The organism is Pseudotenacibaculum haliotis (assembly GCF_042684245.1).
GTDB classification, from domain to species: Bacteria; Bacteroidota; Bacteroidia; order Flavobacteriales; family Flavobacteriaceae; genus Polaribacter; species Polaribacter haliotis_A.
Window position 1 is genome coordinate 922,742 of record NZ_JBHULH010000001.1, and the last position, 57,671, is coordinate 980,412.

Here is a 57,671-nt window from a genome sequence, read left to right on the forward strand (position 1 = left end):
TTCTTGTTTTTAGACTGCTGGCATCAAAAAATTTAGCCGTTCCCGGATCTTTACTTAATGCCAAAAAGTGATTGGGCAGCATTGATCGATAAAAATCTCCAAACTCTAGATTCATGGTATCAATTATCTTTAATGCTTCTGCACCAATTGCCTTGATTTTTTCTGTAGCTTCTTTTTGATGATTTGAAAGTTTTCGTTGCAATGCTCTAAAATCTTTCAACGATTTGTCTGTCAAATTTCTAAAGTGAGCTACATCTTCCTCATTCAATAATACTCGCGCAAATTCAGAGAGATCTCTTGAAATATCCCACGATCTATCATCATCTGTCTTTTCTAAAGAGTAGTCTATCAACACTTCTGTTAACTCTTTATTGGTTCCAATCCTTGAGATTAGAACATCAATGGCTTCATCTAACAATTCTTGTGCATCCATCTCTACCTCAAAATTCTGACTCAACCCCAGATCAAAAGCAAAACTTTTGATAATCTTATATGTGAAGCTATCAATAGTAGTGATATAAAAAGCCGAATAGTTTTGTAGTATGGCCTGTAAAATCTTCTCACTTCTTTTTTGAAGTGTATTTCTATCAATTGCTGTTTCTTCTAAAATGATCTTAGAGATTGCTGTTTCCTCATTTTCGGAAAAATCCTTGAGGTTTTTCAAGACCCTTTCTTTCATCTCAGCTGCCGCTTTGTTGGTGAAAGTGATTGCCAGAATTCGTTGAAAAGTGAAAATATCTTCGTTAGATAAGAGAATCTTCAAGTATTCTTTAACCAAAGTAAAGGTTTTACCGCTACCTGCGGAAGCATTGTATACCTGAAAAGTTGATTCTGACTGCAAAGAATTATTTTGTTGCAAAATACAAAAAGCCAAACAGAAATTGTTTGGCTCTTCGTTTATTTCTTATGTGTTTTACCCTAGTCCTACGTCTAGTGACATCATCACAATAAAGCCACCTATAAATCCTAATGTGGCAATATCTGTATACTTGTCTCTCTGAGTTTCGGGAATTACTTCTTCTACTACAACAAAGATCATAGCACCTGCAGCAAATGCTAATGCATAAGGTAAAATTGGCGTAAAGAAAGAAACTGCCAACGCACCTAATACAGCAGCTATTGGCTCTACAACTGCAGATAATTGTCCGTACCAAAAACTCTTTCTTCTGCTTACTCCTTGTCTTCTTAATGGCATGGCTACAGCAAAACCTTCCGGGAAATTCTGAATTCCAATACCAATGGCCAATGTAATTGCAGCAATAATCATCTCTGTTTGTTCTACACCCACCAAAGTAGAAGCAGCTCCAAAAAGCACTCCAACTGCCAAACCTTCAGGAATGTTATGTAGGGTAATTGCCAATACTAGCAAAGTTGTTTTATGCCAATTGGTCTTTACTCCTTCTGCTTCAGACTCTTTAAAGTTGATATGTAAGTGTGGTAACCATTTGTCCATTCCAAACAATGCAAGTGCTCCTAAAGCAAAACCAATTGCCGAAGGAATGACTTTTACAAAGCCTTCTCCCGGACTGTTGTCTATGGCTGGTGATAACAAACTCCAAAAACTGGCAGCTACCATTACTCCTCCTGTAAAACCTAGCATTCCGTCTAAGACAGCTCGATTCATTTTCTTAAAGAAAAAGACCAAACTAGCTCCAAGAGCTGTTAATCCCCAAGTGAAAAGCGAAGCATATAAAGCTGCTTGAATGGGATGCTCTTTTCCAAAAGCCACTAATTGATCAAATGTGCTCATTATGATTGTAAATAAATATTGTTTGAAATTTTATTTGAAATTGAAATCTGTTTTCCTTCTACAGCAATTTTTAAAGAACCATCAAAAGGCTCAATTTGCACAACTTGTATCTTTTGCCCTAAGGAGATCTCATGTTTACTTAAATATTGTAAGAATTCTGTTGACGAATCATTTACTCCTACACAAATTCCGAATTCTCCTTCTTTTAGTGTAGCCAACAATCTTTTTTCAATATTATGAAAGTTTCCTTCTTTATCCGGGATCGGGTCACCATGAGGATCGGTTTTTGGGAAACCTAAAAAGGCATCCAATTCATTGATCAGCTTTGGAGATTTAATATGCTCTAATTGTTCAGCAACATCATGTACCTCATCCCAGGAGAAATTCAATTTATCAACCAAGAACACTTCCCATAGACGATGTTTTCTAATCACATTAGCAGCTGTCTTTCTTCCAAGATCTGTTAAAGTAACTCCTTGATACTTTTTATAAACCAACACATCTTTATCTGCCAGCTTCTTAATCATATCTGTTACCGAAGATGCTTTGGTATCCAACTTTCTCGCAATAGCATTGGTACTGATTCCTTTTCCGGAAACAGCTTCAAGGTGAAAAATTGCTTTTAAATAATTTTCTTCAGAAAGAGTAAACATAAGCGATGATCAACGAGGCAAATATAGTTTATTTTTAGTTATTTAAAAATATTTTTAGGCAAGTCTAAAAATTTAGTTACTTTTGTCAAAAAATTTAATCATACAATGGGATCAAAATCCTTTATATATATTCTTTTACTGTGCTTTAGCTTCTCTCTTTATGCACAAGACAAGGCCACTATCAACGGAAAGATCAGCTCTTCTAGCGAGTCTGTACCTTTTGCTTTTATTTATGTAAAAGATGGCACTGAAGGAACCAGTGCTGATGAAAACGGAAAGTATCAACTGGAAGTTGCTCCCGGAAAATTAATAATAGAAGTAAGTTCTCAAGGGTATCGAAAAGTTTCAAAAACAATTGAGGTTAAAGCAAAAGAGAACCTTACTTTAAACTTTGAACTGATTGAAGATCTTTTGGGACTGGATGAAGTTGTCATCAGTGCAACTCGTAATCGTGTAGAAAAGCGAAATGCTCCAGTGGTTGTATCAACTTTAAAAACTCGCTTGCTTACGGCTACCCAATCGCTCTCTATGGCAGATGGGTTAAATTATGCTCCCGGAGTTCGTGTTGAAACGAATTGCCAGAACTGTGGATTTACACAAGTTCGCCTAAACGGTTTGGATGGAGGTTATACTCAGGTTCTTTTGAACAGTAGGCCTGTGTTTACTTCTTTGATCGGGGTATATGGTTTAGAGCAAATTCCAACTAATATTATTGAACGCATTGAAGTAGTTAGAAGTGGTGGTTCTGCACTTTATGGTTCAAGTGCTATTGCAGGTACTGTAAATGTAATTACCAAAGACCCTATTTTAAATACTTGGGAAATTGGTACCAACTTAGCCTTGGTTGATGGCGAAGCGATGGATCGTTCTGTTACTTTTAACACATCTATTGTTGCTGATGATCTGAATAGCGGAATCTCTCTATTTGGAACTTACAGAAACAGAGAAAGCTATGATGCTAATGGAGATGGCTTTACCGAACTGGTAGAACTAAGAAATACTACCGTAGGTGCAAAAGCATTTATAAAACCTACAGAAAAAAGCAAGATTTCCATCAACTTAAATTCTATTAAAGAATACAGACGTGGTGGAGATAAATTAGATTTGGCTCCACAGTTTACAGATATTACTGAAGAGTTGGATCATGATACTTTTATTGGAGGTGCAGAATATGAAGTATATAGTAAAGACGACACCGGAAAGCTTCAAGTATACACATCGGCTTCTTATACAGACAGAGGAAGTTATTATGGAGGTCTTGGTGGCGGAAGAACTCGTCAAGACAGTATTTTGGCCAACAATGCTTTTGGAACCACCAAAGATTTGGCTTGGATCAACGGAATTCAGTTTACCAAATCTTTGAAGAACAATGATGTTCTAACTACAGGGATTGAATACAATCATACGAATACTGAAGATCAGATTCCGGGATACAACCGCTTGATCGATCAGAAAGTAAACTCTCTGGGCGCTTATGCTCAGTACGAGTGGAAACCTTCTGAGAAGTTTACTGCTTTGGTTGGAGCTCGCTTAGACAATGTAAATGTAAATGGAAGTTATTCTATTGGAGGTATTGACAGAGCTGTAGATGTTAATCAAACCGCTTTCTCTCCTCGCCTAACCATTTTATATCAATTGACGAAAGATCTAAAATTCCGAGGTGGTTATGCCCGAGGTTTTAGAGCTTCACAAGCATTTAATGAAGATCTTCACATTTCGAGTGTAGGTGGAGAGCCTCAGTTTGTAATTTTATCGGACAATTTAAAAACGGAGTTTTCTAATGCCTATACGGGTTCTTTTAACTTTTCTAAGAATGTAAACTTGTTGCAAATGGATTTCTTACTGGAAGGATTCTACACTACACTTCAAGATCCATTTACCTTGGTAAGTACCGGAGCTGTATTACCTAATGGTTCTATTTTGGAAGAAGTTCGTAATGGATCGGGAGCTAAGGTATACGGGTCTAATTTTGAGTTTGGTGTTTCTCCTAATCCTAAATGGCAGTTCCAAATTGGAGGAACCATTCAGCGCTCTACATACGACGAACCTCAGGTTTTGTTTGAAACTGACGGAACTCTGGGCGAGTCTGATGTAATTGTAGATGAGTTTGTAAGAAATCCAAATTTCTACGGATATATGAATGCTTCTTGGATTCCGGGTGAAGTGTTTAATATAGATGTTACGGGAACCTACACAGGATCGATGACAGTTCCAAGAGTGATTAGTGATACCGGATTTTTACAATTGAATGAGGTAGATTCTTTTTTCGACCTAAATCTAAAGTTAGAGTCTCACATCGACTTTAACGAGAATTTTATGACGACTTTTTCTTTGGGTGTAAAAAACCTCTTCAACAGTTATCAGAATGATTTTGATACGGGTCCAACCAGAGATTCAGATTATATTTATGGTCCTAATGCACCGAGAACCTTTTTCTTTGGAATTAAATTTGGGAAATTGCATTAGGTACTAAGAAATTATGAAGAGTATAAAATACAGTGTGATTTTGTTTCTTTTCTTAGGGTTGACATTGTCAACTCTAAAAACCTCTGCTCAAGCACAAAAGATCAATTGGATCTCTTTTGAGCAACTGAGTGATTCTTTAGCTATAAAACCGAAAAAGGTGTTTATCTCTTTTTATGCGGATTGGTGTGCCTACTGTAAAAAAATGGACAAGGTAGCCTATCGTGATTCTAAAGTTATTGAGATTCTGAATGCCGAGTATTACGCTGTAAAAATGAATGCCGAAACTCGAGATACGATTGTTTTTGAGGGCAAGAAATTTTATAATAAAGAAGCGGGTAAAAAGCGACGCCCTACTCATGAGATTCCTTTGTTATTGGCTTCACGAAAAGGGCGACCTTTTTCTTTACCGGCTATGATTGTTTTGGATGAAAAGTTTCGAGTAACCGGTCGTTATTTTGAGTATTTATCTCCTAGAAAAGTGATAAATATTTTAAATGAAGAATAAAAAAATCAGAAGCTTTCGCTTCTGATTTCAAATATCTTTTTTGCTATTATTGCTTACCTCCTACGGCCGTCCCACAATCTGTATACCAATACTCTTGGGCTCAAACTGTACACCAATCCTACTGAGAATTGAGAGTGTGAACGCATACTTTGAATATCGTCTGGAGAGTATTTATATGTTCCTTGTGCATTTAAACCCCAATGGTGAGAGAACCAAAATGTTCCTCCGAAAGAGAAATTTAATGTAGGTGATGCTTTAGATCCTTCTATAGTACTAGGCGCTCCAACGATACTTCCTCCAATGGCGATATAAGGAACCAAATTTTCGTCTGATAAGTTAAAATCATAGCGAACGTTTCCGTCTAACGAGAAGTAATTAAAGGCATTGTTATAAAAACCGTCTACCTTATCTATAAAACTTAATGTAGCTCCTGCGTCTAAAATAATCCCAGAAAACATATATCTAGAAACTGTAATTTTAGGAGCTTGGATATTGTATCTCTCTTTCAATGGGCTATTAAACCCTGCATCCCCGAAATTTATAAAAGAACCACTAACACCAACGGTCCATTTATGTTCTTTGTTTTGAGCAAATGTTGTACTGAAAGTACATAGCAAAATTGCAATCGCAATAATTCTTTTCATATGATTGTTTTTACCCCTCGGTTAGTTACCTTATAACTAAGATTTGCCAAAGTTATTGTATTATCTCACAAATTCAAGTTTTTAGCTATTATTTAATGAGGAAGGCTGTACATTTGCAGAAAATTATTTTTCGTTGAGCAAACAGGCTATTGTCACTCAGTATCAAAAGTCTGCAAGAACATCGCAGATTTTAAAAGAGATCCAACGAGAACGACACCATTTTCAGATTACGAATTTGGTCGGGTCGTCGTTGTCTTTTGTCATTTCCGAAACTTTTAAAAACGCCGAAAAGCCTTATGTTCTTATCTTTAACGATAAGGAAGAAGCTGCTTATTATCTGAATGATCTAGAGCAATTGATTGGCGAAAAAAATGTACTCTTCTATCCCGGATCTTATCGAAGACCTTATCAGATTGAAGAGACAGACAACGCAAATATTCTACTTCGTTCTGAAGTATTGAACCGCATCAATTCTCGAAAGAAACCTGCTATTATAGTTACCTATCCGGATGCTTTATTTGAAAAAGTAGTCACCAAAAGAGAACTAGAAAGAAATACTTTAAAAGTATCTATCGGCGAAAATCTTTCGTTAGATTTTGTCAATGAGGTTTTGTTCGAGTACAATTTTAACCGTGTTGATTTTGTAACTGAACCGGGCGAATTTTCTGTTCGAGGTGGAATTATTGATGTATTCTCTTTTTCTAATGACGAGCCTTATCGAATTGAATTTTTTGGAGATGAAGTAGATAGCATTAGAACTTTTGATGTAGAAACACAGCTTTCTAAGGAGAAACTAAAGAAAGTAAGTATCATGCCCAATGTAGAGAACAAAGCTCTGCAAGAAAAACGTGAAAGCTTTCTAAAATATGTCTCATCTAAAACCATTGTTTTTACCAAAAATGCAGACCTGCTGGCTGGGCGATTGGATAAGTTGTTTGAAAAAGCAGTAGGTGCATTTGAAGAGTTATCAAAAGAATTAAATCACTCACAACCTAAAGACCTGTTTTGCGATGGTAGCTTTATCAAAGATCAACTGAACGACTTTACAGTCGCTCATTTTGGCGCAACGACTCCTCTTAGCTCAGAGATTGTATTCAATACAAGTCCGCAGCCTTCTTTTAACAAGCAATTCGATCTACTGATCGAAAATTTGAACGAGCATCACTCGAAAGGGTTTCAAAATTTTCTTTTCTGCGCCAACGATCAACAAGCACAGCGTTTTGAAGATATTTTTAACGATATAGATCAAGAGGTTCATTACCAAACTGTTGTTTTTCCACTACATCAAGGGTTTATAGATACGGATGAAAAAATCGTTTGTTATACAGATCATCAAATCTTTGAGCGTTATCATAAGTTTCGTCTCAAAAACGGGTACGCTAAAAAGCAATCCATCACCTTAAAAGAACTCAACAATTTAAGTGTTGGTGATTATGTAACACACATCGATCATGGAATTGGAAAGTTTGGTGGTTTGCAAAAAATTGATGTCGAAGGGAAAAAACAAGAAGCCATTAAACTTATTTATGGCGATCGCGATATTTTGTATGTGAGCATCCATTCACTTCACAAGATCTCCAAGTTTAACGGAAAAGACGGAAAACCCCCTAAGATCTACAAATTGGGATCGGCGGCTTGGAAGAAGATCAAACAAAAAACGAAAAAACGAGTTAAGGAAATTGCCTATGATCTTATTCAACTGTATGCAAAACGAAAAATGCAAAAAGGTTTTGCCTACGGTCCAGATACACATATGCAACATGAGTTGGAGGCAAGTTTCTTATTTGAAGATACTCCCGATCAGTTTACCGCTACTCAAGATGTTAAAAAAGACATGGAGAGTGAGCAACCTATGGATCGTTTGGTCTGTGGTGATGTTGGTTTTGGAAAAACTGAGATAGCCATAAGAGCTGCTTTTAAAGCTGTAGACAACGGTAAGCAAGTAGCTATTTTAGTTCCTACAACCATCTTAGCTTTTCAGCATTTTAAAACTTTTTCCAGACGACTGAAAGGCTTCCCGATCAAAGTAGATTATCTAAATAGGTTTAGAACTACCAAACAGCGCAATGGTGTAATTGAAGGGATTAATGATGGTAGTGTAGATATTGTAATCGGAACACATCAGCTAACCAATCAGAAGATCAAATTCAAAGATCTAGGATTGCTTATTATTGATGAGGAACAGAAGTTTGGAGTTGCTGTTAAAGACAAACTAAAGACATTGAAGGAAAATGTTGATACTTTGACACTAACCGCCACGCCGATTCCAAGAACGCTACAATTTAGCTTGATGGCTGCTCGTGACCTGTCTGTAATCAGCACACCGCCACCCAACCGTCATCCAATTGACACGCAAGTAATTCGATTTAGTGAAGAAATTATTAGAGATGCCATTACTTATGAGATTTCCAGAGGTGGTCAGATCTTCTTTATCCATAACAGAATTGAGAATATTAAAGAGGTAGCGGGAATGTTGCAACGATTGGTTCCGAATGCTAAAATTGGAATTGGTCATGGGCAAATGGAAGGAAAGAAGCTAGAAAGCCTGATGCTTTCTTTTATGAACAATGAGTTTGATGTTTTGGTTTCTACCACAATTGTAGAAAGTGGTTTGGATGTAACCAATGCCAATACCATCTTCATTAACAACGCCAACAATTTCGGACTTTCAGATCTACATCAGATGCGAGGTCGTGTAGGACGATCTAACAAGAAGGCTTTCTGTTACTTTATTACACCACCTTATCATATGATGAGTGATGATGCTAGAAAACGAATTCAAGCATTAGAAATGTTCTCAGATTTGGGAAGCGGAATCAATATAGCCATGAAAGATTTAGAAATTCGTGGTGCCGGAGATTTGCTAGGTGGAGAACAAAGCGGATTTATTAATGATATTGGTTTTGACACCTATCAGAAGATCTTAAGTGAGGCTATTGAAGAGCTAAAGGAAAATGAATTCAAAGAATTATACAGTTCGGAAACCAAAGGTCCTAAGGAGTTTGTAAAAGAAGTACAAATTGACACAGATTTTGAGATTCTTTTCCCTGACAATTACATCAATGCTATTTCTGAACGATTGAATTTGTACAATGAGTTGTCTACTATTGAAAGTGAAGATGCTCTTCTTGAGTATGAGCAACGAATGATAGATAGATTTGGAGAATTGCCAATTCAAGCTATTGATTTGTTAGATAGTGTTCGCATCAAATGGCTTGCGAAACAATTAGGGTTGGAAAGAATCATTTTAAAGCAAAAAAGAATGATCGGGTATTTTGTTTCTGATCAGCAAAGTGAGTTTTACCAAACCGAAGCTTTTACCAGAGTTTTAAAATACGTTCAGCAGCACTCTAAGAGTTGCGTAATGAAAGAGAAACAAACCAAAAGTGGTTTGCGATTATTGATTACTTTTATCAAAATTGATAGTGTACACAAAGCATTGGAAACTTTAAAAAGCATCTAATTGTCAGACAACAAACACTTACAGCATTTATCGGGTTTACTCCTCGCTACTCTATTCATCAGCACATCTGGTGTATTAGGAAAGTATATAGCAATGCCTTCTGAAGTGATTGTTTGGTTTCGCTCTTCTTTTTCTGTAGTATTTCTCTTTATATTCTGTCGATATAGGAATATCAATTTAAAGATTCAATACAAAAAAGAGCATTTTCCGTTCATCGTTGCTTCCTTTTTCATGGCAGCACACTGGATCACTTATTTCTATGCTTTAAAACTTTCTAATGTAGCTCTGGGAATGCTTTCTTTATTTACATTTCCGGTAATTACAGCTTTGTTAGAGCCATTTTTCACCAAAAAAAGGCTGAACCCTATTCATATTGTCTTAGGTATTATTGTCTTGCTAGGAATCTATATTTTGGCTCCGGAGTTCAACTTGGAAAGTTCTGATGTAAAAGGCATTTTATTTGGTATTCTATCGGCTCTTTGTTATGCTATAAGAATGTTGATCATGAAACGATATGCTAAAGATCATCATGGTTCTATGCTCATGTTTTACCAAACACTTATTATTACGGTTGTTTTAGTACCTGTATTGTCCTTTATGGATCTATCCGGATTCCAATCTCAGTTCCCTTATCTTATTCTTATTGCCTTGCTCACAACTGTTATAGGTCATAGTTTGATGGTACATTCACTAAAATTCTTTTCAGCTTCTGCGGCAACCATCATCAGTAGCATACAGCCAATTTTCGGAATCATTCTGGCCTTTTTCTTCTTGAATGAGATTCCGCATGTAAATACCTATATCGGAGGTGCTTTGATTCTGTCAACCGTAATTATTGAAAGTATTCGTACAAAAAGACAATAGATAGCTTAACAAAATTTTATTATCAATTCCCCTATCTTTCCTTTATCTTGTGAGAAATCAACAATCATGCGTTATTTTGTTTTATTACTGGTTATCTCTTTAGCAAGTTGTAGTTCTCCGGAGAAACAACTCTCAGGAAAAGAACTTCTTGAAAAAAGCATTCAATATCACGATCCAAAGGGTCAATGGAGCACTGCGGAGTTTACGTTGAGAATTCAAGAACCTAGAATACAAAACCCCGAACGGTTTTCTCTTGTATACATGAATAATAAGAATGGGGCTTTTAAACTTATGAGAAATCGTGGCGAGAAAATAGCTTCTTATGGTGTAAATACTGAAGGAAATGTGACCGTTTTATTGGATAACAAATCTATAGAAGATTCATTGGCTATTAAGAAGTACATGTTGCAACCGGAGAGAGTAAATATTTATAAAAACTCATATCACACCATGTTAGGCTTGCCTATGTCGCTAAACAAGACATTGGTATCAAAAATAAATACTGTTTCTGAAGCTAATTTTAACGGAGTACCGGCTTATAAGTTAGATATTGAGTTAAAAAGAAAAGTCTTTTCTAATCATTGGACTCTTTATTTTTCAGATAAAGATTTTAGCTTATTAGGGATTGATATCGTTTCTCTTAATGATCCTGAAAATGGTGAGCGTTTGTACTTTGAAAAGAGTATTCAAATTGGTGACATGACCATGCCAAGAATGAAACATTGGTATGATCTAAACGAAACTTACTTAGGATCTGATATCATTGTCTATGAAATTAAATAATCTGTATTTAGAATGGTATTTATGGTAGAATGATCTCTGGATTCCCGATTTCTCGGGAATGACAAGGGGTAAGATTGATTTGTCATTCCCAACTTGATTGGGAATCCAATTCTAGTCCATTAGAATATCGTCATACCAATCATTTGCCAAATCATTCCATTCGTTATTTTCTTTCTCCAAAAGCTCAATTTTCCATGCTCGATTCCACTTTTTTAATCGCTTTTCTCGAGTTATCGCTTCATTTACATCTTGGAAAGTCTCATAGTAGACCAATCTATTAACTCCATACTTCTTGGTAAACCCTTTTTTAATTCCCATCTTATGCTCATAAACTCTTCTTTGTAAGTTATTAGTCATTCCAATGTAAAGGGTACCGTTTTTTTGACTGGCTAAGATGTACACAAAATACTGATGGTTCGTTTTCATGATTACTATTTTTCTGGATTCCCGATTTCTCGGGAATGACATTAGCGCAATTCAAACAATTTTCCCGGCAAGGGTTTGATTACTCCTTTGAGTTCCATTTGCAAGAGCTCTGAAGCTAATTGATACGTAGGAATTCCTGTTTCTAAAGCAATCACATCTAGCAATTGCTGATTATTCTCTTTCAAATAGTCATAAATCTTTTGCTCTACGCTTGTCAATTCCACAAACAAGCTCTTTTGAATTGGTTTTGCTTCTTTTGGAGCACCCCAATTCAACAATTGCACAATATCTTCCGAAGATTCCAATAAATGAGCTCGATTATTTTTTATCAATTGATTGCAACCTTTACTCATAAGATCATTGGTTTTCCCCGGAACAGCCAACACCTCTCTATTGTAAGAATTGGCAATATCAGCGGTTACCAAAGAGCCTCCTTTTTCTGCAGACTGTATAATGATGGTTGCTTCAGACAGTCCTGCTACAATTCGATTGCGCTTTAAAAAATGTTCTCGTAAAGGCTCATCATCATGAAAAAACTCAGTAAAGAACCCTCCGTTTTTATTCAGTTGATGTATATATTTTTTATGACTCCTAGGATACACTTTTTCCAACCCATGTGCCAAAACCGCAATGGTTTGTAAGTTGTTCTTAAGAGCAGATTTGTGGGCGCAGATATCAACTCCATAAGCAAACCCACTTACAATTATCGGGTTATAAGGGCTAAGATCTTCAATAAGTTTCTCACAGAAGTCACGACCGTAGTTTGTCATGTTTCTTGTACCAACAATAGAGATGATCTTTTGTTGAGAAAGCTGGATGTTTCCATCTTCAAATAATAGTATGGGAGCATCAATACAGTGCCGGAGGTTTAAGGGGTAATCTTCATCTAAAAAATATCGATATCTGATATTATTATTGTTAATATAGTTCAGTTCTTTTTCGGCAATTCTGAGTGTTGACTCATCATGTAAATACTCAATAGCCAAGCTTCCGATTCCGTGAATTTTTTGAAGTACGTGTTTCTTTTCAGCAAAGACTTGTTCTGCGCTTCCAACTGTAGCGATCAGCTTTTTTACCAAAATATCACCAATGAGTTTTGTTTTTTGCAGTCGTAAAACGGCAAGAATTTCCTTCTCTTTCAAATTGCAATTATTTGATTTTCAAGTTACAAATTTATTGTTGATAATTAATTCTGAGTTTTAAACCTTCATTTGTTAAAATTTCTATCTTTGTTTTGATGGCATTAACAACATACATAAAGGACTTATTATATAGATACGATTGTGTGATCGTTCCTGATTTTGGAGGTTTTATTACAAATAAGATCAGCGCTCAAATTGATGCACAAAGTCACACGTTTCATCCACCATCTAAACAGTTAGGATTTAATCATCACCTAACACATAATGATGGGCTATTGGCCAATTATGTAGCTTCTGCAGAAAACATTTCTTTTGAAAAAGCCAATCAAAAGATTGTTGAGATCGTGAGTAAATGGAATCACCAAGTTAAAACCGAAACTTTGGTTTTAGATAAAGTAGGTTCTCTTCATTTAAATCAAGACAATCAATTGGTTTTTGAGCCAAATACTGAGGTTAATTACTTGATGTCATCTTTCGGTTTATCTTCTGTAACTTCTAGTTCTATTGAAAGACCTATTGAAAAGGTTGTTTCTTTGGTTCCTGCTACTCAGGAAAGAAAAGGAGTTCCTGCATTTATCAAATATGCTGCAACTGCAGCTATTGCTTTAACTCTAGGATACGGAGGTTGGACAGGTTACCAAAACAAACAAGATCAGTTGGAATTTGCTAAACAAAAAACAGAAATGGATCAAAAGATTCAATCTGCCACTTTTGTCATCAATAATCCACTACCAACGGTTGAGTTAAACGTAACCAAAGAATTACCAAAACCTTACCATGTTGTAGCCGGTGCTTTCTATTTTAAAGAGAACGCACAAAAAAGAGTAAATCAACTTAAATCAAAAGGTTACAATGCTTACATTTTAGGTAAGAACAAAAGTGACCTTATTCAAGTTGCCTATGAATCTTTCTATAAGGTTTCTGATGCCTACCAAAGTCTAGCTGAGATTAGAAAAGCAGATTCTAAAGATGCTTGGTTGTTGATAAAGAAATTCGACTAAAAAATTCCTGATTTTCTCTATTTTTCGTGATTCGCTCTAAAAAGCGTTGTCTATCTTTGTAAAAAATTTACAAATGAGAGCTAAGACACCTAGTGAATCGTTAACTGTACTTACAGATATTGTACTACCGGGAGAAACTAATTATTTAGATAATTTATTTGGTGGAGAATTGTTGGCAAGAATGGATCGTGCTTGTAGTATTGCTGCACGTCGTCATTCCAGAAGAATTGTAGTAACAGCTTCTGTAAATCATGTGGCTTTTGAAAAATCAGTTCCTGTAGGAAGTGTGGTAACTATAGAAGCCAAAGTATCTCGCGCATTCAAATCTTCTATGGAGATTTATGTGGATGTTTGGATAGAAGACAGGCAATCTGGATCTAAAACCAAAGTAAATGAAGGAATCTACACTTTTGTAGCGGTAGATGAGACAGGAAAACCTGTTGAAATTCCTCAAATTGCTCCTGAAACTGATCTAGAAAAGACACGTTATGACGGTGCATTAAGAAGAAAACAATTGAGTTTGGTCTTGGCCGGAAAAATGAAGCCGGATGACGCAACTGAGCTGAAGGCCTTATTCACCTAATATCGTATGAAAAAAATTGCTGTTCTTCTTGTTGTGATCTTCACTTTTATGGGATGTAGTAAACACACTACGTCTTTTATGTCTTTTAATATTAGATATGACAACAAAAATGATCAGGAGAACTGGTGGGGTCATCGCAAAGGAGATGTGGTTGCACAAATTAAAGATTACGATCCTGATTTTTTAGGAATTCAAGAAGGTTTACACCATCAAGTTGAATATCTTTCTAAACAGCTTTCTTCTTATCAATTTGTTGGTAAGGGGAGAGATGATGGGAAGCAAAAAGGAGAATATTCGGCAATCTTTTACAAAGATCAAAAGTTTACGCTTTTAAAAACTGCTACTTTTTGGCTTTCTACAACAACAGATACTGTTTCTGTAGGTTGGGATGCTGCTTTGCCTAGAATTGCAACTTATGGTCAGTTTGAAAACAAGAGATCTGGAGAGCATATTTACGTATTCAATACTCATTTTGACCATTTAGGAAAAGTAGCCAGAAAGAAGTCTGCAGAACTCATCCTTCAAAAAATAAAAGAGTTTGGCTTGGAGCATAAGAAAGTTGTTGTAATGGGTGATTTGAATGCTGTTCCCGGTGAAGATCCTATAGAAGTGTTTAGGAAAGAGATGTACGATGGATTCTCTTTTTCATCATTTTCAGGCCCCAAAGGCACTTTTAATGCTTTTAAAAAAGATGAAATCTCTGACAAAAGAATAGATTATATCTTTACTAAGAATTTAGAGCAAAAAACATATAAACACATAGACACAAAACGCCCTAACGGTTTGTGGGTATCTGACCATTTGGCTGTGTATGTTGAAGCTTTCTTTTAATTCTGAAATCAGATGAAGGTTGTTATTATTCTTTTGATCATTGGTATTGCGCTTCTTCTTATTGGATTTGTAATATATACCGCTGCTCAAAAAAAGAAGAAAAAGAAGGAAAGTGAGTTGGCTATTTTTCATCATCCCAGCAATTTTAAAAAACATCCTGTAGAATGGGTTCAACATTCTAAAAAAGAGGGTGACTCAAAGGTCAAGAAATTATAACCTCTGCTTTTTCAAATCGTTACCCCTAATTTTATATCTTTAATTCAAATAAAATGTAACGATGAAACTAGGAGCTTTTTCAATTAGCTTGAGTGTAAAGGACATTCATGCTTCCAAAAAATTTTACGAGACTTTAGGTTTTGCTGTTTTTGCAGGTGATATAGAACGTAATTACCTAATTATGAAAAACGGAAATGCCTTGGTAGGTTTATTTCAAGGGATGTTTGAAAAGAACATCCTAACTTTTAATCCCGGTTGGGATGAAAGCGCCAATAAACTCGATTCTTTTAATGATGTCAGAGAGATTCAACAGCATTTAAAGCAGCATAACATCAAGTTAGAAAGTGAAGCTGATGAAAGTACCACAGGGCCGGCCAGTGTAATCTTGGTAGATCCGGACGGAAATCCTGTTCTTATAGATCAACATGTATGAGAAAACTAACACTTGTCCTTTTTTTATTTATTGGATTTTCTCTTTTTTCTCAAGAGAAAAGTGATGCTGTTACCAAACACTTCGATCAATACTTAACAAACAAATCTATATTTGAAATGATTGAAAAGTCATTTCCTACTCTAGAAGAATGTCAGCAAGTATTTATAGGAGATCATGCCAAAGTTTATTTGAATGGAATTCAAGAAGTGAAAAAAGTCATCCAAAACATTTTATCTAATCCTGACTCAGAGACTTTAGTAAAAAGTAGTTACGAAAAGTTTTCATCCAATGATGCAAAGTCAGAAGATGGTAAAGGCTCTTTTGGAATGAACAGAATAAAAGATGTGTTACAACCCGACATTACTTACTACTTGATCAGTTACAAAACATCGGATGGTTCTGATTCAAAGTTTAGCCCTTTTAAGTTTTTTGTAAAGCTTAATGGGAAGTGGTTGTTCTTCCCAAAGCCTACAATTGTCTTTGGCAAATAACTATTTATCATTTCTTAAATTCTGTATGATCTCTGAACTTATCCAGTAGATATCTGAACTTCCCATAACATTACTTGTAAAGAAGAAGTATTTTCCATCAGGGGATAACGAAGGTGCATAATCTGCTGTTTTTGAGTTGATGGTCTCTCCCATATTCTTAGCCTCTGTCCAAGTACCGTCTTCTTTTTTAAAACATATATATAAGTCGGCGCCACCAAAACCTCCTTCTCTTCTGGATGAGAAAATCAAAAAGCTTTCGTCCGGCGAGATCAACGGATCGTAATTATAGGCATTTTCTCCGTTGACATTCTTTCCGTATGCTATAGGTTTTTGATATACTCCATCTTTTAAGGTTGAATATACAATCTTAGCTTCTCTTCCAATACTTGGTGAAAAAACCAACATTCCTTTATTAGATACCGATGGAAACCAATCGTTTTTTGGCGAATTGACTTCATTCCCCAAATGAATAGGTTTCCCCCAAGAGTTTCCTTTTCTCTCCATCATCCAAATATCTGCATTTTGAATAGTATCAGTCTCTCTTACCTTTTTATTGGAGCAATAGAATAATTTCTTACCATCTTGAGTTATAAAGGAATCAAACTCTTTTGTATCTCCGAAAATATCTAATCGCTTAGGTTTTGTCCAAACACCATTTTTTATCTTACTCACCATAATAGCTTCTGTTCGGATTTTTCTTAGCGATGCTGTAAAATAAAGCTCTCTCTCATTAGGATGAAAAACAGCTGTGTGAATATAGTTTTCTGTTGAAACAAAATTAGGAGCAAACATTATAGGCTTTAATTTTGGCTCCTTCTGACCTAGATACTTTCCTTTCAGTGTAAATTTTCGCAATTTCTTCTTATCTGCTCCTTTGTAAAGCAAAAACTCGGTAATAGAATCGAACTCTTCTCTTACAGCTATTTCCAAAGCGGTATTCCCTCTGTTATTTATAGCATCAACATCTGTTTTGTTATCGATCAGTTTTTTGACCAGTGATAGATTTCCTCTAATAACTGCCAACTGCAATGGTGAGTTTCCAAAGATGTCTGTAACGTTCACATTTACTTGATGAGCTAACAAGGTATCTATATACTTTTCATTTTGAGATTGGGTAGCAAAAAGAATGGGCAGCAAACCTCCTTTGTCTCCAATGTTTACATCTGCTCCTTTGGCTATTAAGTAATAGAATGCTTTCTCTCCGTTTCTACAGCCAGTTGCATACAGCAAAGGTGTTCTTCCATTCTCATCTAGAACATTTACATCTTTGCCTGCTAATAATGAATCGAGTCTTTTAACGTCTCCATTACAAGCCGATCTATGGATACTTTGAGCATTTAAAATTCCATACCCAATAAAAAGAGCGACAACAAAAATATGTTTCATGAGTAATTAGATTAGCATAAATTCAACTGAGGTAGTTACAGTTGAACTTACTGGTTTTCCGTTCTTTTTTGCAGGTTGAAAATTGAGTTTTTCAACACTTTTAATCAAGCTCTCCAAAACAGGAAAATTCAAAGGCAATACTTCTTTATCTGCTAACCTCTTTCTGGCTACAGCAATTTCAGCTGCTTTAATTTCTTCATCAACGATTACTTCTACTTGATTGACTTTCCCTTTTTTGTCAACCTCAAAACTTACCTTTACAATTCCCGCTCTGTTGAATTTCATTTCCTCCGGAGGATATTCTACATAGTGCGCAATGGCCCAAGCCATATCTTTTTCTCCTTGATAAACAGCTTCTGTAATTACCTCTTCTTTAGGTTGTTTCTTCTCGCAGCTTACAAATACCGTAAGAAAAAAAACGAAAAGTATTATTGATAAATTCTTTCTATTCATCTTTTTTCAATTCAATTATCACAACACCATTCTTTCCTTCTTTTCCATATTTTCTTATAGCTGACTCTCCTTTTAATACAAAAACGGACTTGAGTTGATCCTTTTTCAAACTCTGCATAAAAGAAGGGCTTATTTTCTCTTCTTTTTTCCCTTTTTTTAGAATAAACAAGGGGGTTACTCCAGTAGTATTTGCATTTCCTCTTATTCTAAATTGTAGTTTTTCATTTTCTATTTGATCTCTTAAATTACCGGGAAGCGTATCTAGAGATTGTTTGCTTTTCAGTGCTTTGATCTCAAGAGATAAATTGTTATTCGCTTCTAAAAAACCGCTGGTCACAAGAATAATTCCCATAATCGGCAAGAGCATTAGTGCTTTTATATAGCTTCTTTTGGTCTTTATCTTTTCTTTATTCATCATGTGCAATCGCTTTTTCAAATTAACCTTACTACTAAAGTTGCTTCCTAAGTTTAAAGAGACTCCGGTTCTTGTTTGAAATAGCAGGTACTGATAATCCAACACATCAAATCCTTTCTTTAGAACCTCTTCATCTGCCATGTATTCATGTTCTGTTTTTATATCTCGTTGAAATAACCAAACTACAGGATTGAACCAGTATAAAATGGTTAAAAGCTCTAACAATACAGTGTCTATTGAGTGGTATTGATGTTTGTGGTATTGTTCGTGAACAATCAAAGCTTTCATAGCTTCTTCATGAAACTCTTGCTTTCCGATAAACAGAATGTTGAAGAAGGTAAAAGGAGCAATATTCTTATCTACTTTTGCAACTGTAAATCCCCATTTCTTGATCTTATCTGAACTTACATACCATTTTACAATTGTAGCTACCCCAGTAAGTGAACGAAGAGCAAAAACAGACATTCCAATGAAATACAAGACTAAATAAATATTTGTCATGTTGTCTGTAATGATCTTGGATAAGCCTTCTTGTATTCCTTCAGATCCTTGCATAAAAACCACATTCATCATCTGAGGATATGTGTCCGGAACCATTAGCCCTCCTAATGGGATAAACAGAAAACCGCAAGCAAAAAGAATACAAATAAGAGCTATAATTCTTTTCAATTGATGATGCGGATCGTTCTTAAAGAATATTCTATATATACTATATAAGATTACCAAGCAGATGCTAGATCGTATTAAGTAAGCTTCCATTATTTTTTGTTTTTGGTCTCTATTTTATTCTTAAAGTATTCGATCAATTCTTCCATTTCCTGAGTGGTCATCTCATCATCACTACTTAGTTCTGAGACCAAGTTTTTATAAGAATTCGAAAAATAGTTTTTTACAAAAGATCTCATAAACCCTTTTGTGTACTCACTTTTTTCTACAACAGGGTAATATTCATAAGAATTGGCCACCGGGCTTCTACCTACAAATCCTTTTTTTTCTAAAATTTTAATGATGGTTGCTACTGTTGTATAAGCTGGTTTTGGGTCGTCATATTTTGCTACTACATCTCTGATCAATCCTCGCTTGACAGACCATAAGATCTTCATCACTTTTTCTTCTGCTTTGGTAAGTTCTAAACTCATATTTTCTATATTACTTTGTAAATCTACTAAATTTTTAGTAGCTATACTAAGTTTTTAGTAGACTTTAACATTTAAAGCTATAATTGTCAATAGGTTATTGTAAAAGAAAGGTGATCTATCTTCTCAAGATCCAACTCGTTGGATTTAGACGTGTAGTATTTTTTGACAAGACAAAAATGAGCTTGGTCTTTCCGGTAATTCTATCGGTAAAAATTTTCCCTAAGGCCTGTCCTGTTTTTACTTTATCTCCGGTTTCTACATATACATTTTCTAAGTTGTTGTATACAGAGATGTAATTTCCATGACGTACCAATATCGATTTCTTCCCTTCTGATTGAACTTGAATTGCCAATACTTCTCCATTAAAAATAGACTCGGCATTCGTTCCTTTTTCTGTAGTAATATGAATTCCTGTACTGTTTATATAGTTTCCTTTGTATACAGGATGTGGTTGTCTACCAAATCTTCTGGTAATTAAACCGCTTTCTACCGGCCAAGGTAATTTTCCTTTGTTTTGCTCAAAACGTGTAGCTAAAGCTTTAGCTTCCGGTGTTAACGCAAATCCTTTTGATGCTTTTACACCTTTTTTGGCATTTGCTTTTGCAATTGCATCTCTAATCAACTTATCAATTCTATCAGCAATCTTTTTTTCTTCGTTTTGCTTCTTTTTTAGCTCTCGCTTGTATTTTCTTTCTCTTTTTTTGATTTGAGAAATCAATTTTTCCTGATCTTTTTTATCGGTCTCAATCTTTAACTTTTCATCCTCTTGACTGGCCAACAAAGTGTCTTTTAATTGTCGTTGAAACATTAATGAATCGTTCAACTGCTCTACCAATTTTGTTTGTACCACAACTTCTTCACCTTGCTTCTTTCTGAAAGCAGCATACTGGTTCATATACTTTACTCGTTTGTAAGCCTGGTAAAAGTTCTTTGAAGATAAAAGGAACAAAGTTCTGTTTTGTCGAGATCTGCTCTTGTAAGATTTATAGATCATTTCTGCATAATCTTTTTTGATCTTTGTCAGCTTTTCTTCTAGCTTTTTGATCTCTTTTTCATTCACATCAATCTCATTGGACAAAGCTTTGGCTTCTAAATTGATCGTATTGATCAATCTTTCTCTAACATCAATCTTTTGGTTGATGTCTTTTAGATCTTCCAATGCATTTTTCTCTTTTTTTTGAGTATCAAAAAGGAGTTTGTTTACTTTTTTGATGTCTTTTTGAAGTCTTTTTCTATCCGCCTCTAATTGCTTCCTTGTTTTTTGAGCAGATAGGGGAATTGCTAAAAAGAGTAGCAGTAAAAAAGATATGTAACGATGCTTGTACAACATTAAATCTCAATACGTTTGTATCCGGATGGAATTCGGTAATGTAATTTCACCGGTTTGTTCAAAGTTAATGATCTATATGTTAAATCTATCCATGTATATCTATCTTCTCCTTCTGTAGCATTAATCATCATTTTCACAGGAATATATTCTCCTTCTAATTTAGAATAAGCTTTATAATCTATTCGCAGGGTTTGATCTTTCTTAGAGTTCTCTAAGAACATTTGATCCAACTTAAAATGATTTGGATTGATCTTAAAGAATACATCAAACAGTTTTGCTTGTGTCTTAGGCGTTAATCTATAGGAATTGTCAACAACCTCAGTGCTGAATCTTTTTCCTTTCATTTCAAAAATGCTCTTTCCTACCAACAAGTCTTGTAGTTGCGAAAACGTAACTTGTACTCCCAACATCTTTTCCAACAAAGAGAAATCTCCTTCAAAATATTCTTTTGATAAAGGTGAATAATAACTAAAAGAATCTGGAGTAATCTTTACCTTAAAGGCTGTTACTACTTTGGTTCCTTTCATCCAGATCACAGAATCTTTTTTCATTCTTAAACGAACAGTAAACTCATGTCGTTTTCTCTGATCTCCTCTGTTGTTAGTATATCTTACTTTGATCTTAGAATCCAAAGTATTGGCTAAAAAAGCATTTTCAAGGTGTTTCTTAACAATCTTTCTCGAAGGAATACTCTTTACGTTTGCTGTTTCTACAACTACTTGCTTTGTTTTACAAGCTGTAAAGAACAGTGATAGGATCAATATATATTTTAAAAGTCTCATTTAACTGTTTTTCAGTTTTTTTGCTTTGTCTCTGTATTCTTGTGCTTTTGTTGCATTTCCTAATCCGTCATAAGCTTTAGCCATGGTTTCATAGAAATTAGCTTCTAAGCGCGCATTATCTATTACAAAATCGATACCACTTTCTAGCATGGTAATAGCTTGCTGATGCTTGCCTTGCATTTGCAAAGATTTTCCTCTTACAAGATAGGCATAAGGTTGAGCCGGAAATAGTTCAACTGCCTGTTGACTGTATTTATGAAATAACTTTTGGTCTTTTGTCTGAGAAGCGTCTAACAATCTCTTTAACGCTGAAAAAGAGGTTGAATTGTTCTCAAAATTAGCTATCAAACTTTGAAGATCTTCTTTCTTTTCTCCATTTACTACAACACCTTTTCTAAGTTCCAGGCTTGCTTTCATTCGCTTCAAGTTTCTAGACAATCCTTCTCCTTTTTCCAAATCATTCATCAAAGCAAGTGCCTTATCATAATCTCTATTTAAATAATAGAGTCTTACCAACTCTCCTTTCTTTTTAGAGTTTACTTTAATGATCTCCAACTGAACATCAATTGCTTCTTTAAAGTTTCTCTCTTTTTTATGAATTGTGACCAGATGGGTTAACATCCACTCATTCTTCGGGTCTTGAAGCAATGCTCTTTTGATATACTCTTTGGCTTCTTCGTACTTATTAAGCAAAAAATAGTTTTTTGAGAACTCGAAATACACAGAAACATCTTTAGGTAAGATCTCGTTACAAGTTTCTAAGTTCTCAATAGCTTTTTGGTAATTCTTGATTGATTTTTCGGAAAGTGCTTTAAAGAAGAACTGTTGAAATTTAAGCTGCTTTTCTTCTTCTAAATCTTCAGGTGCAGCAATACTGTCCTGACCAAAAGAACAAAAAGGATTGTACAACAGTCCTAATAAAACGACAAGTGCAATCCTTTTTATCATATGTTTTAACTATTTATACCAACTCGGTGTAATCTCCTATACTCACTGAGGTAAAATTCCCGTTGTACTTTGCATGATTTCCAATCATTGCATTATCCAATTGAGCATTTGAGATATGTGCATTTGTTTGGATCAGAGAATTTGTGATCTCAGAATCTTCAACAATGCTATTCTCTCCGATGGAAACATAAGGTCCTACTTGAGAGTTCTTTATCACTACATTCTTTCCTATATAACAAGGTTGAATGATTTGTGAATCTATAAGATGAACGTCTTCAGACACTAAATTATTTCCTGCTTCTTGCTCAAATTCAAGAATTGTTTTGTTTGTATCTACTGTAGGGTCCTTTTTTCCACAATCCATCCAAACATCAACTTTACCTGGTACAAATTTAGCACCTTGTTCTTTAAGAGTTTCTAAAACTTCTGTTAATTGAAACTCTCCGGAAGGTCTAATATCGTTATCTATTAAGTATTGAATCTCTTTTTTAAGCTTATCGCCATCTTTGAAATAGTAAATTCCAATGATAGCAAGGTCAGATACAAACTCTTTAGGTTTCTCTACAAAATCTGTGATATATCCGTCTTTCATCTTTACAACTCCAAAAGCGCTAGGATCTTCTACCTGCTTTACCCAAATGGCTCCATCTGCCTGAGCATCTAAGGTAAAGTCTGCTTTGAAAAGTGTATCTGCAAAGGCTACAACACAAGGTCCTGATAAAGAATCTTTTGCACATTGAATGGCATGCGCGGTTCCTAATGCCTCTTCTTGGACATATACAGAACCTTTCGCTCCTAATTCATTAGCAATTGCTATTAATTGTTGTCTAGTATTTGACGGAAACCCTTTTGTTGCCGGGCCAATAATAAAGGATATTTCTTCTATTTTCTGATTGACTACACCTGCAATATCTTCAACCAGTCTTTGTACAATTGGCTTACCTGCAATGACTGTTAGAGGTTTTGGAATTGTTAGGGTATGTGGTCTTAATCTCGACCCAATTCCAGCCATTGGAACAATAATCTTCATGTATTCTTTTTTGGTATTCTTTTGATTCGCAATATACCATTAATTGGGCGATTGCAAAAAGGTATAACACCTTTTATATCCCTTTTGGGATTGCTTTAATTAAGTTTCTTGTATACTCAGTCTGAGGTTTCTCATAAACTTCATCTGCATCACCTATTTCTTCTATCCTTCCTTTATTCATAACCACTAGTTGATCCGACATATACTTAACAACAGAAAGATCATGAGAAATGAAAATATAAGAAAAATTAAACTCGACCTTTAACGTGTTTAGCAAATTTAGAACTTGAGCTTGTACAGATACATCTAATGCCGAAACAGATTCATCACAAATAATCAATTTGGGTTGCAATGCTATTGTTCGAGCTATTCCAATTCGCTGTCTTTGTCCACCCGAAAACTCATGTGGATATCTGTCAAAATGCTCTTTCTCCAACCCTACTTTTTCCAACAACTCAAGCACATAGGCTTTTCTTTCTTTTTGGCTTGAGAATATTTGATGAACTTTCATTGGTTCAAGAATTGCCCTTCCGACAGGTATTCTTGGATTGAGAGACGAAAATGGGTCTTGAAAAATGATTTGCACTTCTTTTCTTAACTGCTTAAGCTCCTTTCCTTTCAAAAAGGTAATATCTCTTCCTTTATACAGAATTTGCCCGGAAGTAACATCTTCTAAATGAAGTATGGACCTTCCTAAGGTTGTTTTTCCACATCCCGATTCTCCAACCAGCCCCAAAGTTTCGCCTTCGTATACCTTAAAAGAAACCTTATCTACAGCTTTTGTCACCTCCTTTTTTCCAAACAATACTTTGTTGAAAAAGTGTTTTTTAAGGTCTATTACTTCTAAAAGAGGTTCTTTTTTATACAGCTGATTATGAAACTCATTTCTTTCTTCTCTTGAATAGATTGCTCGATCAACCGAATCACTCATAAAATCTTCTACTGTTGGCAATCGTTTATATCGGTCACTTAACCCAGGTTTTGAGGCTATCAGCGCTTTTGTATATTCTTTTTCCGCATTTAAAAAGACGTGTTCTGTTGTTCCACTTTCAACCAGCTCTCCATTTCTCATCACAAACACCTGATCTGCAATTTCTGACACCAATGAAAGATCATGAGAAATGAACAAAATGCTCATTGCATTCTCTTTTTGCAAATCTTTTAACAAGAAGATAATTTCCTTTTGTACTGTTACATCCAAAGCTGTTGTAGGTTCATCTGCAATAAGTACATCCGGCTTACAAGCCAAAGCCATTGCGATCATAACTCGCTGTTTTTGACCACCGCTTATTTGATGAGGATATGACGTAAAAATAGAAGCAGGTCTTGGGAGTTTTACTTTTTCGAAAAGTGAGATCACTTCATCATATATCTCACTCTTATTCATTTTTGTATGCAACCCTAATATTTCAGTAACCTGTTTACCACAGGTCATTGTTGGGTTTAATGAACTCATGGGTTCTTGAAAGATCATTCCAATCTTAGCTCCTCTAACTCTCTGGAACTCTTTTTCTGATAGCGTTAATAAATCTTGTTGCTGATACCAGATTTCTCCTTCAACTTTTAGAGGTTTTGGAAGCAATCCCATAATTGCCAATGAGGTTAATGATTTACCGCTACCGGATTCTCCTACAACTCCTACGATCTCATTCTCTTTTAGTTCAAGAGAAACTCCTTTGACAATTTTCTTTTCTTCTTTCCCTTGAAAAAAGGATATCTGTAAGTTATTAATCTTAAGCATACTCGAGAGTAAAAATACTTTTTATTTTCTACATCCCCTTTTTAGGGGATACTTAATTTCACCATTTTCAGGTATTGCGTTATTTTCATCATTTACATACATTTGAAGCGAATTTTATATTCTTTTAAGATATTTTAACATTTTAAACGTAAATACTAACTCTTTTTATTAAAGAATACACAAAACTAACCTAAACCTCAAATTTTATGACTTAACTCTACCCTCTCCCTCAACAACTTGAACTAAGTTGATGTTTTTACTCCCCTCCCCCTTAGTTCACAACGAAAATTTTTATTCAACTAACTTAAATCAATTTTATTATGAACCGACGTAAAGTTAGATTCATAATAGGTGGTATTGCCGTTGTTGCATTAGCATCTATTGTCACTACGAGAGTGATTGACAAATATGAATCTCAAAAAATTGCTGAAAAAAGGAAAATTCATAGTGAATACATGAAAAATAGTCCCTTCAAAGAGTCTTTGAAGTGGAGCAAGAAGGAAAGAAAGCTTAAAGGACTGCCTCCCAATAAGTACTTTGAGCAAATGTGGGAACTCACTATTAATCCTGCTACCGGAAAATTGAGTGACGGAAATATCACCTTATTAAGAGAAAGACTTCTACAAGACAGATTAAATGGTCGTAACCCAGGGCACTCTTCTAATGCATGGGAAGAAAGAGGTCCTAATAATGTTGGTGGTAGAACCAGGGCTATGTTGTTTGATCCAAATGACAGCAATAACAATACTGTTTATGCAGGAGGTGTTAGTGGTGGGCTTTGGAAAAATACAAATATTACTAGCAGCTCTTCTCAGTGGACAAGAGTTACTGGTGTTCCAGGAAACCTTTCTGTAACTTCTATTACCGTAGATCCTAATAACTCTAATGTTTGGTATGCAGGTACAGGGGAGCAGTATACCGCCGGAGATGTAGTTGGTACCGGAGTGTACAAAACTACCGATGGAGGTACTACTTGGACATCTGTAAACATCCCTGCAGCCGGAGACGCTACATTTGAATTTAGTGCTACTAACTTATTCTTATCAGGTATCTTTTATGTAAACGACGTAATTGCTTGGAATAATAACGGAAATACTGAAATCTTTGTAGGTGTTGGTGCTCATGTTTATGGAGATGCCGGCAACCCAAATAACTGGCTTGGCCTTCAAACTGCCGGAATCTACCGTTCTACTGATGATGGGGCTTCTTGGTCTAGAATTGAGTCTTCTAACATGAGTAATGTTCAAAGTGGAAAAACCTACTATTACATTCCGAATGATTTTGAAATCGGGGCCGACAATAAATTATGGTTAGGTACTATTAACAACGGATTTGGTGTTGGTGGTGGTAGAGTGTATAGCACAACCAATGGTAGCACTTGGACAGAAGCAGGAGCTTCTCCTTTGACAGATTCTAACAGAGTAGAATTGGAACCTTCTGCTTCTAATGCAGATAAAATATATGCATTAACTCAAGGATCTTCTTCTCCTGTTCATATTTATGAAACCACCAATGGATTTGCCAGTATTACCTCAAAATCATTACCAAATGATGCAGACACAGGAATTCCTTCTAATGACTTCTGTCGTGGGCAGGCTTTTTATGATCTAATGATTGAAGCAGACCCAAACAACGATAATATTCTTTATGTTGGAGGAATCGATTTGTTCCGTTCTTCTAATGGAGGAAGCTCTTGGGGACAGATCTCAAAGTGGTCAAACAACAACAATTTAGCAGGATTAAGCTGTTCATTGGTTCATGCCGATCAACATGCGATGACTTTCCGTCCAGGAAATTCTAATCAAGCAATTTTTGGAACAGACGGTGGTATCTATTATGCTTCTAGTTTGTCTACAGCTCAAAACTCTAATGTAATTGGAGCTAGAAATAATAACTATAACGTAACACAATTCGTAAAAGCCGGTATCGGGCCAGACGGATCGGGAGACACAAATGGTATTTTCTCTGCCGGAGCTCAAGATAATGGTACACAAGCTTTCAGAGATGGGAACACATCTCCTGGAATTAACTCTTCTGAGGAGTTAAGTGATGGTGACGGATTCTATACTTTTATTGATAAAGATGGACAGTATGCTATTGCAACCTTTGTAAACAATGTTATTTACAGATTTAGCTTACCATGGAATGGACTAGGAAGAAGACAAGGTGGAGCCACTACACTATCTAGTAGCCAAACTACAGGAGATTTTGTAAACCAAATGGATTATGACAGTGACGCCAACAGATTATTAACCAACAACTCTTCAGGGTCTAGTTATTCTATTAGAAGTATCAATGTAGCTGCTAATAGTAGTGGTACTTTTACTAACGCAGCGTTAAATGCTAAACCAACTGCTTTTAGAGCCTCTCCTTTTGCCAGCAATACTTGGTATGTAGGTATGGCTAACGGAGGAATGGTGCGTTTAACTAGCGTAAGCAACAACAGTGCTACATTTACAACCATTAACACTCCATTCGTAGGATCTGTTTCTTCGGTTCGTTATGGAGAGACTGCCAATGATCTGATCGTAACTATCCACAACTATGGAGTAACTAGCGTATGGTACTCTTCAAATGGAGGTTCGACATGGTCGAATAAAGAAGGTGATTTACCTGACATTCCAGTAAGAGACGTATTACAAAACCCATTAAATAGAAACGAAGCGATCTTAGCTACTCAATTAGGAGTTTGGGCTACTGAAAACTTTAATGATGCTAGTCCAAATTGGACTCAATCCTACAATGGAATGAGCGATGTAAGTGTTACTGCTTTTGATTACTGGGCTGTAAATGGTGATGACAATAACAATCAAATTATTGCTTCTACTTATGGTAGAGGAGTTTTCACCGGGCAATTTACCGCTACTAGTACTCCAGATACAGAAGCTCCAACTGCACCAAGTAGTTTAGCTGCTTCAAATATTACTGAAAACACAATTGATCTTAACTGGACCGCATCTACAGATAATGTTGGCGTAACAGGATATGATGTATACAGAAACGGAAGTCTAATTGGAAATTCAACAAACACTAGCTACCAAGCTACTGGATTAACTGCAAATACTAGTTATAGTTTCTATGTAATTGCAAAAGACGCTGCAGGAAACAGTTCAGCACAAAGTAACACCGTTAATGCTACGACTGCTGCTCCTGATACTACTGCTCCTTCTGCACCAACAGGTTTAGCTAGTTCAAATGTTACTGATTCTAGTGTAGATCTTAACTGGAACGCTTCTACAGACAATGTAGCGGTTACCGGATATGATGTATATCAAGGAGGGTCGAATATTGCTAGTGTAACCGGAACAAGTTACCAAGCTACAGGGCTTTCTGCCAATACTGCTTATACATTTACAGTAAGAGCTAAAGATGCTGCCGGAAATGTTTCTGGCGATAGTAATACTGTTAATGTTACTACTGATTCTACTCCTATTACTTATTGTTCTTCACAAAGTACCAATACTAATGACGAGTATATCAGCAGAGTTCAATTAAATACAATTGATAATACGTCTGGAGCTCAATTCTATTCAGATTTTACAGGAATCTCCACTTCTTTAACCAAAGGAAATCAGTATACAATTACGATTACTCCAACATGGACAGGTCAAGTATATTCTGAAGGATATTCTGTTTGGATCGATTATAATAAAAATGGTGACTTTACAGATGCAGGAGAACAAGTATTCACACAATCTGCTACGCAAACCACGCCTGTATCAGGAAGCTTTACTATACCTGCCGGCGCAACGGAAACAACAACCAGAATGCGTGTTTCTATGAGCTATAATGCAATTCCTTCTTCTTGCGGAAACTTTACCTATGGTGAAGTAGAAGATTATACAGTTGTAATTGCTGCTGCCGGACCTGACACTGAAGCTCCAAGCAATCCTACAGGATTGACTGCGAGTAATACTACAGAAACTACTACCGATCTATCTTGGACTGCTTCTACAGATAATGTTGGAGTTACTGGATATGATGTGTACCAAGGAGGAACCAATATCGCAAGTGTAACCGGAACTAGCTACCAAGCAACCGGACTTACTGCGAGTACTTCTTATTCATTTACGGTAAGAGCTAAAGATGCTGCCGGAAATGTTTCCGGTGATAGTAATACTGCCAATGTAACAACACTTGCAACACCTACGTGTTCTGACGGAATTCAGAATGGTGATGAAACCGGTGTAGATTGTGGTGGATCTTCTTGTGCTCCATGTGCAGTAAGTGACACTATTTTAAATCAAAGTTACTTTGAGTCTGGCTGGGATGGCTGGGTAGATGGTGGAAGTGATGCTTTCCGCTATTCAGGAAGTCGTTCTTATGAAGGTAGTTACTCTATCAGAATTAGAGATAATTCAGGAGTTCCTAGTTCTATGACTTTAAACAATATTGATGCTAGTCCTTATGATCAAATCGAAGTAAACTTCTTCTTCTACGTATATAGTATGGAAAACGGAGAAGACTTCTGGTTGCGTTTCTACAACGGATCTAGTTGGACTACAGTTGCCACTTGGGTTAGAGGTTCTGGTATTGAGAACAATAATTTCTATGAAGCAACAATCACATTAGATGCAAGTCAATACAACTTTGCTGTGAACTCAGGATTCCGTTTCCAATGTGACGCTTCTGCGAATGCAGATCATATTTATATTGACCAAGTTACCATAACAGGTAAAGTTGGAAGCTCTTCTAGAGTAGACACAACTGAGCTGTTAGGAGTAAACACAAGTCAATCTGGAAATAGTAATGTAAGCGATGACTTAATTGTATATCCAAACCCAGTTGCAAACATTTTACACGTAAATCCACAATACAATGTAAACTCTTCTTATAGAATAGTTGACTTGAACGGAAAACAAATTATGGCAGGTAGAATGTTGAACAACTCTATAAATGTTAGTACTCTTAAATCCGGAATCTACTTAATCGAGCTTTCAGACGAAGAAGAAACATTCACTCAGAAATTTATTAAACAATAGTTAACTTCATTGTTGTTAGATAATTAGAGCCTGATTCATTTCAGGCTCTTTTTTTGACTCACCCTTTTTGGGGAGGCTGAAATTTCCCTAAATCACGGTATTGACTAGGATTGCTTATCTGATTACTTTTACATTGTTATTGTTCTTTTTATACATGTTATTAAGTTTTTAATTAAGAAGCCTACCCCCTTTCTTAATTAATTATTCGAAAACCCAAATCACCCGATTTGGGTTTTTCTATTTATACGCTGTTCTGTATGCTCTTTTTCCTCAAAAAATAGTGTTCCCCTTTTTTAGGGAGGCGAAAATTTCCCTAAATCACGGTATTGACTAAGATTGCTTATCTAACTACTTTTACATTGTTATTGTTCTTTTTATACATGTTATTAAGTTTTTAATTAAGAAGCCTACCCCTTATCTTAATTAATTATTTTGAAAACCCAAATCACTCGATTTGGGTTTTTCTTTACAACACTTTATGCATTTGTAATTTTACCTTTAACACCTAAGTTCACCCTTTTTAGGGATGTGTAAATTTCCCTAAATCATGGTATTGTATAGTCATTTCGACTACTGTACTTTTATCCGGTAATTGTTTTTCATACATATTATAAAAGTTAGCTTATTTAATTAAGAACTTCCCCCCTAATCTTAATTAAAGATTAACCCGAGTCTTAACTCGGGTTTTTTTATTTCCTTTGTCAAAATATTTTATTTGTGAATCTCCTTTCAGTAGAAAACATCTCAAAAGCCTATGGCGAAAGGGTCTTATTTGAAGACCTGTCTTTCGGAATCAATAAAGATCAAAAGATTGCCTTTGTAGCAAAAAACGGAACAGGAAAAACTTCTGTTCTAAATATCATTGCCGGAAAAGATACTCCGGATAACGGACAAGTTGTTCAACGAAAAGGAATTCATATCGCCTATTTATCTCAAGAGCAAAATTTTGATTCTAGTCTTAGCATCCAAGAGACCATCTTTGCTACTGAAAATAAGATTCTTCCCATTATTAAGCAGTATGAAGAGGCTCTTAAAAATACAGAAGATGCTGAAAACTATCAGAAAGCTTTTGAATTGATGGAGCAACACAATGCCTGGGATTTTGAAACGCAATACAGATTGATCCTGTCCAAACTTAAATTAGATGATCTCAATCAGAAAGTATCTACTTTGTCAGGTGGGCAAAAAAAGCGTTTGGCTTTGGCCATCATTCTGATCAACAAACCGGATCTACTTATTCTTGATGAGCCTACCAACCACTTAGATCTTGAGATGATCGAATGGTTGGAATCTTTTTTTAAGAGAGAAAAGATCACCTTATTTATGGTGACCCACGATCGTTATTTCTTAGAACGGGTTTGTAATGAAATCATAGAATTAGATCAAGGGAATTTATATAGGTACAAGGGCAATTATTCTTACTTCTTAGAAAAGAAAGAAGAACGAATTGCTCAGGAAACCAGCTCAACAGAGAAGGCCAAAAACCTTTTCAAGAAGGAACTGGACTGGATGAGAAGGCAACCCAAAGCTCGAACTACAAAATCCAAATCCAGAATAGATGATTTCTATGAGATCAAGCAAAAGGCTAAAAAAAGAAGACAAGATCATGCGGTTCAACTAGAGATCAACATGGAACGATTGGGAAGTAAGATCGTAGAGCTTCATCATCTTAAGAAATCCTTTGGCGACAAGATCATTTTGAATGATTTTGAGTATGTATTTAAAAAAGGAGAACGAATCGGAATTATTGGAAAGAATGGAACCGGTAAATCTTCTTTCCTAAACATTCTAACTCAAAAAGAAGCTATTGACGGTGGAAAGGTAGTTGTTGGTGAGACTGTAAAGTTTGGGTACTATACTCAAAAAGGAATTCAAATAAAAGAAGGGCAAAAAGTTATTGAGGTTATCAAAGAGTTTGGAGAATATATTCCTTTGACCAAAGGGAGAAAAATTTCGGCTTCTCAATTATTAGAACGATTCTTATTCGACAGAAAAAAACAATATGATTTTATAGAAAAGTTAAGTGGTGGAGAAAGAAAGCGCTTGTATTTATGTACTGTACTGATTCAAAACCCTAATTTTTTAATTCTGGATGAGCCTACCAACGATTTAGATGTTGTTACCCTAAATGTATTAGAAAACTTCCTACTAGATTATCCGGGAAACCTGATTGTTGTATCTCACGATCGCTATTTTATGGATAAGATCGTAGACTCTCTTTTTGTGTTTAGAGGAGAAGGCATTGTTGAGAATTTCCCCGGAAACTATTCTGATTTCAGAACCTATGAAGATTCTAAACCTCAAGAACCGATTCAAAAAACTACAAAAACAACTTCAACAAAAGAAAGCTCTCCTAAGTCTAAGCTTAGTTATTTAGAAAAAAGAGAGTTTGGTGCTTTGGAGAAAGACATCGAAAAATTAGAGCGCAAGAAAACTACTGTTGAATCTTTCTTTATGAAAGATGGAATCACAGAAGAGGAAGTCAATGAAAAATCCAAAGAGCTTCAAGAGATTATTTCTCTTTTAGAAGAAAAAGAAGAAAGGTGGTTTGAATTATCTATGAAACTCGAAGGTTAAACCTTTACAATATCACTTTCTTGTATCAGTTCCTCGTTATTGAATCGCAGAAGTAATTGCGCTACAGAAATTGTATCTTTTTCGCAGTAGTTTACAATTCTCTCTAAGTCTTTTTCTTCATAATACACTTTGGCTACATCACTTCCATCAATATCGTCTTTAGGAGAAGGTATTCCTAAAATAGAGGTCAACAATTGTAATGATGTAAAGTGTTTATAGTCTCCAAATTTCCACAATTCCATTGTATCCAAGTGAGGAACTTCCCACGGTTTTTTCCCGAAGAGATTTAGCTTTTTAGGCAATTCTATTTGATGAATAATCATTCGTCTTCCGATGTAAGGAAAATCAAACTCTTTCCCATTATGTGCACACAAAAGGTGTTGTGGTTTGTAAAAATGAGTTTCCAACAAGTTTTTGAAATCTTGCAGAACTTGTTTCTCATCATCTCCTGAAAACGAGGTAACACGGAGTGTCCTTTTTTCTTCTTTTTCTGCATAATACGCTACAGAAATACAGATGATTTTTCCAAACTCAGCCCAAATACCAGCTCTCTCGTAGAAGTCTTCCGGCTCTACTTCTTCTTTTCTTTGATAGGCTGTTTTCTTTGCGTACAACTCCTTTATATCATCCGTGAGTTCTTCCCATCTTTCTTTTTGAGGTACTGTTTCTATATCCAAAAACAGCACATCTTTTATATTAACTTTCAAATTCATTTTTGCATTTTTTTTATAAACTCAAACGTAGCAAAATCTATTTTATCAATCGTTTGGCACATTAGGTTTCTTTTTTTGTGAAAGTACTAAAAATAAAAAAGCCCCAAAAATTGGGGCTTTTCTTTATGTTTTTAAAGACCTCTTTACTCAATAATTAATTTCTGAGTAGCGATCTTAGCTCCTTCTGTTACTTTTAACACGTATACTCCAGGTGTTAGGTTTGGAATATCCATTGTTTTTCTTGTTCCTGAGAAACTTTGAGAGAATACTTTTCTTCCTAAAACATTGAATAAAACAACTTGTTTCTTATCAATGCTATTGGTAGTTATTGTAAAACTATTTCCTCTTACCGGGTTAGGATATGCTGAATATCCTTCGATATCGTTTCTTTGTACACTTAATACAATATTAGATGAAGAAGTAGCAAAAATCTGAGAAGTTCCGTTGAACTCAGCTGCTATTCCAGTAATGTTTGCACTAGAAGTAGGAATTACTGATCCAATAAAATCTGCTCCTGAGAACTGAGTTCTAAACACCAATGTGTTTGTTCCGTCAGTAATGTCATAATTTGTACCAGATGAGAACGTAGCTGTTCCATCTGCGTCATTAAAGGTTACATCGTTGATTGTGATCCACTCAGACTCGTAATCGTTAAAGTTTGCATCTAAATCTGCAATAGTTACTACTTGAGGAGTCACTGGAAGTCCAGTTGCTGTTGCAGCTCCCGGATCTACTTGTGGCACAATTTGTAACACTCCACCAAAAGAGCTTAATTGCCCTCTAATTCCTGTAATTCCATCTCCTACATTGTAAGAAGTAGTTACAGTACCATCTGCATCATCAATTAAGATTGCAGCAGTACCATCTTGGATGTATTTTTGATTTCTAGAGTTCATTGCATCATAGGTCATTGTTGCTTGACCTGTTAACTCATAGTAATTTCCTTCTGTCCCAGCTCTTAAGGTTGCAATATCTGCCACCTGAGTATAAGATGCCACAGAGAAAGAAACACTAGCTGTTACAGCCGGAGTTAAAGAATTCCCACTATTATCAACCAATTCTGCTGTAAGTGTATATGATCTTCCAGCTACAACTGTAATTGCTGGTGGAGTAGCTGTAAAGTAGTTACTATTCACGTCTGATTGTCCAGTTTCTTGCAATGTTGTTGCGATATATCCGTCTCCAGAATTATCAGAAACTCCACCTCCTGCATCTCCAGAAAGGGTAAAGTTTAAAATACTTAGAGAAGCTGACACTTCTGTCGTTTCAGGGTTAAAAACCTGGTTTGCAGAAGGAGCACTAATAGATAATGTTGGGTCAGAAGAAGTTCCAATCCAAGCTCCTGGATCAAAATCAGCCGGAGCTGTTCTTGGCGAAGAACTGGTATGACTAGTACAACCAGAAGCAGTTGAACCATCAGACCATACATTCCATTCTGATTCGTCCCACGTATCAACCGAAGCAGTAACTGTTCCTTTTCTTTCAGCACGTCCATCTTCAAATTCGTGGCAAGTATTACTACCATCTTCTCCTGGCACTCCAAAGATATCAATTATGGTATCTGAAGAGTTAAGAACCGCAATCTGGTCATCTCCGTTACTATCTGCCGGACCTCCAGTTCCTGCATCGATATCAGCTGTTATTCCATAAACAGTTTGAAAGTTACTTGCATTATTAGAGATAAGAACAAATCCTCCTGAAGCTAAATTTCCAATAGGAGATAAATCCACATCAGCACTTGTAGTTGGACCAGTATTTCCATTCGTCCATCTTCTTAATTTCCAACCTGTTAGATCCACAGAAGACCCACTAACATTATAAAGCTCTACGTATCTAGCTGAAAAATCGTTATTTGGATCAGCTATCTCAGTAATGATAATCTGCCCAAAAGAAAAAGCAGACAAGCACAGCGTTAATAAGAGTGTTAAAAAGTAATTTTTTTTCATATGTTTAAGTTAAGTTTAAAAAAGATGGTTTAAAGATATAAAATATCTTCACTTTTTTTTCGTTTTTAACAGATTAAATTATAGTTAACTACATAAAAAAAGCAGGCTATTCAGCCTGCTTCTTATATATAATCTTAATAAAGATTCTTAGTTAAATCTTGTCCATCCATTTGTCCAAGTTGGAGCAGCAGCTCCGTTTCCAGCACCTGTAGCCGTTCCTTGACCTACAAAGCTTTGGTTAGCTCCAGCATAATCTGTTACTTGGAATCCTGTTAAGCTGTTAGAAAATTGTACGTTAGTCATTACTAAATCTCCGTTCTCAATTCTAACACCAGCTTCTGCATCACTACTTTTTACTTTAACTCCTAAGTCTACTCCTTCTACAAAGAAGTTATCAATATTGAAGTTTCCTCCTCCTTCTTTGAAGAATAAAGCTCCTTCTGTTACTGGTCCAACTACAGTGATGTTTCTTAATGTAGCATTTGTTACAGGAGTAGCATTTCCGTTATCTCCGTTGTTAGATCCTTCGATACCTGCTTTAGCACCTCCTGAGATATACCAGTACTCACCTGTTCCAGCCCATCCATCTGCAAAGTCGATTGAATCGTCTCCTGAGTTTGTAGATACTAAGTATCTTCCGTTTACTGTACCTCCGAAAAACTCGATTCCGTCGTCTCCTCCTTCAAAAGATTGAACGTACTCTACAGTAGTTCCTGAACCTACTCCGAATAATGATAATCCGTTAAATTCTTTTGAACTATTAAAAGTAGCTCCTGTATATTCTAATCTTAAGTATCTGATAGATCCTGAGTTGTCGTCTGCTACGTTACCTCCATAAATTAAGTCAGCAACTTCAGAAGTAGCAACCGAACCTACATTTGTTGGTGCTTTACCACATACTACTAATCCTCCCCAGTCTGCAGCAGCAGGATTTGCAGATCCTGAAGTCATTACAACCGGATTGTTAGCTTCACCGTTAACAAAGATTTGACCTCCTTGAGCTACAGCAATGTAAGCACTAGTTCCTCCAGTAGCTTTAATTGTTGTTCCTGCAGGGATTGTTAAGCTTCCTCCGTCTTTTACAACTAAAGAACTTGTTAACTCATATTCGATGCTTGCACTTAAGGTAACGCTTCCAGTGATTTCTCCTGCTAAAGTTTCTGTAGCAACTCCACTGTTGCTTAAACCTCTTGTCCAACCAGCAGTCCAGTTAGGAGCAGCAGCTCCGTTACCAGCTCCTGTAGCAACACCTTGTTGAATGAAGTTTTGGTTAGCTCCTGTATAATCTGTTTGAGCAAATCCTGAAGCATTATCGGCAAACTGAACATCAGTCATTACTAAATCTCCGTTCTCAATTCTTACTCCAGCTTCTGCATCTGTATCTTTTACTTTAACTCCTAAATCAGTTCCAGCAATGTAGAAGTTATCGATAGTGAAGTTTCCTCCTCCTTCTTTATAGAATAAAGCTCCTTCTGTTACAGGTCCTACCACAGTAACATCACTGATTGTAGCATTTGTTACAGGAGTTGCGTTTCCGTTATCTCCGTTGTTAGATCCTTCGATTCCTGCTTTAGCACCTCCAGAGATATACCACCATTGACCAGTTCCAGCCCATCCGTCTGCGAAGTCAATTGAATCGTCTCCTGAGTTTGTAGATACTAAGTATTTTCCGTTTACTGTTCCTCCAAAGAACTCAATTCCGTCGTCTCCTCCTTCAAAAGATTGAACATACTCTACAGTAGTTCCTGAACCTACTCCGAATAATGATAATCCGTTAAATTCTTTTGAGCTATTAAAAGTTGCTCCTGTATATTCTAATCTTAAGTATCTGATAGATCCTGAGTTGTCGTTTGCTACGTTACCTCCGTAAGTTAAATCAGCTACTTCTGATGTAGCAGTTGCTCCAACGTTTGTTGGTGCTTTCCCACATAGCACTAATCCTCCCCAGTCTGCAGCAGCAGGGTTTGCAGACCCTGAAGTCATTACAACCGGGTTTGAAGATGTACCATTTACAAAAATCTGACCTCCTTGAGCTACAGCAATGTAAGCACTAGTTCCTCCGGTTGCCTTGATAGTTGTTCCAGCAGGAATTGTTAGGCTTCCTCCGTCTCTAATTACATAAGCACCAGTTAACTCATACTCAACGCTAGAGTCTAAAACTACATTATCAGTAACATCTCCTTGTAATGTAGTTACAACACATGGAGTACAAGAACCTCCACAGTCTACTCCTGTTTCGTCTCCATTTTGAATTCCATCGGAACAAGTAGCAACAGGAGAGTCGTCCTTATCACTACACGAAACAATAAACGTTAATGTAGCTACGGCCATCATTAATGTAAAAAAGTGTTTTTTCATTTTAATTATTTTTTATAGTTGTTTTAATTAATTCTGACGCAAATTAACCTCACGTCTATTAACCTATTATTTCTTAAAAATTAATGTTCAGTTACTTCAGTGTTAATTAAAAGTTATACGTTAACGATAACTTAATATCCATTCCAACTTTAAAAGATGAAATCGTAACATTCTGATTTTCCTGTACTCTCTCAATAGCCGGGTTTAATAAGTTCTTTGCTGTAAACCCTACTCCTAAGTTTTTGTTCAATTTAGATTTGAATACGAAATCCAATGTTCCGAAACCTGAATCTACTATGTTTCCTTTCCCTTCTGTTCCGAATGCAAATATTCTATCTGAGAAGTAGTTGTATGCCAACGTAGCTTGAATACTTCTATCTTTTTTGTATTCTTTCAAAAAGCTTACATCAGCATTCACAAGAATATCTGAGGCTCCTGTTAATCCACTTTTAGATTCAGAGAAGTCAATACTTAATGGGAAACCTGCTGCTGCAGATTCTGCAACTACTTTATCTCCATCCAAATCTTGTGTAGCGTTCAAGTATGATAAATTCAGTCCTCCAGTTAATTTTGTATTCAACGTTTTATCTTCTGTTTCTTCTTCTGATTCAAAAAGATTCTTTCTTATTTCAAATTCAACTCCAAAAGCTTGAGCTTGGTCTCCTGAATTAACCCAACTCACATCGTTAGATGCCGAGTTAATTGTAGCTTGGTTGATTGGATCATTAATAAATCTTGCAAAAGCTCCTACAGAGATAATCTCGCTAGATTTTGGGAAGAAATCCCACTTAAGGTCGAAGTTATAATTGGTTGACGTATACAAAGCAGGGTTTCCTAATGTTGTTTGAGTTGGTGACTCATCAAACTGGAAAGGTGCTCTTTCCTTGAATTGTGGTAATGTATATGATTTACTAGCTGCAAATTTTAAATTTTGCTTTTCGTTCAATTCATATTTTAAAGAGATCGATGGCAATACTTCAAACTGATCTAATTCATTAGTTCCTGAGTTCAAAGAAGTATCAAAGTTTAATGTCTGATTGATTTGCTCTCCTCTAATTCCAAATACACCAGTTAATTTTTCATTGAACGCATATTCAACTGTTGCATATCCTGCATTGATGTTTTGCTCTCCACCATACGTTTGTGGACGTAACACATCTGTGTTTGCTCCTAAACCTCCTCTAAAGGTTCTAATGCTAAACAAATTCGCATTAAAACTTTGTTGGTTAAAATAACTATCTAAGTTATAGATATCAGTAATGATAGGCTGTGGTACTGCAGCTCCTCCACTGTTATTGATTCTAAAATTAAACTGAGTTGATTCGAAGTCTACAGTTTTGAATCTTCCGCTATATCCCACAGTAAGTTTCCCTAAGAAATTATCATCTTCATCTTTTTTGAATTTATATACTGCCGAAAAGTTTCCTGCTAATTCTTCTTCTTCTAAATCTTGGAAAAATCTGTGGTTATCAGAATCGTTTAATGTTTCTCTAAATGATTTTGGTCCGTTAGGAACATCCCAATCATCTGGAGTTAAAATAATCTGTCTTCTGTTTGGAGTATCACTCTTCACATAGTTATAAGCTGCTCCCCAGTTTACTTCATATTGCTCTCCTAACTTGTGCTCTCCTAATAATTGGTGAACGAATAATTCTGTTCTATCAAATACTGCTCTTTGTACAAAAGCTCCTCCTTCTGGCGCATAATCAAAGATATCTACGATACCAAAGTACTCTTCTTGTGTTTGGTTTGATGTATTAATCATTAAAGCATTGTACTTGAATTCGTGAGTTTTGTGCTTCAATCTCACGTTCCCCATTGCAGTAGTATTGGTATTGTATACATAGTTTGAGAATGTATAATCTCTCCTTGCTACTCCTCCAACGTTTACACTACCTCTAGAAATACCTTCTCTGAATTTATATCCATTATCAAAAGAAGCTACTCCAAACAAACTAAGTTTGGTTTCTTCTCCAAGATCATAAGAATCTCCCGCTTTTAAAGAGAAGTTCACATTAATTGGAGTGTTTGCTTCTACACGATCCCAGCTAGTTGTGAAGTTATAGTTATTTAAAGGGAATCCAGGAATTCCGATTTGATAAAACCCGCTTTTGTTAGGCCCGTCATTTAAGAAAAATGCGTCTTGTGCAATTGCTTCAGAGTTTACTGAAGATCCAACTCCTACTTCAATAAATCCTTTTCCTGTGTATCTTTTTGATACAATATCTACATTCGCTCCACTAAAATCTCCGTAGTTTTTTGGGTTTAGTGTTTTATCAATAGAGATAAACTCGATGATATCTGTAGAGAAAATATCTAAGTCGATGTTTTTTCTTGATGGATTGTTTGATGGTAATGGTAATCCATTTAAAGTAGTAATGTTATATCTATCTCCCAAACCTCTAACAAAAACACCTCCGGTACCTTGTTGTTTAGAAATCCCGGTAGTTTTTGTTAATGCCGTAGCAACATCACCAACTCCTTTTCTACTTAATTCTTGCGTTCCTATTTTTTGATCAATCGTTACTGCTTTCTTTTGATCAAGTAATAAAGCGCTTTCCTTTTCTTTACTAGTTGTTGCTTTAATCTGCACTTCCTCTAAGGCAACTCCTTCTGAAGCACTTAAAGTTCTGTCTACAGTTACAGTTTCCCCTGCTTTTACCACAACAGGAACCTCTAAGCTTTTATACCCTAAAAAGCTAAAAACTACCGTGTAGTTTCCAGGTGCCACAGATAAGGAAAACTTACCATCTAGATCAGTTTCTGTTCCAATTATGGTTCCTTTTAAAATAACACTGGCAAATGATAAAGGTTCATTATTCATTTCTTTGTCTAATAATGTTCCTTTAATTGTTCCTTTATCTTGCGCTAATGCCACTTGGCAAAAGATGATAGCAAGAATTAATAAAAGTTTTTTCATTTATGTTCTTTAATACAATGATTTTAAAGTGCAAAAATCCCTCAGTCTTGTAAAGAAAAGGTTACTCATATATTATGGTTCGGTTATACCAATGTTATCGAAACGTTACCAGATTAAATGATTGTTAAGCTCTTGCTATTTATTATTTAATCGCTACTTTTGAACATAACTATTCACTAAAAACATGAACAATAGTGACATTAAGATCCTTCTTGTTGATGATGAGCCAGACATTTTAGAGATTGTAGGGTACAACTTAAAGAACGAAGGATACCAAGTACACACTGCCAGTAATGGTATGGAAGCTATTAAAGCTGCAAAAAAAATCACTCCACACCTTATCTTATTAGACATCATGATGCCAGAAATGGACGGGATCGAAGCTTGTGAAAAAATAAGAAGTGTAAAAAGTCTTGAAAACACATTAATTGCTTTTCTTACTGCCAGAGGTGAGGATTATTCTCAAGTAGCCGGGTTTGATGCAGGTGCAGATGATTATATCACCAAACCTGTAAAACCAAAGGTTTTAATGAGTAAGGTAAAGTCTTTATTAAGAAGAATGAAAGCCGAAGAAAAGGTAGATACCACTACTCAAATTGGCGACATTGTTATTAATAGAGAGGAGTACATTATTATGAAAGGTGATCAAAAGATCACTCTCCCAAGAAAAGAGTTTGAACTGCTTTCTCTTTTAACTTCTAAACCCGGAAAGGTTTTCAAGAGAGAAGTAATCTTAGATAATGTATGGGGAAATGAAGTTGTCGTTGGAGGAAGAACTATTGATGTTCACATCAGAAAGCTAAGGGAAAAGATTGGTGATAAGTATTTCAAAACTGTAAAAGGTGTTGGATACAAATTTGTATTAGAGGGAGCAGATAAATAAATTTGCTCTTTATGAAGCTTAAAAAGACATATTCCTTTGCTCTTTGGTCATCTATCTATTTGACCCTTTCTTCTGTTGCCGCAGCTGCACTGTTGTACTTTTTCTTTTTTGAAGACAAAGAAATTATTGCGCTTGTTTCGTTTGTTATTCTTGTTTTTAGTTTATCATTCTTTATCACTCAATATAGAGCCGAGCGCTTTATCTACAAGAGAATCAAAAGAATCTACGACGAAGTATCTATTTTAAATGCCGATGATTTTAACAGATCGTCTGCCACTACCGATATCGAATCTTTATCAAAGAGTGTACAGGATTACGTAGAAGGAAAACGTGTAGAGATTCAAAATCTAACAGAAAGAGATTCTTTTAGAAGAGATTTCTTAGGAAATGTTTCTCACGAGTTAAAGACTCCTCTGTTTACCGTGCAAGGGTATATTTTAACTTTGATTGAGGGGGCTGTTAACGATAAAATGATTCGCGATAAATATTTGGATAGAGCCAATAAAGGTGTAGAGCGTTTGGTTTCTATTGTAAAAGATCTGGATATGATCGCCAAATTAGAGAATGAAGGAGTTAAAATGAATATTGAGGTTTTTAATATTTTGGATGTGATTCAAAATGTTTTTGATCTTTTCGAAATGAGAGCTAAAAAACGAAATATTTCCTTACAATTTGACAAAACTCATGAGTTTCCAATTTTTGTTAAAGGAGATATTGAGCGTATAGAACAAGTCTTGATCAATCTAATCGTAAACTCTATTAAATACGGGAAAACCAACGGAACTACAACCATAGGAATAGAATCTTACAGTGAAAATAAGTTCATTATTAAAGTAATTGATAACGGAGAAGGAATTAAGCAAGAGCATCTTTCTCGTTTGTTTGAACGTTTTTACAGAGTGGATCAAAGTAGATCTAGAGAACAAGGTGGTTCCGGGTTAGGATTATCTATTGTAAAGCATATTATTGAAGCTCATAATGAAACCATTCTGCTTAAAAGCACCTTTGGTAAAGGGTCTGAGTTTTCATTTACGCTTGAAAAGGCCAAATAAGCCTTCTTCCAATTCTTTTCTTTCAAATTTCAAGTCATATCTTAATGCTAATTCTACACTGTTGATCGAAAAATCTTTTTCTCTCACATAAGAAAAATAGCCTTTCTCCTGCAAGTAACGACTTAAATACTCTTGTTCATTTTGCCCTTTTGTTGGGATTAACAGCGCTTTTTTGCGAAGAGATACAAGATCCATTACAGAGGAATATCCTGATCTACAAATAACAAGTTCTGCTGAATTTATTGCACTTTCAAGCTCTTCTGAAAGCATATAATTTACAACTTGTATTTTGCCTTCTTTTCTTTTGATCTGTTCAGACTCCACCTTGCCCCTTACAAGAGTAACTGATCTTTCTGAATGCTTAAATACTTCTATCATTCTTCTCTCTAGCTCTGAACGATTAGGTTCTGGGCCCGACAACACAATTAGAACACCTGCTTCTTCTGTGCTTTGCTTTTCTTTAAATCTACTGAGAATTCCTATGTACTTTTGGTGCAACTTCTTTGTAGTTAGAGAGAGTTTTCCTGAGAATTGAGAACCTGATTCATCAGGAATCCAACATTCATCGAATTTTCTGATGATTCTTTGATGTATAAAGCTAGTTAGAGGCGTAAAAAAGCCAGAAAGAACATTCAGTTGATGTGTAATATATACTGAGGGTACTTTATGAGAAAGTACACCAAATCGGTTGTCTGAAATGATTCCGACCACATTGGAATTATTCTCTACATAAGCATTAATAACCTTGCGTTCTTGTCTTACTACTTTCTGAATCGAAAACAATTTCTTGGCCAGACTCCACTTCAGATTTTTACCATAAGAAATTTGATATGAAGGAAGTACAATAACCTCTAATTCCGGAAATTCTTTTTGTAAAAAGTATAGTGCTTCTCCGTCGCTGGCTAAAACAGGTTTAAAATGATTTCTTTTAAGTGCATGAATAATTGGAACGCAGCGTGAGGCATGACCCAACCCCCAATAAAGCGGCGCTACAATTACTTTTTTCATTACACTAGATCAAAACCAATATCTCTTCTGTAATTCATTTTATCAAAATGAATCTTCTTTATATTCTCGTAAGATTTTTCCAACGCACTTTCGATAGAGTCTCCAAATGACGTAATTGCCATTACTCTACCTCCACTGGTAACAACTTCTTCTCCTTCGTTCTTTGTTCCGGCGTGAAATACAATAGATCCTTCAACATTTTCCAATCCTGAAATGGTTTTTCCTTTTTCGTATCCTTCAGGATATCCTCCAGAAACCATCATTACAGTAGTAGCTGTTTGTGGAGTTACAGAAAATGCTTTGTCTTTTAATGTTTGATTGGCTACTCCTTCGAATAAGTCTAAAAGATCCGACTCAATTCTTGGCAACACAACTTCTGTTTCCGGGTCTCCCATTCTTACATTGTATTCGATAACAAATGGATCTCCATCTACATTCATCAAACCAATGAAAATAAATCCTCTGTAGTCAATTCCATCTTTTTGCAAACCATCCACGGTTGGTTTTACAACTCTTTCTTCAACTTTAGAAAGGAAATCTTCATTTGCAAAAGGCACCGGAGAAATGGCTCCCATTCCACCTGTGTTTAATCCTTTATCTCCCTCGCCAATTCTTTTATAATCTTTTGCCGAAGGCAAAATTTTGTAGTCTTTTCCATCAGTAAGAACAAATACAGAGAGTTCTATTCCTTTTAAGAATTCTTCTATAACTACTGTAGAGGAAGCGCTTCCAAATTTTTGGTTAGATAACATTTCTTCTAATTCAGATTTTGCTTCTTCAAGAGAGTCTAAAATTAACACTCCTTTTCCTGCCGCCAATCCATCTGCCTTTAAAACGTAAGGCGCTTCTAATGTTTCTAAAAAGGCTTTTCCTTCTGATAAGGTTTCGTTTGTAAACGATTGATATTTTGCTGTAGGGATTTCATGTTTGATCATGAATTCTTTAGAGAAATCTTTGCTTCCTTCCAATAAGGCTCCATCTTTTTTTGGTCCAATTACTGGAATCGACTTTAACTGTTCGTCTTGTAAGAAGAAATCATGAACGCCTTCTACCAAAGGAGCTTCCGGTCCTACTACCACCATAGTAATTTGATGTTGTAAAACAGCTTCTTTTACTGCAGAAAAGTCTGTTGGGTTGATAGGAAGGTTGGTTGCTATTTCATTTGTTCCGGCATTTCCGGGAGCTACAAAGATCTGATGTGTTTTCTCGCTTTGTACAAGTTTGTGAGTAAATGCGTGTTCTCTACCTCCGGATCCTAAAATAAGTATGTTCATGGGTTCTTGTCTCTGAAAATCTATTCTAATTGATTATTTCTTTTCAGAGGCAAATTTAATAAAGGCAATGTAAAACGACAGAAAACCAACAGCATATATTCCTAACAAAAGCCACGAGTTATTAACTTCTTTTGAAGTATAAAAAAGAAGAATTGTAATTACTATACTAACAGCTACAATTAATAAACTAGATTTTGTATGAGAGTTTCCTAGGCTTAAAAGGATATGATGTGTGTGATTTTTGTCTGCTACAAAAGGGTTTTTCTTATGTACAAGTCTTAAAAGAAATACTCGCATCATATCAAAAAACGGAAAAATAATAATTGCAATCAAAGCAAATATTGCATTTTTAGGAACTACAAAAATCTCGTTGAAATCTCCTTGGGTTAATGTTAAAAACTGAACAGACATCACAGCAACAACAAATCCTAAGATAAGTGAGCCGGTATCTCCCATAAAAATCTTCTTCTTTTCTGAAAAATTAAATCTTAAAAAAGCTATTAAAGCACCTACTAATCCAAAACATATTACGCAGAAAAATATTTGTTCTAAATGATAGAAGATCGTTCCAAAAAGAGATAGCGTAATAACTCCTACTGAAGCTGCTAGCCCATCTATTCCATCAATCAAATTGAAAGAGTTGATGATTGCCAACATCAATACCAGCATAAATCCAAAACCTAAAACTCCAGAAAGTTCTTGTATACCAAAAGCGCCGTAAAAGTTTATGCTTGTATAGTCTGTTAAGAACAGGAATACTGATATTGCTGATATTTGCCCGATGAGTTTCGATACATTAGAAATCACTACTAAATCATCCTTAAGACCTGTAAACAATAGAATGGTAATTCCTCCGGCAATATTGAGCCCAAGATTTTTATCATCTACATATTTCCCTAAGAATAAAAGGATTAACATCAACACAACATAAAATGAAATTCCACCAAAAGTGGGTGTCAATTGTTTATGTGAGCTTCTGGCATTAGGATGGTCCATCAACTCTTTGTGATTTACTACTTTGATAATCTTTGGTATAAGATAGAAGGTTAGTAAAAAAGAGCCAATAGCTGCAATTAATGTGTAGCGTAATAAGTTTGGTTCTAAAAATTCGGCCATTTTTATTATCTAGGGTTCTTTACAAATGTCCATTTGTAAAAGTATTGAATTGCTGATAAAAAATGGTGAAAAAAGAGTTTTAAATTTTTTGCAGAGCCTTTTGTGTAATGATGATATATCTCTACTTCAGGGTAATACAGTTTTCTTTTACGAGTCTGATCTATCTTTCTACAGATATCTACATCTTCCATATACATGAAAAATCTTTTATCAAATCCTCCTAGTTTTATATAGTCTTCTGTTTTGAATAACAAGAACGCTCCTTGAATAAAATCGGGATAAAAAGATCTTGACAGATCCAAATCTTTATACTCTCCTTTATCAGTAACAGATTTGAATATTTTCAATCTTCTAAACAACAGTTCAAGGAATGAAGGGTACCTTCTGCAGGAATGCTGAAAAACTCCGTCCGGATATAATGTCTTTGGAGCAATTACTGATAAGTTATCATCTTTCTCTAACTCCTTTATCAATTCCATGATTACCTGTCCGTCAAAGTAAACATCTGGATTCAAGACCAAATGATATGAAGAATGGTCTTTTATAAAGTTACTTATGTAGTTATTGGCTCTTCCGTAACCAATATTTTGTCCTACATAGATATATTCAAGGTCCGGGTGACTAAATTCATGCGCCAAACTATCAGTTGGTGAATTGTCTACTAAAAAGAGTTTTTTCTTGATAGGAGCAGATAAAAAGCTGTCAATTGCTTTTCTCAGCATCTCAACTTCATTCTTATACAACACAATGGTTCCTGTAATTACAGGTTTATCTTCTAGAGATATCGCATCATCGTATCCTATTAAATGTTCTTTATATTGATTGGCTATTTTTTTCCAGTTGTAATGCTTGTAGGCTAGTTCTTTTACATCAGCAGCAACTTGTTTTAATATGTTACTGTCAGATTTCAAGAGTTCTTTTAAGGCCTCTTTACCATCAAAGAAAAGTGCTTTGGATCTTGTTGTTTCTCTATTGTAAACTACATCCCAACAAATAATAGGTAGTCCTAGCCACATGGCTTCTACAAGAGATGGATTGGTTCCTCCTGCACTATGTCCGTGAATATATACTTCACAATTGGCACGCAATGCGTCTAATTTCTCTTGATCGTATATTGGGTCTAACATCTCTATATTTGAGAAAGACTTGTATTTATTTCTAACGTCTTTTCCATACTTGCTAGATTCCCAATTTCCTACAAAAACAATCTTTTTATCGATCTCTGAAAAAGCTTCCAGAATAACATGAACATTATTTTCCGGTTCAATTCTACATACTGAAAAAGCATATTTACTTGGCGTACTTTGCTTTTCTACTTCTCTCACATGATCGGCCCCGTAGGCTATACAGCTTGTTTTTCTTTTATAATCGGAAGTAACATATTCTTGAATTGCCAAATTATCTGAAACAACTATATGACTTCTCTTAACCGCAATTTTTTCTTGATATTTTAAATACACTTTGGCAAAGCCTCTCCATTTATCTCTTTTCCATTCTAATCCATCTATGTTAGTGATCACCTTAGTATTAGAGAATAGCTTTATAAACGGAATCATGAAAGCAGCACTTACACCTAGTAATAAGATAACATCTGCATAGAGTAATGCGTGGATTATAGATACAAAATCGTAAATAATACTAGATTTTCCGTTTGCGTCTAAAGGAATAAATACTCGTTTGGCCAGCGTGTATTCTTCTCTGTTCTTATAAGACAAGCCGCTACAATATACCGTAAAGTCAAATTCTGTGTGTAGGTTGTTTACCAATTGCTCTGTTAAGGTCTCAAAACCTCCATACTTTGCAGGAATTCCTACAGTACCTATAATAGCTACTTTTTTCTTATTCATTAACAGGGAGTTTTTTATCACTAAAAAAATAGAGAACAGAGTTAATCAACACAAAAAACACAATTCCTCTTTGAACTTCTAAATTTGATTCTGTTATTGAAAAAATGCAAAAGATCAACAAGAATGAAAAGTACAATCCGTTCTTAGTTCTGATCGCTTTTTTAAATGACAAAAATAAGATGGAAAAAAAGTATAAAAGCCCTAAAACACCAAATTTTAATGCGTATTCTAGGTATTGATTATGCATATTGTAGTTTATGTATCCTCCATCATCCATTTTTCTTTCTCTATATACATTATTGATAAATTCTTTTGCGTCTCCTGTTCCCAAACCTAAGACTACATTTTCCTTTTCGATGAATTTTTTCATCACAAATTTCCAGGTAATCAAACGTAATGTAATTCCTGTAAAAGGATCGTTGTATTTAAATGTTTCTTTATCCAATAATTCCCAAGATGAAAACAAGGAATCATTGATTCGCTTTCTTGTTTCTGAAAACTGCATTACAACAGTTAAGGTTACAACAATTGCAAGAAGAGCTGTTAAAATACTTTTTTTGCTTCTATAGCTTCTAAAAATTAAGATCCCTAAAACTAGAAGAAATGATGCCAAAACTATTTTAGAAGAAAGCAGCACTAATACAACAACATCAAAAGCAACAATCAAAGCTCTAACATATAGTGGTAATTTGATATACTTTTTTAACGTTCCTTCAAATAATATTAATAATGAAAAAAGTAGATATACTGAGAAATATACAGGGTGAAAATTGAGAACAGTAATGAGTTCATCATAATAGAACACTAGTGGATCGTTGGTTTTTATAAAATTCCAACATGCTACAACAATCAATAACAAAGCGGCAGCGTGTACAGCTATAGCAAACGCTAAAAAAGCTCGATACAGTTGCTTTTTAGTCATCTGTAATGAAAATGGCACTAATAGCGGAATTAAAAACCAAACGACATTCCGCTCAACTACTTTTAATCCGTAATCTACATCACTTGAATACAGCAAAGCGATTGGGAATAAAAGGAAGAATCCGGCAAAAAAGAAGTTTTCTTTACTTATGCTTTTTAAGTTTTTCTTTTTTAATGCAGAAAACAGAGAAATTGCTAAGAAAACACCTACTAGAATGGTGCTAATCTTCATTGGCAACAACAATCCTATTAAGGAGAGCGATAAAGAGTATTGTTGTAGTTTTTCTAGACTAACCATGAATCTTTGTATTCTCTTTTATTTTATAACTCAGTCCATAAAAGCATCCTGTCAGAAAAACAGAGATCTCTCCTAAATTATACAATCCTGTAATTACAAAAGTGGTAATTATAAAATAGAGTCCCATTCCCGAAATAAGTCGATTCATAATTTTTGCTGTATCACTGTCAGCAAAAACATAGCCTCTCTTATACATGCTGTACATGATTAACAGATAAAAGAATATTCCAATCGCTCCTGTTTTAAAAAAGATATACACATATCCGTTGTGAAAATGCGGAATGTAACGCAAGCCATCTTCGCCACCAATAGGTGCCTTAAACCCTAGATCGATCAAAGAACCAAAGCCTTTTCCAAAAACATAGCTCCACTGATCTTCTTCCATCTTTCTAAGAGCCATCATTGCTTCATACCCTCTCCAGTGATCAAAAATCTCTTTATGATTGTTGGGATCGTAGCCTTTTGGAGTTGTAAAAACTTCGGCAGGAGCGTTCTTTATTTTATAGAAAAAATTCTCTATTCCTTTTTTGTCTGGATCAAGATCTTGTGTGTAAAGGTATCCATACAGAAGCCCTAAAACAACAACTCCAAATATTGAGTATTCAAATGCTTTTCTGCTTAAGATTGTATATCCGTAAACAGATAGAAAAAGAATCAATATTGCCAAAAGAGATGTTCTTGAGAAATAAAAGAAAATAGAAATGGCAATAATTGCCATAAAAATCATCTTTGTGCTTCTTGTAATATTAAGGATGGGGTTCTTGTAAAAAACATACAAGAACAGCAGTCCAATAACTTCAATAAAATTACCTCCTCCTGCCAACAATCTCAGCTCTTCTATGGTGCCTCTCACATAGGTTGATGTTGCTAAAACAAACAGGTGTTTGACTGCAAAAAGCAGAGAAACGTATACAACAACTTTGATAAAGAAGCTAGTGTCATTAATTTTTCTCAAAAGCAAAAACCCTGAAAATATCAACAAGAATGGTTTGCTAAAATGTATAATATCTCGAATAACATCATACAATTCATGAGAGCTGAAGAGGCTTACAATAAAGCCAATTCCTATTAAAACTCCCAATAACACAAGAATGTGAAATATGGGTTTAGGAATATGTATTCGTTTTTCTATGAGCAAGGAAAAAGACAAAGCAAAAGACATTACAACAACTATTTCCACAGAGGGAAAAAGAATTTGTGCCAGTAAAAACAACACAAAAATTGTTCTGTATATACTTTGGTGAACTTTAACCATCTTTAATTATCATTTCTAAAGTTTCACAGGCTTTAGCCCATGAGTATTTTTCTTTGACAATACTGCTAATATATTGCAATCTATCTGCATCTGTTTTTGATAGTATCTCCTTTATTTTATCTCCTATCTGTTCTTCTTGATGAAAATCTATGTGATAGGGTTCAAAAAAATGAAAATCTTCCATCGCTGTAGCATTGGAACACAAAACAGGAATTCTTGTTGCTGCTGCTTCTAAAGGAGGAATTCCGAATCCTTCTGCCAATGATGGATATACAAATAGTTTTGCAGCTCTTAAAAACGAAATTAAATCTTTCTCTGAAAGATCGCTAAAAAAATGAACTCTCTTACGAGTTTCTTCATTCAACGCTGCTAGTTTTTGCTCCAGCTTCTTAGCAGTTTGTGTTTTCTCTCCAATAAACACCAAAGATATATTGGATTCTAGGTGAGAAAAGTGATCGATCAAAGCTTGTTGATTTTTTCTGGGTTCTATCCTGCTTACATACAAAAGATAGTTTTTAACTCCGTATTTTCTCTCAATATAGCCTTGTTCTTCTTTCTTATCGAATGCTGTAAAATAATCTCTTTTTACTCCGTTGGGAGTAATGTATATTTTCTTTTGTCCTAACTCGTATATGTTTTTTAAACGTTCTTCTGAGTATCTGGAAACCGTACACAAGAAATCACTCTTTTTAGCACTATATCTGAACAAAAAGTTTCTTTTTAAACGGTACCCTGAAGAAAATTGATCTTTAAAATCGTTGAACAGAATATCATGAATTGTCACAATATATTTTGTTGATCGATTTCTTTTGAATGGAATTACGTATTGAAAGTGAGCATAATCAAACTTGTAACTTTTGATTATACGAGGAATTTCAGTAAGCATTCTCAAGAACCTGTTCTTTTGCTTGTAATAAACAAAGTGAACATTTTTACATTCGCCAAACTCACGAACAATTTCGGCATTTTTAAAACAGCCTATATATATGTTTGCCTTTTCGTTTCTTTTAGAAAACTCTTTATAAAGTTCTTTGATATAAGTCCTTGTACCCTGATGCTCTTTATTTAAAAGATAAGCATCAACGAATATTTTTAAAGGCTCTTTTATAGACATGGTTAATTGTCAGGGATATTTTTGCTAAAGTAGCATTTACAAAACTAAAATGCTTGCTACTGTAAATTTTATATCCATTAATAAGCTTTAATTCTCTGCTTGGATTAAATCCTACAAAATGGATGTAACTGTAATTAGAACAAAAAAGAATCTGTTTTCCCTCCTTTTGAAGTTTCTTACAGAAATCTACATCTTCTACATACATAAAGTAATCTTCGTCTAGCCCTCCTACTTTATCCCAGTTTTCTTTGGTAATCAACACAAAAGAACCTCCTATCCAATCTACTTCATATTCATCCTTTGTGAAATTTCCTGTAACAATATCCGGTCTCTTTTCATTCAAGCTCGTAAGCTTTAACAAACCTATGGGAGTAGGAAATCTTCCTACGGAATGAGTATACTCTTTGTCTCCGTTGAGCATTTTTATTCCAATAGCGCCTACTTCTTTCCTATCGAGTTTTGCTAACAACGAATCGATTTCATTCATCAAAATAGTGTCGTTGTTTAGTAATAGTATGTTTTTCCCTTTGGCTTTTTGAGCTCCTATATTATTGGCTTTGGCAAACCCGGCATTTTCTGAGTTTTCGATCAATACAACCGATGGGAATTTTTCTTTGATAAACAACTGACTTCCGTCTGTAGACAAGTTATCTACAATAATTATCTCATGTGTAACAGTACAGAATTTTGAAATGGACTTTATACAATCCTCTAAGTAATGTTTTCCGTTATAGTTTACTATGATAATTGATAATTCCATGTAGCTAGCCTAGATAAATGTGTAAAATCCTAATTTCTTTTTGATAAAATAAATACATGTGAAGTTTAACAGCACATTGGTTGCTAAGCTAGCAATTGCCGCTCCATTAATTCCATAAGTTGGGATTAATATTAGATTAAGAATTACATTCAATACAAATCCACCAAACACAATTCTCCCAAAAACTTTCTGATATCGGGTCATAATTAAAACCTGATCAACATTTCCGGAAAGAGCACTAAAAAAGATTCCTGTTACAATAATACTTAACGCTGTACTTCCTTGGATAAATTCGGCTCCAAAAAACCCTAGAATGTAATCCCCAAAGAATATGATGATCAAAAAAACAGGTAATGTTAGGTAAGTAATAAATCTAGTATACGAAACAATTGTCTTGTGCATATTCTTAATATCTGCGTTATTATAGTACTCTGCAATCTTAGGCGAGATCACTATATTGATCGCAGTGATAAAAACAAAACAGATAGACGCAATTTTAAAGGCCGCATTATAAATTCCTACATCAGTAGAGCTTTTCATGGATTCTAACATAAAAATGTCTGTCCAATTAAGTAGGTACAACATGATTGCACTATACATCATTGGAAAAGCTTCTTTGATCAGAAATGAGGTCTTTATATTTTTTAATGGCAAGATTACTTTTTTCTTAAGAAAAAAGATACTCTCTAAAAGGAATATTGTTGTAATAGAAAGTCCGAAAGACAGTACAATCACATGATTTGACGTTATTATTTCTTTGAGTGTAAAATACCAAGCAAAGAACAGTGTAGAGGGTAAAAGAAATAGAAAGACATTGTGTTTTGTAAAACTTTTAAGTCCTTTAAAATAGCCTAAGAATAGTTCATGAAATAATAAGGGAACAAAAAACAATGAGATACTTTCTATAAATTCTTTGTAGTTGATATCTCCAAAAACATGTGTAGCAATTGCCTCTGCCGTGAAGTAAAAAACTACAGAAAAAGAAACTCCCAAAACAAAGGACAGTCTAAATATCTTCGTCAGGAAATTTGTTTTGAGTCCAGATTCATAGTGCTTTTTATCATTGAGCAACTTTACGATCAACATCGGAAATCCCAAGGTAAGAACCAAGGCTGCAACTTGCCCTACAGTGATTACAATTGCATATCTACCATATATTTCGGCACCAAAAGTGTTTGTAATAAAGAAGAGAACTGCATAGCTTAAAAGCATCCCTACTATTTTAAACATCAGAGTTGGACCTCCACTTTGCAAAGCTTGTAACAAATTACTGGTATTCCCTCTATTAGTAGGCATTCAAATAGGTGTTGTTTATTCTTCTTTAGAAGCTCTAGCTAGTGCAGAAGCTATGACCTGGTGCATATCGTAGTATTTATATTCTGCCAATCTTCCTCCAAAAATCACTTTATCTGACTGCTCAGCTAATTTTTTATATTTCTGATAAACTTCTGAGTTCTTTTTATCATTTACCGGATAGTAAGGCTCACTTCCTTCCTCCCATTCTTTAGGATATTCTCTGGTAATAACAGTTTTATCTTGTTTACCAAATTCGAAGTGTTTGTGTTCTATGATCCTTGTAAAAGGAATATCTGCTTCTGTATAATTTACAACAGCATTCCCTTGATAGTTTGGGGTATCTAAGGTTTCATGCTGAAAGTCTAGACTTCTGTATTCTAACTTTCCATACTGATAGTTAAAGTACTCGTCTATCTTCCCTGTAAAAACAACACGGTCTGCAAGACTGTCATACTTTTCTTTTTCTTCAAAGTAATCTACACCTACTTTGGTTTCAATTCCTTTTAGAAGTGCTTCTACCAGTTTATTATATCCTCCAATAGGAATTCCTTGATACTTGTCATTAAAGTAATTGTTATCATAGGTAAAACGAACCGGAAGTCTTTTGATAATAAAAGCAGGCAATTCCGTAGCTTTTCTTCCCCATTGTTTTTCTGTATATCCTTTAATAAGCTTCTCGTAAATATCTTTTCCTACTAGAGATATTGCTTGCTCTTCTAGGTTTTGTGGTTTTTTAATTCCGGATGCTTCTACTTGTTCCTGGATTTTAGCTTTAGCTTCTTCAGGGGTTTTTACTTTCCATAACTGATAGAAAGTATTCATATTGAACGGAAGGTTATACAGCTCTCCTTTGTAATTGGCTATTGGTGAGTTTGTATATCTGTTGAACTCTACAAAAGAGTTTACATAGTCCCAGATCTTCTTATCATTTGTGTGAAAAATATGTGCTCCATATTTATGTACATTGATTCCTTCTACATCTTCACAGTATACATTTCCTCCAAGATGATCTCTTTTATCTATAACCAAACACTTCTTTCCTTTCTTGCTCATTTCATGAGCAAAAACAGCTCCAAATAGTCCGGCTCCTACTATTACATAATCGTATTTCATGATTGTAACGATTTGAATTCTGGTAATAATTTATCTTTTTCTGATAATTGAACTTCAGCTTCACTTAGCTTCCAGTCAATATTCAAATCCTTATCGTTATAGATGATTCCGCCTTCAGATTCTTTGTTGTAGTAGTTATCGCATTTGTAAGAGAAAATAGTGTTGTCTTCTAAAACCGAAAAACCATGTGCAAATCCTCTTGGTACAAATAATTGTTTTTGATTTTCTTCTGATAAAACAATCGAAAAAGATTGACCATAGGTTGTTGAATCTGGTCTTACATCTACCACAACATCTAAGACTCTTCCTTTGATTACGCGAACCAATTTTGCCTGCGCAAACTCTCCTTTTTGAAAATGCAGTCCTCTTAATACTCCGCGTTGCGACATTGATTGATTGTCTTGTACAAAGTTAATTTCCAAACCTGTTCTTTCTTCAAAAACCTTTTGATTGAAGCTTTCAAAAAAATAACCTCTATCATCGCCAAAAACCTGAGGTTCTATTACAAAGCAACCGCTTAAGTGTGTTTCTTTTACTGTCATTACAGATCTAATAGGTGCTTTCCATAACCGCTTTTTAAAAGTGGCTTGGCTAATTCATGTAATTCTTCTTTAGTGATAAACCCACTTCTGTAAGCCGCTTCTTCTATAGAGCCAATTTTTAACCCTTGACGTTCTTCTATAACTTGAACAAATTGAGAAGCTTGCATTAATGAATGAAAAGTACCTGTATCTAACCAAGCTGTTCCTCTATCGAGAATACTTACTTTTAGCTTTCCATTGGTTAAATATGCTTTATTTACGTCTGTAATTTCAAGTTCTCCTCTGTCGCTAGGTTGGATATTCTTTGCTATTTCAACTACCGTGTTGTCATAGAAATAAATTCCGGGAACAGCGTAGTTTGATTTAGGATGTTCTGGTTTTTCTTCTATGGAAACAGCTTTTCCATTCTCGTCAAATTCAACTACTCCGTATCTTTCCGGATCATGAACGTGATATGCATAAATGATTCCTCCTTCAGGATCGTTATTGGCTTGTAATAATGAAGATAGTCCTGTTCCATAGAAGATATTATCTCCTAAGATCAAAGCTACTTTATCGTCTCCGATAAATTTCTCACCAATAATAAATGCTTCTGCTAATCCATTGGGATGCTCTTGTACTGCATATTCGAAACGACATCCAATGCGACTTCCGTCTCCTAATAATTTTTTAAAAAGAGGTAAATCACTTGGTGTAGAAATGATCAATATTTCTCGTATTCCTGCAGAGATCAATGTAGACACAGGGTAATAAACCATAGGTTTATCGTACACAGGCATTAATTGCTTACTTACCGAAATGGTAAGCGGATGCAATCTTGTTCCTGAACCTCCGGCTAAAACTATTCCTTTCATATTATTTTCCTTGATATTTTTGTAAATACCATTCTATTGTTTTTAAAATTCCAGACTCGAAATTTTCATCTGCTTTCCACCCTAAATTTCCTTCTAATTTAGAAGCGTCTATTGCATATCTAAAATCATGTCCCGGTCTGTCTGTCACAAAAGCTATTTGTTCGTTATAAGACTGTTCTTTAGGGCTCTTTTCGTCTAGGATATCACAAATTGTCTTTGCAATGTATAAATTGTTTCTTTCGTTTCTACCTCCAATATTGTAGGTTTCTCCTTCTTCGCCTTTCTGAAAAACTAAGTCAATTCCTTTACAGTGATCCAATACATACAACCAATCTCTTATGTTCTGTCCATCTCCATAAATAGGGATGTTTTCACCGGAAAGAGCTTTCCTGATAATGGTCGGAATTAGTTTTTCATCATGTTGCTTTGGTCCGTAATTGTTAGAACAGTTAGTGGTTACCACATTCATTCCGTAGGTATGAAAATGGCTTCTCACCATAAAGTCTGATGATGCCTTAGAAGCACTATATGGGCTGTTTGGAGCATAGGATGTTTCTTCTGTAAACAAACCTGTTTCTCCTAAGGTTCCATAGACTTCATCTGTAGAAACATGTAAGAATCTAGCATCTTTAAATTCTTCCTTACGATCATTTGGCCCATTCATCCAGTGATTTTTTGCAACATCTAACAAGTTAAATGTTCCAAAAACATTGGTTCGAATAAATGCATCGGGGTTTTTAATTGAATTATCTACATGAGATTCTGCTGCAAAATGTAAGACTCCTTCAAAGTTATATTGCTCAAACAATGAGGTAACCAATTCTCTATCACAGATATCTCCATGTACAAATGTATATCTTGGATGATCTTCAATTTCTTTTAAGTTGTTGAGATCTCCTGCATAGGTTAACAAATCTAAATTAACCAAATGCACTTCTTGATGACTTTCTAAAAAGTAAGGGACAAAGTTAGAGCCGATAAATCCGGCTCCTCCAGTAACTAAAATAGTTCGCATTTACTTGTTTTTATAGCTTTCTAAATACGAGTTTAATTTAATGAGCAGTATGAATCCTGAAACAAGAACAACTGCCAGACCCGCTAGAATAAAGATGTAATTCTGACCAATTCCTTTGATCTCATATCCTACAGGCTGGAAATTTGAAATCACATTGATTACTTCTGATTTTTCAGATATTTCTTCAGACACATCTTTCAAATCCTTATTTATGATTCTGCTTGTTTGAAATAAGTCTAATTCTTTCGCCTTTTCTTTTTCTCCTCCTAAATCGATATTTGTTCCTCCTGTTTCTTTCTTCGCCTCTTCTATCATCACTTTCATATATACTTGACGTAGAGAATCGATTTGA

48 protein-coding genes (2 of these 48 running past the window's edge) are annotated in these 57,671 nt (G+C 35.2%); 15 read left to right on the forward strand and 33 right to left on the reverse strand.

What is annotated here, in order from left to right; all coding sequences use genetic code 11:
* The 3 genes from ACFSRZ_RS04450 to ACFSRZ_RS04460 all read right to left on the reverse strand — a co-directional run.
* Nucleotides 1–841 carry the beginning of a UvrD-helicase domain-containing protein gene (locus ACFSRZ_RS04450; RefSeq protein WP_379665315.1) on the reverse strand. The gene continues 2,285 nt to the left of window position 1, outside the view, so the window shows 841 of its 3,126 coding nt (coding positions 1–841); its start codon is at nucleotides 839–841; its stop codon lies beyond the left edge, outside the window.
* 72 nt (nucleotides 842–913) lie between these two features.
* The gene (locus tag ACFSRZ_RS04455) at nucleotides 914–1,750 is read right to left on the reverse strand and encodes a ZIP family metal transporter (protein ID WP_379665316.1); all 837 of its coding nucleotides are present in this window, start codon (nucleotides 1,748–1,750) and stop codon (nucleotides 914–916) included.
* Nucleotides 1,750–2,403 (reverse strand): metal-dependent transcriptional regulator, encoded by a 654-nt coding sequence (locus ACFSRZ_RS04460; protein WP_379665317.1) that lies wholly within the window; start codon nucleotides 2,401–2,403, stop codon nucleotides 1,750–1,752. The genes ACFSRZ_RS04455 and ACFSRZ_RS04460 overlap by 1 nt, the downstream gene beginning before the upstream one ends.
* A 105-nt stretch (nucleotides 2,404–2,508) precedes the next feature.
* Between ACFSRZ_RS04460 and ACFSRZ_RS04465 the strand changes: the two genes are divergently transcribed.
* Together ACFSRZ_RS04465 and ACFSRZ_RS04470 are read left to right on the forward strand one after the other, a co-directional pair.
* Nucleotides 2,509–4,869 (forward strand): TonB-dependent receptor, encoded by a 2,361-nt coding sequence (locus ACFSRZ_RS04465; RefSeq protein ID WP_379665318.1) that lies wholly within the window; start codon nucleotides 2,509–2,511, stop codon nucleotides 4,867–4,869.
* A 13-nt stretch (nucleotides 4,870–4,882) separates the two neighbouring features.
* Nucleotides 4,883–5,374, forward strand: coding sequence for a thioredoxin family protein (locus ACFSRZ_RS04470; protein WP_379665319.1), 492 nt, complete (start codon nucleotides 4,883–4,885; stop codon nucleotides 5,372–5,374).
* 53 nt (nucleotides 5,375–5,427) lie between these two features.
* On the opposite strand, the gene ACFSRZ_RS04475 is transcribed toward ACFSRZ_RS04470, so the two are convergent.
* Nucleotides 5,428–6,018 (reverse strand): outer membrane beta-barrel protein, encoded by a 591-nt coding sequence (locus ACFSRZ_RS04475; RefSeq protein WP_379665320.1) that lies wholly within the window; start codon nucleotides 6,016–6,018, stop codon nucleotides 5,428–5,430.
* A 133-nt stretch (nucleotides 6,019–6,151) separates the two neighbouring features.
* On the opposite strand from ACFSRZ_RS04475, the gene mfd reads away from it, so the two are divergent.
* The 3 genes from mfd (at nucleotide 6,152) to ACFSRZ_RS04490 (ending at nucleotide 11,128) form a co-directional block, all read left to right on the forward strand.
* The gene (gene mfd, locus ACFSRZ_RS04480; protein WP_379665321.1) at nucleotides 6,152–9,481 is read left to right on the forward strand and encodes a transcription-repair coupling factor; all 3,330 of its coding nucleotides are present in this window, start codon (nucleotides 6,152–6,154) and stop codon (nucleotides 9,479–9,481) included.
* Complete coding sequence (locus ACFSRZ_RS04485; protein WP_379665322.1) at nucleotides 9,482–10,345, forward strand: DMT family transporter; 864 nt, start codon at nucleotides 9,482–9,484, stop codon at nucleotides 10,343–10,345. It abuts the gene before it with no gap.
* Between the two features lie 66 nt (nucleotides 10,346–10,411).
* Complete coding sequence (locus ACFSRZ_RS04490) at nucleotides 10,412–11,128, forward strand: DUF6503 family protein (RefSeq protein ID WP_379665323.1); 717 nt, start codon at nucleotides 10,412–10,414, stop codon at nucleotides 11,126–11,128.
* Between the two features lie 111 nt (nucleotides 11,129–11,239).
* Here the strand turns inward: ACFSRZ_RS04490 and ACFSRZ_RS04495 are convergent, their stop codons facing one another.
* Nucleotides 11,240–11,554, reverse strand: coding sequence for a GIY-YIG nuclease family protein (locus ACFSRZ_RS04495; protein ID WP_379665324.1), 315 nt, complete (start codon nucleotides 11,552–11,554; stop codon nucleotides 11,240–11,242).
* A 41-nt stretch (nucleotides 11,555–11,595) separates the two neighbouring features.
* Nucleotides 11,596–12,696 carry a DNA-processing protein DprA gene (gene dprA, locus ACFSRZ_RS04500; RefSeq protein ID WP_379665325.1) on the reverse strand — a complete coding sequence of 367 codons (1,101 nt, stop codon included), beginning with the start codon at nucleotides 12,694–12,696 and terminating at the stop codon, nucleotides 11,596–11,598.
* A gap of 95 nt (nucleotides 12,697–12,791) precedes the next feature.
* Between dprA and ACFSRZ_RS04505 the strand changes: the two genes are divergently transcribed.
* From ACFSRZ_RS04505 to ACFSRZ_RS04530, 6 genes are all read left to right on the forward strand, one after another.
* Nucleotides 12,792–13,697, forward strand: coding sequence for an HU domain-containing protein (locus ACFSRZ_RS04505; protein ID WP_379665326.1), 906 nt, complete (start codon nucleotides 12,792–12,794; stop codon nucleotides 13,695–13,697).
* A gap of 73 nt (nucleotides 13,698–13,770) precedes the next feature.
* Entirely contained in the window at nucleotides 13,771–14,280 is a 510-nt protein-coding gene (locus tag ACFSRZ_RS04510) for an acyl-CoA thioesterase (RefSeq protein ID WP_379665327.1), read from the forward strand.
* A gap of 6 nt (nucleotides 14,281–14,286) precedes the next feature.
* On the forward strand, nucleotides 14,287–15,111 hold the full coding sequence (locus ACFSRZ_RS04515) for an endonuclease/exonuclease/phosphatase family protein (RefSeq protein WP_379665328.1): 825 nt from the start codon (nucleotides 14,287–14,289) through the stop codon (nucleotides 15,109–15,111).
* Nucleotides 15,112–15,123: 12 nt separating this feature from the next.
* Nucleotides 15,124–15,327, forward strand: a complete 204-nt coding sequence (locus tag ACFSRZ_RS04520; RefSeq protein WP_379665329.1) for a hypothetical protein — start codon at nucleotides 15,124–15,126, stop codon at nucleotides 15,325–15,327.
* A gap of 61 nt (nucleotides 15,328–15,388) precedes the next feature.
* Nucleotides 15,389–15,760 (forward strand): VOC family protein, encoded by a 372-nt coding sequence (locus ACFSRZ_RS04525; RefSeq protein ID WP_379665330.1) that lies wholly within the window; start codon nucleotides 15,389–15,391, stop codon nucleotides 15,758–15,760.
* On the forward strand, nucleotides 15,757–16,251 hold the full coding sequence (locus ACFSRZ_RS04530) for a hypothetical protein (RefSeq protein WP_379665331.1): 495 nt from the start codon (nucleotides 15,757–15,759) through the stop codon (nucleotides 16,249–16,251). Before ACFSRZ_RS04525 ends, ACFSRZ_RS04530 begins: the two co-directional genes overlap by 4 nt.
* On the opposite strand, the gene ACFSRZ_RS04535 is transcribed toward ACFSRZ_RS04530, so the two are convergent.
* From ACFSRZ_RS04535 to ACFSRZ_RS04575, 9 genes are all read right to left on the reverse strand, one after another.
* Complete coding sequence (locus tag ACFSRZ_RS04535; protein WP_379665332.1) at nucleotides 16,252–17,637, reverse strand: ankyrin repeat domain-containing protein; 1,386 nt, start codon at nucleotides 17,635–17,637, stop codon at nucleotides 16,252–16,254. It abuts the gene before it with no gap.
* A gap of 6 nt (nucleotides 17,638–17,643) precedes the next feature.
* Nucleotides 17,644–18,090, reverse strand: coding sequence for an energy transducer TonB (locus ACFSRZ_RS04540; protein ID WP_379665333.1), 447 nt, complete (start codon nucleotides 18,088–18,090; stop codon nucleotides 17,644–17,646).
* The gene (locus tag ACFSRZ_RS04545; protein WP_379665334.1) at nucleotides 18,083–19,264 is read right to left on the reverse strand and encodes a M56 family metallopeptidase; all 1,182 of its coding nucleotides are present in this window, start codon (nucleotides 19,262–19,264) and stop codon (nucleotides 18,083–18,085) included. Before ACFSRZ_RS04545 ends, ACFSRZ_RS04540 begins: the two co-directional genes overlap by 8 nt.
* Nucleotides 19,264–19,644, reverse strand: a complete 381-nt coding sequence (locus ACFSRZ_RS04550; protein WP_379665335.1) for a BlaI/MecI/CopY family transcriptional regulator — start codon at nucleotides 19,642–19,644, stop codon at nucleotides 19,264–19,266. Before ACFSRZ_RS04550 ends, ACFSRZ_RS04545 begins: the two co-directional genes overlap by 1 nt.
* Nucleotides 19,645–19,759: 115 nt before the next feature.
* Complete coding sequence (locus ACFSRZ_RS04555; protein ID WP_379665336.1) at nucleotides 19,760–20,974, reverse strand: murein hydrolase activator EnvC family protein; 1,215 nt, start codon at nucleotides 20,972–20,974, stop codon at nucleotides 19,760–19,762.
* Nucleotides 20,974–21,756, reverse strand: a complete 783-nt coding sequence (locus tag ACFSRZ_RS04560) for a DUF4292 domain-containing protein (RefSeq protein ID WP_379665337.1) — start codon at nucleotides 21,754–21,756, stop codon at nucleotides 20,974–20,976. The genes ACFSRZ_RS04555 and ACFSRZ_RS04560 overlap by 1 nt, the downstream gene beginning before the upstream one ends.
* Nucleotides 21,757–22,704: a tetratricopeptide repeat protein gene (locus ACFSRZ_RS04565; protein WP_379665338.1), complete on the reverse strand. Its 948-nt coding sequence runs from the start codon at nucleotides 22,702–22,704 to the stop codon at nucleotides 21,757–21,759.
* A 13-nt stretch (nucleotides 22,705–22,717) separates the two neighbouring features.
* The gene (locus tag ACFSRZ_RS04570; RefSeq protein WP_379665339.1) at nucleotides 22,718–23,734 is read right to left on the reverse strand and encodes a sugar phosphate nucleotidyltransferase; all 1,017 of its coding nucleotides are present in this window, start codon (nucleotides 23,732–23,734) and stop codon (nucleotides 22,718–22,720) included.
* Nucleotides 23,735–23,807: 73 nt separating this feature from the next.
* Nucleotides 23,808–25,475 (reverse strand): ABC transporter ATP-binding protein, encoded by a 1,668-nt coding sequence (locus ACFSRZ_RS04575; RefSeq protein WP_379665340.1) that lies wholly within the window; start codon nucleotides 25,473–25,475, stop codon nucleotides 23,808–23,810.
* Between the two features lie 320 nt (nucleotides 25,476–25,795).
* Here ACFSRZ_RS04575 and ACFSRZ_RS04580 point away from each other — a divergent pair, with 320 nt between their 5' ends.
* Nucleotides 25,796–30,457 carry a fibronectin type III domain-containing protein gene (locus ACFSRZ_RS04580; protein ID WP_379665341.1) on the forward strand — a complete coding sequence of 1,554 codons (4,662 nt, stop codon included), beginning with the start codon at nucleotides 25,796–25,798 and terminating at the stop codon, nucleotides 30,455–30,457.
* A 717-nt stretch (nucleotides 30,458–31,174) separates the two neighbouring features.
* Nucleotides 31,175–33,034, forward strand: a complete 1,860-nt coding sequence (locus ACFSRZ_RS04585; RefSeq protein ID WP_379665342.1) for an ABC-F family ATP-binding cassette domain-containing protein — start codon at nucleotides 31,175–31,177, stop codon at nucleotides 33,032–33,034.
* On the opposite strand, the gene ACFSRZ_RS04590 is transcribed toward ACFSRZ_RS04585, so the two are convergent.
* The 4 genes from ACFSRZ_RS04590 to ACFSRZ_RS04605 all read right to left on the reverse strand — a co-directional run bounded on the left by ACFSRZ_RS04590 (nucleotide 33,031) and on the right by ACFSRZ_RS04605 (nucleotide 40,971).
* A complete protein-coding gene (locus ACFSRZ_RS04590) occupies nucleotides 33,031–33,747 on the reverse strand; it encodes a 3'-5' exonuclease (RefSeq protein ID WP_379665343.1) in 717 nt (238 codons plus the stop codon). The two genes, ACFSRZ_RS04585 and ACFSRZ_RS04590, sit on opposite strands and share 4 nt — an antisense overlap.
* Before the next feature lie 143 nt (nucleotides 33,748–33,890).
* On the reverse strand, nucleotides 33,891–35,693 hold the full coding sequence (locus tag ACFSRZ_RS04595) for a DUF5689 domain-containing protein (protein WP_379665344.1): 1,803 nt from the start codon (nucleotides 35,691–35,693) through the stop codon (nucleotides 33,891–33,893).
* Nucleotides 35,694–35,840: 147 nt separating this feature from the next.
* A complete protein-coding gene (locus ACFSRZ_RS04600) occupies nucleotides 35,841–38,051 on the reverse strand; it encodes a hypothetical protein (protein ID WP_379665345.1) in 2,211 nt (736 codons plus the stop codon).
* 106 nt (nucleotides 38,052–38,157) lie between these two features.
* Nucleotides 38,158–40,971 (reverse strand): TonB-dependent receptor, encoded by a 2,814-nt coding sequence (locus ACFSRZ_RS04605; protein WP_379665346.1) that lies wholly within the window; start codon nucleotides 40,969–40,971, stop codon nucleotides 38,158–38,160.
* Between the two features lie 184 nt (nucleotides 40,972–41,155).
* Here ACFSRZ_RS04605 and ACFSRZ_RS04610 point away from each other — a divergent pair, with 184 nt between their 5' ends.
* Nucleotides 41,156–41,854 (forward strand): response regulator transcription factor, encoded by a 699-nt coding sequence (locus ACFSRZ_RS04610; protein WP_379665347.1) that lies wholly within the window; start codon nucleotides 41,156–41,158, stop codon nucleotides 41,852–41,854.
* Nucleotides 41,855–41,865: 11 nt separating this feature from the next.
* Nucleotides 41,866–42,906 (forward strand): sensor histidine kinase, encoded by a 1,041-nt coding sequence (locus tag ACFSRZ_RS04615; RefSeq protein ID WP_379665348.1) that lies wholly within the window; start codon nucleotides 41,866–41,868, stop codon nucleotides 42,904–42,906.
* On the opposite strand, the gene ACFSRZ_RS04620 is transcribed toward ACFSRZ_RS04615, so the two are convergent.
* From ACFSRZ_RS04620 to ACFSRZ_RS04685, 14 genes are all read right to left on the reverse strand, one after another.
* Complete coding sequence (locus tag ACFSRZ_RS04620) at nucleotides 42,880–43,914, reverse strand: glycosyltransferase (RefSeq protein WP_379665349.1); 1,035 nt, start codon at nucleotides 43,912–43,914, stop codon at nucleotides 42,880–42,882. The genes ACFSRZ_RS04615 and ACFSRZ_RS04620 overlap by 27 nt on opposite strands.
* Nucleotides 43,914–45,188, reverse strand: coding sequence for a phosphoribosylamine--glycine ligase (gene purD, locus ACFSRZ_RS04625; protein ID WP_379665350.1), 1,275 nt, complete (start codon nucleotides 45,186–45,188; stop codon nucleotides 43,914–43,916). Before purD ends, ACFSRZ_RS04620 begins: the two co-directional genes overlap by 1 nt.
* Before the next feature lie 33 nt (nucleotides 45,189–45,221).
* Nucleotides 45,222–46,304 (reverse strand): glycosyltransferase family 4 protein, encoded by a 1,083-nt coding sequence (locus ACFSRZ_RS04630; RefSeq protein ID WP_379665351.1) that lies wholly within the window; start codon nucleotides 46,302–46,304, stop codon nucleotides 45,222–45,224.
* 5 nt (nucleotides 46,305–46,309) lie between these two features.
* Nucleotides 46,310–48,151: a DUF1972 domain-containing protein gene (locus tag ACFSRZ_RS04635; RefSeq protein ID WP_379665352.1), complete on the reverse strand. Its 1,842-nt coding sequence runs from the start codon at nucleotides 48,149–48,151 to the stop codon at nucleotides 46,310–46,312.
* Nucleotides 48,144–49,370: an O-antigen ligase family protein gene (locus tag ACFSRZ_RS04640; protein WP_379665353.1), complete on the reverse strand. Its 1,227-nt coding sequence runs from the start codon at nucleotides 49,368–49,370 to the stop codon at nucleotides 48,144–48,146. The genes ACFSRZ_RS04635 and ACFSRZ_RS04640 overlap by 8 nt, the downstream gene beginning before the upstream one ends.
* Complete coding sequence (locus ACFSRZ_RS04645; protein ID WP_379665354.1) at nucleotides 49,363–50,550, reverse strand: O-antigen ligase family protein; 1,188 nt, start codon at nucleotides 50,548–50,550, stop codon at nucleotides 49,363–49,365. The genes ACFSRZ_RS04640 and ACFSRZ_RS04645 overlap by 8 nt, the downstream gene beginning before the upstream one ends.
* A 67-nt stretch (nucleotides 50,551–50,617) precedes the next feature.
* On the reverse strand, nucleotides 50,618–51,739 hold the full coding sequence (locus ACFSRZ_RS04650; RefSeq protein WP_379665355.1) for a glycosyltransferase family 4 protein: 1,122 nt from the start codon (nucleotides 51,737–51,739) through the stop codon (nucleotides 50,618–50,620).
* The gene (locus ACFSRZ_RS04655) at nucleotides 51,705–52,499 is read right to left on the reverse strand and encodes a glycosyltransferase family 2 protein (protein WP_379665356.1); all 795 of its coding nucleotides are present in this window, start codon (nucleotides 52,497–52,499) and stop codon (nucleotides 51,705–51,707) included. Before ACFSRZ_RS04655 ends, ACFSRZ_RS04650 begins: the two co-directional genes overlap by 35 nt.
* A 9-nt stretch (nucleotides 52,500–52,508) precedes the next feature.
* Complete coding sequence (locus tag ACFSRZ_RS04660; RefSeq protein ID WP_379665357.1) at nucleotides 52,509–53,795, reverse strand: flippase; 1,287 nt, start codon at nucleotides 53,793–53,795, stop codon at nucleotides 52,509–52,511.
* 15 nt (nucleotides 53,796–53,810) lie between these two features.
* The gene (gene glf, locus ACFSRZ_RS04665) at nucleotides 53,811–54,908 is read right to left on the reverse strand and encodes a UDP-galactopyranose mutase (RefSeq protein ID WP_379665358.1); all 1,098 of its coding nucleotides are present in this window, start codon (nucleotides 54,906–54,908) and stop codon (nucleotides 53,811–53,813) included.
* On the reverse strand, nucleotides 54,905–55,450 hold the full coding sequence (gene rfbC / locus ACFSRZ_RS04670; protein WP_379665359.1) for a dTDP-4-dehydrorhamnose 3,5-epimerase: 546 nt from the start codon (nucleotides 55,448–55,450) through the stop codon (nucleotides 54,905–54,907). Before rfbC ends, glf begins: the two co-directional genes overlap by 4 nt.
* A complete protein-coding gene (gene rfbA / locus ACFSRZ_RS04675) occupies nucleotides 55,450–56,304 on the reverse strand; it encodes a glucose-1-phosphate thymidylyltransferase RfbA (RefSeq protein WP_379665360.1) in 855 nt (284 codons plus the stop codon). Before rfbA ends, rfbC begins: the two co-directional genes overlap by 1 nt.
* Nucleotide 56,305: 1 nt before the next feature.
* Nucleotides 56,306–57,319: a dTDP-glucose 4,6-dehydratase gene (rfbB, locus tag ACFSRZ_RS04680; RefSeq protein ID WP_379665361.1), complete on the reverse strand. Its 1,014-nt coding sequence runs from the start codon at nucleotides 57,317–57,319 to the stop codon at nucleotides 56,306–56,308.
* Nucleotides 57,320–57,671, reverse strand: the end of a protein-coding gene (locus tag ACFSRZ_RS04685; RefSeq protein ID WP_379665362.1) for a hypothetical protein. 692 nt of this gene lie beyond the right edge of the window; 352 of the gene's 1,044 nt are visible here — the last part of the coding sequence; its start codon lies beyond the right edge, outside the window; its stop codon occupies nucleotides 57,320–57,322. It lies immediately after the preceding gene.

What these genes read in the sequence shown, in the direction of transcription:
- ACFSRZ_RS04490 (WP_379665323.1), top strand. Translation starts at nt 10,412, where the DNA reads ATGCGTTATTTTGTTTTATTACTGGTTATCTCTTTAGCAAGTTGTAGT.
- ACFSRZ_RS04600 (WP_379665345.1), bottom strand. Translation starts at nt 38,051, where the DNA reads ATGAAAAAACACTTTTTTACATTAATGATGGCCGTAGCTACATTAACG.
- ACFSRZ_RS04465 (WP_379665318.1), top strand. Translation starts at nt 2,509, where the DNA reads ATGGGATCAAAATCCTTTATATATATTCTTTTACTGTGCTTTAGCTTC.
- ACFSRZ_RS04660 (WP_379665357.1), bottom strand. Translation starts at nt 53,795, where the DNA reads ATGCCTACTAATAGAGGGAATACCAGTAATTTGTTACAAGCTTTGCAA.
- ACFSRZ_RS04565 (WP_379665338.1), bottom strand. Translation starts at nt 22,704, where the DNA reads ATGATAAAAAGGATTGCACTTGTCGTTTTATTAGGACTGTTGTACAAT.
- ACFSRZ_RS04460 (WP_379665317.1), bottom strand. Translation starts at nt 2,403, where the DNA reads ATGTTTACTCTTTCTGAAGAAAATTATTTAAAAGCAATTTTTCACCTT.
- rfbC (WP_379665359.1), bottom strand. Translation starts at nt 55,450, where the DNA reads ATGACAGTAAAAGAAACACACTTAAGCGGTTGCTTTGTAATAGAACCT.
- ACFSRZ_RS04570 (WP_379665339.1), bottom strand. Translation starts at nt 23,734, where the DNA reads ATGAAGATTATTGTTCCAATGGCTGGAATTGGGTCGAGATTAAGACCA.
- ACFSRZ_RS04525 (WP_379665330.1), top strand. Translation starts at nt 15,389, where the DNA reads ATGAAACTAGGAGCTTTTTCAATTAGCTTGAGTGTAAAGGACATTCAT.
- glf (WP_379665358.1), bottom strand. Translation starts at nt 54,908, where the DNA reads ATGAAATACGATTATGTAATAGTAGGAGCCGGACTATTTGGAGCTGTT.
- ACFSRZ_RS04575 (WP_379665340.1), bottom strand. Translation starts at nt 25,475, where the DNA reads ATGCTTAAGATTAATAACTTACAGATATCCTTTTTTCAAGGGAAAGAA.
- ACFSRZ_RS04640 (WP_379665353.1), bottom strand. Translation starts at nt 49,370, where the DNA reads ATGGTTAGTCTAGAAAAACTACAACAATACTCTTTATCGCTCTCCTTA.
- ACFSRZ_RS04595 (WP_379665344.1), bottom strand. Translation starts at nt 35,693, where the DNA reads ATGAAAAAAAATTACTTTTTAACACTCTTATTAACGCTGTGCTTGTCT.
- ACFSRZ_RS04550 (WP_379665335.1), bottom strand. Translation starts at nt 19,644, where the DNA reads ATGAGTTTAGAACTTACCAAAGCAGAAGAAAAAGTGATGAAGATCTTA.
- ACFSRZ_RS04455 (WP_379665316.1), bottom strand. Translation starts at nt 1,750, where the DNA reads ATGAGCACATTTGATCAATTAGTGGCTTTTGGAAAAGAGCATCCCATT.
- ACFSRZ_RS04505 (WP_379665326.1), top strand. Translation starts at nt 12,792, where the DNA reads ATGGCATTAACAACATACATAAAGGACTTATTATATAGATACGATTGT.
- ACFSRZ_RS04530 (WP_379665331.1), top strand. Translation starts at nt 15,757, where the DNA reads ATGAGAAAACTAACACTTGTCCTTTTTTTATTTATTGGATTTTCTCTT.
- ACFSRZ_RS04650 (WP_379665355.1), bottom strand. Translation starts at nt 51,739, where the DNA reads ATGTCTATAAAAGAGCCTTTAAAAATATTCGTTGATGCTTATCTTTTA.
- ACFSRZ_RS04655 (WP_379665356.1), bottom strand. Translation starts at nt 52,499, where the DNA reads ATGGAATTATCAATTATCATAGTAAACTATAACGGAAAACATTACTTA.
- ACFSRZ_RS04470 (WP_379665319.1), top strand. Translation starts at nt 4,883, where the DNA reads ATGAAGAGTATAAAATACAGTGTGATTTTGTTTCTTTTCTTAGGGTTG.
- ACFSRZ_RS04510 (WP_379665327.1), top strand. Translation starts at nt 13,771, where the DNA reads ATGAGAGCTAAGACACCTAGTGAATCGTTAACTGTACTTACAGATATT.
- ACFSRZ_RS04475 (WP_379665320.1), bottom strand. Translation starts at nt 6,018, where the DNA reads ATGAAAAGAATTATTGCGATTGCAATTTTGCTATGTACTTTCAGTACA.
- ACFSRZ_RS04535 (WP_379665332.1), bottom strand. Translation starts at nt 17,637, where the DNA reads ATGAAACATATTTTTGTTGTCGCTCTTTTTATTGGGTATGGAATTTTA.
- rfbB (WP_379665361.1), bottom strand. Translation starts at nt 57,319, where the DNA reads ATGCGAACTATTTTAGTTACTGGAGGAGCCGGATTTATCGGCTCTAAC.
- ACFSRZ_RS04635 (WP_379665352.1), bottom strand. Translation starts at nt 48,151, where the DNA reads ATGAATAAGAAAAAAGTAGCTATTATAGGTACTGTAGGAATTCCTGCA.
- ACFSRZ_RS04515 (WP_379665328.1), top strand. Translation starts at nt 14,287, where the DNA reads ATGAAAAAAATTGCTGTTCTTCTTGTTGTGATCTTCACTTTTATGGGA.
- rfbA (WP_379665360.1), bottom strand. Translation starts at nt 56,304, where the DNA reads ATGAAAGGAATAGTTTTAGCCGGAGGTTCAGGAACAAGATTGCATCCG.
- ACFSRZ_RS04580 (WP_379665341.1), top strand. Translation starts at nt 25,796, where the DNA reads ATGAACCGACGTAAAGTTAGATTCATAATAGGTGGTATTGCCGTTGTT.
- ACFSRZ_RS04605 (WP_379665346.1), bottom strand. Translation starts at nt 40,971, where the DNA reads ATGAAAAAACTTTTATTAATTCTTGCTATCATCTTTTGCCAAGTGGCA.
- ACFSRZ_RS04560 (WP_379665337.1), bottom strand. Translation starts at nt 21,756, where the DNA reads ATGAGACTTTTAAAATATATATTGATCCTATCACTGTTCTTTACAGCT.
- ACFSRZ_RS04620 (WP_379665349.1), bottom strand. Translation starts at nt 43,914, where the DNA reads ATGAAAAAAGTAATTGTAGCGCCGCTTTATTGGGGGTTGGGTCATGCC.
- ACFSRZ_RS04540 (WP_379665333.1), bottom strand. Translation starts at nt 18,090, where the DNA reads ATGAATAGAAAGAATTTATCAATAATACTTTTCGTTTTTTTTCTTACG.
- ACFSRZ_RS04545 (WP_379665334.1), bottom strand. Translation starts at nt 19,264, where the DNA reads ATGGAAGCTTACTTAATACGATCTAGCATCTGCTTGGTAATCTTATAT.
- purD (WP_379665350.1), bottom strand. Translation starts at nt 45,188, where the DNA reads ATGAACATACTTATTTTAGGATCCGGAGGTAGAGAACACGCATTTACT.
- ACFSRZ_RS04630 (WP_379665351.1), bottom strand. Translation starts at nt 46,304, where the DNA reads ATGGCCGAATTTTTAGAACCAAACTTATTACGCTACACATTAATTGCA.
- ACFSRZ_RS04495 (WP_379665324.1), bottom strand. Translation starts at nt 11,554, where the DNA reads ATGAAAACGAACCATCAGTATTTTGTGTACATCTTAGCCAGTCAAAAA.
- ACFSRZ_RS04590 (WP_379665343.1), bottom strand. Translation starts at nt 33,747, where the DNA reads ATGAATTTGAAAGTTAATATAAAAGATGTGCTGTTTTTGGATATAGAA.
- ACFSRZ_RS04520 (WP_379665329.1), top strand. Translation starts at nt 15,124, where the DNA reads ATGAAGGTTGTTATTATTCTTTTGATCATTGGTATTGCGCTTCTTCTT.
- ACFSRZ_RS04615 (WP_379665348.1), top strand. Translation starts at nt 41,866, where the DNA reads ATGAAGCTTAAAAAGACATATTCCTTTGCTCTTTGGTCATCTATCTAT.
- ACFSRZ_RS04610 (WP_379665347.1), top strand. Translation starts at nt 41,156, where the DNA reads ATGAACAATAGTGACATTAAGATCCTTCTTGTTGATGATGAGCCAGAC.
- ACFSRZ_RS04555 (WP_379665336.1), bottom strand. Translation starts at nt 20,974, where the DNA reads ATGTTGTACAAGCATCGTTACATATCTTTTTTACTGCTACTCTTTTTA.